Source organism: Isoptericola sp. NPDC019482, from assembly GCF_040632295.1.
Lineage (GTDB): Bacteria > Actinomycetota > Actinomycetes > Actinomycetales > Cellulomonadaceae > Isoptericola.
In genome coordinates this window covers 56,602-103,347 of record NZ_JBEYBQ010000014.1, presented here as the reverse complement: position 1 = coordinate 103,347, position 46,746 = coordinate 56,602, and the positions used below count along the sequence as shown (strand labels likewise).

Genomic DNA, 46,746 nt, shown 5'->3' with positions numbered 1-46,746 from the left:
GCCATAGGTAGCAGGAGTCACGACCAACGCAGGACGACCGACGTCATCCTCACCAGCCAGTCCCGGACCAGCCAACCGAAGACTCACAGAGGTAGTACCGACCCGGAGGGCCGGGCGCTCCCGTTCTTCCCCGGTTCTCACGGTCGTCATGCCGCTGTCGCACGACCCCGCTACGGTGACGCCCACCACAGTCCTTGTCACCGGGAGCACCCCATGTCCTCTGCTCGGCCCAACCCCCGCCGGCGGACCGCCGGCGTCGCGTGCGTGACCCTCGCGCTCACGGGGATCACGACCGCCGGCGCCGTGTCCGCCAGCGCCGACCCGATCGTCGACGTCCAGATCCTCGCCACCAACGACTTCCACGGCCGCATCCAGGCGAACGGCAGCGAGGCCGGCGCCGCGGTGCTGGCCGGCGCCGTGCAGCAGCTGCGCGCCGAGAACCCGAACACCGTCTTCGCGGCGGCGGGCGACCTCATCGGCGCCTCGACGTTCGAGTCGTTCATCCAGCACGACAAGCCCACGATCGACGCCCTCAACGCCGCGGGCCTCGATGTGTCGGCGGTCGGCAACCACGAGCTCGACCAGGGCTACGACGACCTGATGAACCGCGTGCTGGCGCCCTACGACGCCGGGACGAACCCGTACGGCGGCGCGCAGTGGCAGTACGTGGCCGCGAACCTCAAGATGAAGGCGACCGGCGACGACGCCGTCCCCGCCACGTGGATCAAGGACTTCGGCGACGTGCAGGTCGGCTTCGTCGGCGCCGTCACGGAGGAGCTGCCCGCCCTCGTCAGCCCGGCGGGCATCGCGGACCTCGAGGTGCGCGACATCGTCGACTCGGTGAACGAGGAGACCGACGCGCTCAAGGCCGAGGGCGCCGACCTCGTCGTCATGCTGGTGCACGAGGGCGCGGAGTCCACGGACTGCGCGTCGATGCCGACCGCGGACAACGCGTTCGCCGAGATCGTCAACGACGTCAGCCCCGACGTGGACGCCATCGTCTCCGGGCACACGCACCTCGCGTACGACTGCGCGTTCCCGGTGGACGCGTGGGCCGGCGAGGCCGTGACGGAGCGCCCGGTCGTCTCCGCGGGCCAGTACGGCTACAACCTCAACCGGCTCACCTACTCGGTGGACGCCGCGACCGGCGAGCCGGTCGGCGTCGAGACCGGGATCCTGCCGCTCGCCGGGGCCTACCCGGCCGACCCGGATGTCACGACGATCGTCGCGGACGCCGTCAAGCAGGCCGACGTGCTCGGCGCGGAGCCGCTGGGCGAGATCGGCGGCGCGTTCAACCGCGCCAAGCTGTCGTCCGGCGCGGAGAACCGCGGCGGCGAGTCCACGCTCGGCAACCTCGTCGCCGAGGTGCAGCGCTGGGCCACCGAGGCCCCCGAGTCCGGCGAGGCGCAGATCGCGTTCATGAACCCGGGCGGCCTGCGCGCCGACATGGTGGGCTCCGGCACGGACGCGTTCCCCCGCACGCTCACCTACAAGCAGGCGGCCGCGGTGCAGCCGTTCGCCAACACGCTCGTCAACATGGACCTCACGGGCGAGCAGCTCAAGACGGTCCTCGAGCAGCAGTGGCAGCGCGACAAGGACGGCAACGTGCCGTCGCGGCCGTTCCTGCGGCTCGGCGTCTCCGAGGGCTTCACCTCCACCTTCGACGCGAACCGCCCCGAGGGCGACCGCATCACCGGCATGTGGCTGGACGGCGAGCCGATCGACCCGGCCGCGTCGTACTCCGTCACGGTGAACTCGTTCCTCGCCTCGGGCGGAGACAACTTCCGCGCCTTCGCGGACGGCGCGAACGCCCGCGACACGGGCAAGGCCGACCTCGCGGCGATGGTCGACTACATGGCGACCTTCGCCGCCGACGAGCCGCTCGCCGTCGACCCGGCCCAGCGCGCCGTCGGGGTCTCGTTCCCGGCCGACGCCCCCGAGGCGTACGAGCCCGGTGCGACCGTCGCGTTCGACGTCTCCTCCTGGTCGATGTCGGCGCCCGGCGACGTCACCGACCCGGAGGTCACGGTGTCCCTCGGCGACCAGGTGCTGGGCACCGCCGCCGTGGACAGCACCGCGGGCACCGAGCCGTACGACACGATCGGCACCGCGTCGGTCGCCGTCGACCTCCCCGCCGACGCCCCGGCCGGGGCCGCCGCACTCACCCTCACCGGCGCGGCGACCGGCACCGAGGTGACCGTGCCGATCGAGGTGACCGAGCCCGCCAAGGCCACGCCGACCCTCACGGTCGACGCCCCGAGGACCGCCGTGGCCTGGTTCCAGCCGGTGCGCCTCGCGGTGTCGGTCGAGACGCCGGACGGCACACCCACCGGGAAGGTCACCGCGACGGTCGACGGCAAGAAGGTCGACGCCGCCACGCTGAACAAGAAGGGCGACGCCCGCCTGTGGGCGGGACCGTTCAAGCCCGGCACCGTCGAGGTGGAGGTCCGCTACTCCGGCGACGACACCACCGAGGCCGCCACGACCACGACCACCATCCGCGTGAAGAGCCTGTGGGAGGTCATCTTCGGCAGCCTCTGACCGCGGCCGATGGAGTGACGCGGGGCCGGCTCAGCGGGCGTCGAAGGTCTCGCGGTTCGCCTCGATCGCGGGGTTGTTCGCGATGGCCCAGTCGGCGAGCGCGAGGGCGGGGCCGATGAGCGTCGCCCCGACCTCGGTGAGCTCGTACTCGACGCGCGGCGGCACCTCGGCGTAGGCGGTCCGCGTGACGAGGCCGTCCCGCTCGAGGTGTCGGAGGGTCAGCGTGAGCATGCGCTGGGAGATGCCGGGGATGCGCCGCTGGAGGTCGGTGAAGCGCAGGCGCTCGTCGTCGAGCGTCGTCACGACCAGGAGCGTCCACTTGTCGGCCACCCGGTCGAGGATCCCGCGGATCGCCTGGCCCTGGTCGCCGCGGATCCTGCACGTGTCCTCGTAGTGCGACATGACCGTCTCCTGTGCGTCACGAACAGCGGTGTGCCTTTTGTACCGACTCCGATGGTCACGGATGATGCAGCTACGCACAAGTCGTGACTATTGCGCCGCACCGTGGTCCGGCGCCCGTGAGCCGGAGGACACCATGACCGTCGCCTACTGGATCGTCGCCGCGCTGCTCGCCGTCTTCTACGGGTACGCGGGCGGCAAGAAGGTGCTGCAGGGCAAGGAGCAGCTGCGCCCGATGATGGGCTGGGTCGACACGATCCCGATGCCCGCCGTCCGGGCGATCGGGACGCTCGAGATCCTCGGGGCGATCGGCCTCGTGCTGCCCCCGCTCACCGGGGTCGCCCCGTGGCTCGCGCTCGTCGCGGCGGCGGGGTTCGGCGTGCTGCAGGTCGGGGCCACGGCGCTGCATCTCTCCCGTGGGGAGAAGAACGTCATCGGGCTCAACCTCGTCCTGGTGGTGCTGGCCGCGGCCGCGGCCTGGCTCGCCACGGTCTGGGTCGGCTGACGCCTACCAGCCGCAGGCGTCGTGCACGAGGTCGTAGACGGCGGCGCGCTGCTGGTCGGTCATCGGCACGTAGATCACGGGCTGCGGCGCGCCGTCCACCTCGGCGTGCACGGGCAGGAAGGTGCCGCGCTTGTCCTCGGCGACGACGTGCGGGTCGCACCGCGCGGGCACGACGTCGAGCACCACGCGGCCGTCGCCGGCCAGGTCGTCGCCCGCCCAGGCGGTCCCGGCGGCGGGGGAGAGCAGCGTGGTGCCGGAGACCTCCGCGAGCCGCACGTCGGGGCCGCCGGGCACGGGCTCGACGGCGAGGGTGATGCGGCCGCCGGGGGCCTCGCCGTCGGGCGTGGGCACGTCGCCGCCGCGGACCTCGGTGACGCGCAACGTGACGCCGGAGGCGACGAGGCGCTCGGCGCACGCCTCGTGATGGACGGCGGCGAGCCGGGCCAGCGGGTCGACCACCTCGACCTCGACGGCGGTCCCCGCCGCGGTGGTGTCGCCGGTCGGCCATCCCGCTGCCACGACCACGGTCGCCGTCGCGACCGGCGTCCGCTGGGCCTCCGCGCCCGTCAGGGCCGCGGGGGGCTCGGCGTCGCAGTCGATCTCCCCGAGCCGCAGCCGCACGTCGCGCCCCACGCCGGGAGGGACCTCGCGGGCGCGGGCGGTGCCGTCGGGGCTGCTGGGCCCGTAGCCCGGGGCGTCGAGGGTGCCACCGAGCAGCGTCACCGCGTGGTCGGAGCCGTTGACGACGTGCAGCTTCGCCCGGCGGTCGGCGTACTGCGTGCGGTCCTGCCGCAGCTCGGCCGTCAGGTGCTGCGCGACGCCGCTCGGCAGCGGGGCGGCGTCGTCGCCCGCGGGGGTGCAGGCGGCGAGAGCGGCGGATGCCGCGACGACGGAGACCGCAGCGAGCCCCACGACGCTGCGGGTGCGCACGTCACAGCCCTTCCGCCGAGGACGAGCGGGCGGGGCGGTCGATGACGCGGGTCATGACCAGCGACGTGCGCGTCTTGTCCACGCGGGCGCTGGCGCGGATGGCCTCGACGGTGCGCTCCACGTCGGCCATGTTCCCGGCCATGATCTGCACCATCGCGTCGGCCTCGCCGGTCACGGTGTCGACCCGCACGATCTCGGGGATGGTCGCCAGGTCGCGGCGCAGCGTGGCGGGGGAGACGTTGCCGCGGCAGAACAGCTCCACGTACGCCTCGACGCCCCACCCCAGCTCCTCCGGTGCGACCCGCACCGTGAACCCGGTGATCTCGCCGCGGGCCAGCATGACGTCCACCCGCCGCTTCACCGCCGGCGCGGACAGCCCGACGTCGGCGCCGATGTCGGCGTAGGTCGCGCGCCCGTCGCGCAGCAGGTGGCCGACGATCCTCCGGTTCAGCGCGTCCATGACATCACCATGCCGCCACCATGCCCGATCTCTTCAGCTCTCGCGCACGATCCATCCGGTCAGGCCCCGGAACGCGCAACGGATCGCGCGTGGGGCGCAACGACCGCGGCCCTAGCGTCCCGGTCATGACGGCCCTCACCACGCCGACGACGACGTCGGCCACGGTTCCCCAGCCCGCGGGCGCGGAGCGCACGGCGACCCCGCGCCGCTTCCTCATGTGCCCGCCCACCTACTTCGACGTGGTCTACGAGATCAACCCGTGGATGGACCTCGGCGTGCCGGTCGACGCCGGCCGCGCCCTCGCGCAGTGGGAGCGCCTGCGTGCCACGTACGAGGCCCACGGCCACCGTGTCGACGTGATCGACCCCGTGCCCGGCCTGCCCGACATGGTGTATGCCGCGAACGGCGGCGTCATGCTCGACGGCCGCGCCCTGGCGGCCCGGTTCACCTACCCGGAGCGGCGCCCCGAGGGGATCGCCTATGAAAAGTGGTTCGCCAGCGCCGGCGACGGCGTCGTCAGCCTCGGCCAGGCGTCCGAGCAGAACGAGGGCGAGGGTGACCTGCTGCTCGCCGGCGACGTCATGCTGGCCGGCACCGGCTTCCGCACCTCCCGCGCCGCGCACGCCGAGGTCGCCGCGCTGCTCGGTGCCGAGGTCGTGACCCTCGAGCTCGTGGACGCCCGCTACTACCACCTCGACACGGCGCTCGCGGTGCTCGACGGCGGCCCGTCGCCGCTGGTCGCGTACCTGCCGGAGGCGTTCACCCCCGCCTCGCAGGCCGTGCTCGCCGAGCGCTACCCGGACGCGATCCTCGCCACCCCGGAGGACGCCGCGGTGCTCGGCCTCAACGCCGTCTCCGACGGGCGGCACGTGTTCCTCACCGACCGCGCCACCGGCATGCACGCCCGGCTGCGCGAGCGGGGCTTCGAACCCGTCGGGGTCGACCTGTCCGAGCTGCTCAAGGGCGGCGGCTCGGTGAAGTGCTGCACCCTCGAGCTGCGCCCCGCCGTCGCCGCTCCCGAGAGCCAGGAGGCCCGCGCATGACTGCATCCACGAGCAGGCCGACGAGCAGGCCCACGAGCAGGCCCACGAGCAGCGTCCCGTTCCTCGACGTCGCGTCCATGGCGCGCTGGGTGGCGCACCGCGGCCCGGAGGCCGTCATCTCGCGCCTCGTGGACGCGCTGGAGGTCGACTTCGCCCGCTGGCCCGACCTCGACAAGCGGCCGCGGATCGCGTCGCACTCGCGCGACGGCGTCATCGAGCTCATGCCGACGTCCGACGACGTCACCTACGGCTTCAAGTTCGTCAACGGCCACCCCCGGAACCCGGTGCGCGGCCACCAGACCGTCACGGCGTTCGGCGTCCTCGCCGACGTGCGCACCGGCTACCCCACGTTCCTCGCCGAGATGACGCTGCTCACCGCGCTGCGGACGGCGGCGACGTCGGCGCTCGCCGCGCGCTATCTGGCGCGCGCCGGCTCGCGCACCCTCGCGCTGATCGGCGCGGGCTCGCAGTCGGAGTTCCAGGCCCTGGGGATGCGCGCGGCGCTCGGCATCACGCACCTGCGCGTCTGGGACACCGACCCTGGCGCGCAGGCCAAGCTCGCCCGGCACGCGCGCGCCCTCGGCTTCGAGGTGCACGAGGCGACCAGCGGGGAGGACGCCGTCACGGGCGCCGACGTGATCACCACCTGCACGGCGGACAAGGCGAACGCGACCGTGCTCACCCACGACATGGTGTTCCGCCTCGCCCACCCGGGCGTGCACGTCAACGCCATCGGCGGCGACTGCCCCGGCAAGACCGAGCTCGACCCGGCGATCCTGCGCGACGCCGAGGTGTTCGTCGAGTTCGAGCCGCAGACCCGGGTCGAGGGCGAGATCCAGCAGACGCCGGACCTCGTCGTCACCGAGCTGTGGGAGGTCGTGGCCGGACGCCGCGACGGGCGGCGCGGCGCACCCGCCGCCGGAGGGCCCGGCGAGGCGTTCGCGCGGCACGCGGGCGACCGGCACACCCCGGACGACACCACCGTGACGGTCTTCGACTCCGTCGGCTTCGCCGTCGAGGACTGGGCGGCGCTGCGGTTCGTGCGCGACGACGTCCCCGCCGGCCTGCTGCAGCAGCTGGACCTCGTCGCCGAGCCGGAGGACCCGAAGGACCTCTACTCGCTGGTGCTCGCCGCCCAGGAGGACGACCGTGCGGACGCCCGCCGCGCCCTGGACCGGCTCATGGGCCTGGCCGGGCGCGGGCACGTCGAGGCGTTCGCGGCCGCCCCGTCCTGACCGGCGCCGGTCACGCGACGTCGCGCACGAGGGCCGGGAGCTCCGCGAGGGTGCGGATCCGGTGGGTGGCCGTCGAGAAGTCCTGCGAGGCCGTGAAGTCATGGTGGACGACGGCGCAGTCGACGCCCGCCGCGACCGCCGCGGCGAGGCCGCGAGACGAGTCCTCGACGACCAGCGCCTCCTCCGGCGCCGCCCCGAGGGCCCGCAGGGCAGTGAGGTACGGCTCCGGATGGGGCTTGGCATGCACGTAGTCCTCGCGGACGAGGACGACGTCCATGAACGGCAGGATGCCCCGGCGCTCGTGGATGAGGTCGAAGTCCACGCGACGCGACGTCGTCACGATCGCCATGCGGACGTGCGGAGACAGCGCCGCGAGGACGTCGAGGACGCCGTCGATCTCGATGGCCTCCGTGCGCAGGTACTCCTGGTAGTAGCGGTCGCGGGCCTCCCGCTGCCGGTCGATCGTCGCCTCGTCGACGCCGGCGCGGCGGGCCTGCGCCCAGGTGGCCTGGCCGTGGTGCATGTCCCGCAGGTACTGGTCCCGGTCCTGCGTGAAGCCGACGTCCGCGAGGGCCCGCTCCCCGGCCCGGTAGTACCAGGGTTCGGTGTCCACCAGGACGCCGTCGTGGTCGAAGAGGACGGTCGTCTTCACGTCCCCGAGCCTGCTCCACCTCCGCGCGGGGCGACCCCGCCGTCCCGTCCCCTGAGACCCGGCTGGGTGGTGACTTGCCGCCACCCTGGGGTGCGCTGCCATCATGTGGCCCGCGAGCACGCCGTCGGCGCGCCGCTCGAACCCAGGGACGGGGGCACCGTGGCCGAGACCGGCGGTGACGACGCGCCGGCGCGCGCGGGGTATGTCGACGACGCGATCCGCCGGATACGGGTCGCCGCCGCCGCCGCGGGGCGCGGGGGAGCGCCCGGCGCGGCCGGCACCGCGGACCCCGAGGTGCTGCGCACCGCCGTCGCGAGCCTCTCGCCCGACGACCAGCGCCTGCTGTGGGCCACGTACGTGCAGCGGCAGGAGCCGGCCGCCGTCGCGGCCGCGCTCGGCACGCACCCCCGCACGGCGGCGCGGCTCATGCCGCAGGCCGAGCAGGCCCTCGCGACGGCGCTCGCGGACGCGCACGCGCGCGGCTGCCCGCCGGGCTGCACCGACACGAGGGCTGCCCTGTTCGACCTCGTCCACCGCCGCCTCCCCGCCGGCCAGGAGGCGGAGCTCGAGGACCATCTGCTCGACTGCGCCGGGTGCCTGCGCGCGTTCGTCGACGTGCGCGAGCCCGGCTGGGCGCTGCGGGACGCCGGGCCGCGCCTGCTCGCCGGTGGATGGTCCCCGGCCGCGGTCGCGGCCACCACGATGAACGGCGCGACCGACGCGACGGGCGGGGCGAAGGCCGAGTCCCGGCCCGTGCGCCGGCAGAGCTGGCTGATCGTCGCGGGCACGGTCGCGTGCGTCGCGGTGGCGGCCGTCGCGATCGCGCTCGGCACCGGTGACGCCGCTCCCGCGGCCCCGGACCCCGGGTCCTCGCCGGAGACGACCACCGTGGGAACGGCGCCCGGCGACGCGACGTCGCCCCTGGCGACGCTGTCGTCGGCGCCGCGCGGGGACGGCGCCCCGAGCGCCGGTCCGACGCCGTCGGACGAGGCCTCCGCGACGCCGTCGGGCGAGCCCACGCCCACCCCCTCGACGGGCGACGACGAGGGGGCGGCCGACCCGTCGACCTCGCCGACGTCGTCGCCCGGCCGCGACGACGAGCCGACCACCTCGCCGACGTCGTCCGGCTCGACGTCGTCGAAGCCGACGTCGCGTCCGTCGTCGACACCCACGACCACGCCGACGGACGAGGGTTCGCCGACGGGTACCGCCACGCCGACCGAGGAACCGACGGACGGGCCGACGACCGAGACGCCCACGGAGCCGACCGACCCGGAACCGACCGACCCCGCACCGACCGACCCGGAACCGACGGACCCCGACCCGGTCGAGCCGGACCCGGGCGAGCCCACGGAGTAGCTCGCGGAGACCGCCGCGAGCGGCCCCGCCAGCCCCAACCGCGGCCGGGTGTGAAGCCGCCCGGGGCCCCGGGCGACCGCCGTCGCGGCACGTCCTCCCGGGCCTGGGGATTTGCCTTGGCCCTGCACGCCGCTGCGATCATGGGCCCCGGCGCGCCCGTGCCGGGCGCCCTGGACGGCCCGCGACGACGGGTCTCGACGAGCATCGGCAGGACGGGGGACGTCGCGTGACCGCGATCCACGACGGCGACGCGCCCGCGCGCCGCGGTGCCGTCGACGACGCCATCCGCAAGATGCGCGCCGCGGCCGCGGCGGAGGGACGCGACGACGCCCCCGGGGCTGCCGGCACGGTCGATCCCGCGGTGCTGCGCACGGTGCTCGCGACGCTGCCGCACGACGACCAGCGCCTGCTGTGGGACCGGCACGTCGTGGGCCGCGAGCTCGCCGCGATCGCCGCGGACCTGGGCATGCACGCCCGCGCGGTGCTGCGCCGTCTGCGCCACGCGGAGGAGCGGCTCGGTGCCGCGTTCGCCGCCGCCCACGCCCGTGCGTGCCCGCCCGGGTGCCTCGACACGCGGCAGTCGCTGCACTCGTACGTGGGGCACCGCCTGTCGCCGCCGCGCCGCACCGTGCTCGAGGCGCACCTCTTCGCCTGCCAGGGCTGCATGCGTGCGTTCATCGACGTGCGCGAGGCCGGCTGGGCGGTGCGGGACGCCGGCCCCCTCCTGCTCGCGGGCACGGCCGCCGGCGCCGCCGCGGGCGCACCCGTGGTGGTCGGCGCGCTCGGCGCCGGCACGACGGCCGCCGGGGCGGTCGCGTGGTCCGGGCCGGTCGGGGCTGCGCTGCTCGCTGCCTGGGAGTGGGTGCGGGGGATCGCGCTGCAGCTCGGCCAGCTCGGCAAGCAGCTGGGCACTGCCGGGCTGATCGGCGCGGGCACCGTGGCCGGGGTCGCGGTCGCGGCCGTCGCGGTGGCGCTGAGCGGCGGCGCCGGCGGGCCGGCCGCGGCACCGCCCCCGCCCGGACCGACGTCGTCGGTGGTGGCACCTGCCCCCGCGCCCGGCGACGCCGCGTCCCCCGACGCCCCGCCCGAGCCCGAGCCGAGCGCGACCACCTCGGCCGAGCCGACCCCGTCCGAGGACCCCTCGGCGCCGCCGGTGACCGACGACCCGACGAGGGCCCCTACGACGGATCCGACGACGCCCGGCACCACGCCGGCCGACCCGCCGGCCACGAAGCCCGGCACGACACCGTCGTCGCCGAAGCCCAGCGACCAGGCGACCGAACCGACCCCGACCCCGACGCCGACCGGCGCCTCCAGCCCGACGCCGTCCGTTTCACAAAGCCCGTCGCCGCCCGCACCGACGCCCTCCACCACGCCCACACCGACTCCCACGCCGGACCCGTCGCCCGTGCGGACGACGATCACCATCCCGCTGGCAGGGGACAAGGTGGTGTACCGGATCGACGTCGCCGACACGCGCACCGAGATCGTCGAGGCCACCGGTCGTCACGCCTGGGTGAAGGTGCGCCAGTGCAGCGACGGCGAGTGGTACGCGCAGTCGCGCACGTACGGGGACACCTCGGTCCGCGTGACCCTCGACGCGCCGTCCGACGTCGAGCCCGAGGCGAGCCTGACGTCGTACTCGAACTGGCGGGGCTACCTGAACGACTGCTGACCGGTCACAGGTCGAGCCTGCCGGGACCGGAGTCCCGACAGGCTCGACCGCCGTTCAGCGCAGGTCAGCGCGTGGCGAAGCCGTGCGCTCCGCGGTGGTGGCCGCCGCCACCGTGACCGCCACCGTGGCCGTGCCCGCCGCCGTGACCGGGCCGGCCGGGCTCGACGCCGTTGACGGCCTCGGTGCTCCACGCCAGCTGCTGCGCGGCGTGCCCGATCGCGCGGGACATGATGTCGAGCGCCTCGAGGCTGACGTTCGACAGGTCGTCGCCCGCGGAGTGGTAGTTCTGGTCGAGGGCCTCGCCCGCGACGCCGCCGAAGATCGCGGCCTCCTCCTCCGTCTTGATCGCGTCCGCCCCGGTGAACAGGCCGGAGGCCGGGATCCCGTTGCTGATGAACGCGTCGTAGTCGGAGCGGCCGGAGAACTCGGAGTCCACCCACGCCTGGTCGATGCCGTCGAAGTAGTCGGTGAAGACGGCCTCGGTGGCGACGGAGCCGTCCGGCACCTCCACGGGGGCGGGGAACGTCGACTCGTTCGCGTCGTACACGCCGATCGTGTAGTTCGGCGAACCCACCATGTCGAAGTTGAGGTAGGTCGCGATGTCGTCGAGCGCCTCCGGGTCGTTCGTCACGAGGTCGTCGACGTAGTGCGCCGACCCGACCAGCCCGAGCTCCTCGGCGCCCCACCACGCGAACCGCACGGCGTTGTTGAGCTTGGCGCTCTTCTTGTTGAGCTGGACGGCGGTCTCGAGGATCGCCGCGGAGCCGGTGCCGTTGTCGTTGATGCCCGCGCCCTCCGGCACGCCGTCGAGGTGGGCGCCCAGCATGACGACGTTGTCGTGCCGCCCGCGCTTCGTCTCGGCGATGACGTTGAACGTCTCCTCGGTGCCGCTCACGGCCTGCAGGTCGAACGAGATCTGCAGCGCCGGGTCGGCCGCCAGCGCCGCGAGGATGGCCGCGCCCTCCGCCTGCGTGACCCCGACCGTGGGCGCGTACCCGTCGTTCGTCTCGCCCAGCGTCCCGTTGAGGGCGCCGTCGGTGTTGTTGTAGATGATGAGCCCGGCGGCGCCGGCCTCGCCCGCGGCGAGCGCCTTGGCGCCGAACGCGCACGACCCGCGCTGCACGACGGCGATCTTGCCGGTGGCGTCGACGCCCGCCCACGAGTCGTCGTGCGGGGCCGCGGGGTCGTCGCTGGCAGGGCAGCCGTCCGCGATCGCGGGCTGCACCGCTGTCGCGGTGACGCCGTCGTCCGGTGTGGACGTGGAGTACGTCATCGGCACGGGCTCGAAGTCGACGCCGGGCACGGTGACCGACAGGTCGAGCACGTCGAAGGTGTCGAACTCGAAGTACTGCCGCTCGGGGGAGTACCCGGCCTGGCGGAGCACCTTCTCCACGTAGGCGGCGGACGCCTCGTAGCCGGGGCTGCCGGCGGCACGGTTGCCGCCGTTGTCGTCGGCGATCTCCTGGAACTCCTCCAGGTGGCGGAACACGCGCTCGCCGGTGACCTTCTTCGACAGGTCCGGGCCGGGCACGTGGGTGCCGTGCCGGCCGGTGGCGACGGCGGGTGCCGCCGTCGCCGTGGGGGTGAGGGACGCCGCGACGACGAGCCCGGCGAGGGCTGTGGTCGCGACGGCCGCGGGGAACTTGCGAACTCTCACGGTCGACCTCCAGATGGGTGACTCGGCGGGGCCCGGGTAGGGCCCACGACGCACCACGCGACGCTGCGGGGTGCGGTTGGCGCGAGCGTAGGCCTCAGCAGGTGTTCAGGAAACCCCTGGGGTCAACCGGCGGGGTGTGTCCGCTCGAGCAGGACGAGGACTTCGTAGTGGCTGGTCTGCGGGAACATGTCGAGCAGGCGCGCGCGGACCGGTCGCAGCGAAGGCATGCGCGCGAGGTCCTCGGCGAGCGTCACGGCGTTGCAGCTGGAGTAGAGCACGTGCCCGACGGCGGACTCCTCGAGCCGGCGGGACAGGTCGGCGCCGATGCCGCGCCGCGGCGGGTTGACGATGACCAGCTCGGGGTGGGCGTCGTCGTGCGCGGACCCCAGCACGGACCCCGGTACGGACTCCGTGGCGTCGCCGGCCGCGAAGCGGACGTCGGCGACGGCGTCGGCCCACCACGCGGCGTCGTGCCCTGCGACGACGGCGCCCGCGGGCAGCGCGGCGAGCCCGTCCCGCGTCGCGGTGGCGCTCGCGACGGCCTCTGCGGAGATCTCGATGCCGGTGACGGCGCGGCCCGGCGCGGCGCAGTGCAGGGCGAAGCCGCCGACGCCGCAGTACAGGTCCCACAGCGAGGCGGGCGCCACCTCGTCGACCCAGGCCCGGGCCTGCGCGTACAGGGCGGTGGCGACGGCGGTGTTGGTCTGGAAGAAGCTCTGCGGGCGCAGGTGCAGGGTGACGCCGTCGGCGCCGACCCGCATCGGCAGCGCCTGCCGGTCGGTGAGCACGATCTCCTGCTCGCCCTCCAGGACGGCGGCGTGCGACGGCTGCACGTTGACGCTCACCACGGCGACCTGCGGCAGCTCCTCGAGCAGCCACGGCAGGTGCTTGCGCAGGCGGGCCACGGGCTCCTGGCTGCGCAGCACGAACCGCACCATGAGCTCGCCGTCCGCGGACAGGGTCACGAGCACGTGCTTGAGCTCGCCCCGCCACGCGGACTCGCGCGGCGTCTCGCGGCGGCGCGCCCCGCGCGACGGCGACGTCGCGTCGTAGGGCTGCAGCCGCGCCCGGGTGATCAGCGCGGCCAGCACGGGGAACGAGTCCTGCAGCGCGGGCGGGTACAGGCCGCAGTCGGTGAGATCGATCCCCTGACCGGCGAACGGGCTTGCCGCCGACCCGAGGATGCCGAGCACCGGCTCCTCGGTCGTGCCGCTGACGACCATCTTCGCCTTGTTGCGGAACCCGGACTCCGGGCCGGTGACGGCGGGCAGCCAGTCGATGCGGGCCTCAGGGACGGCGGAGCCGAGCAGCGCCCGCACGTGCGCCACCTTCTCCTCCACCTGGGTGGGGTACGGCGTCGCGAGAAGGGTGCACGAGTGGCAGCGGCCGGCGTCGAAGTGGGGGCACTGCACGGAACCATTCTCCCGCACCCTCCCCGCGACGCCGAGATCGAGGTATCCGTCGCGAAATCGACCTACTGTGGGTCGATCTCGCGACGGGTACCTCGATCTCGGTGGGCGTCAGTGCTTCTTCGGCGGCGTCACCCTCACCGGCGTCTCGACGACGGTCACGCCCGGCACCTCGTCGGCCACGAGCTCGGTGTGCACGACGCCCTTGCCCGGCTTCTTGCCGCGCAGCGTGACGTCGTAGGTGAGCGTGCCGCCCGGCGTCGGGTCGGTCGACGTGACGACCTTGTCGGTCCCGTCGGGCAGCTCGGCCACCATGTCGCCCGCGCCGGCGGCGTTCTCCGCCCCGACGAGGAACGCCTGGCCCGCGGGGTCCGCCATCGCCCCCGGGTAGGTGAACGACACGTCCTGGGTGCCGTTGGTGCCGACCCACACCTGGAAGGTGCGGGCGTCCTGCGTGCCCCAGACGTACATGTCCCACTGGAAGACGAGCCAGTCGTTCACCCCGTCGGTGAGCGACCCCACGCGGACGCCGTCCGCGGCGGTGCCGTCGCCCGCGGCGCTGTCGAGGTCCGTCCAGAACGGCGCGAGCACGTCGTTCGGGCGTTCCGGCGACGGGCCGCCAGGGAGGTTGCAGCAGTTGTTGTCCGTCGACGTGCCGCCTCCGGCGACGAGATAGCCGTTGGAGTCCACCGCGACGGTCGTGTACGTGCGCCCGTTGTAGACGAACGCCGGCACGGTGAAGTTGACGATGGACTCGTCGCCCACGGACGTCGGCGCGATCCCGAAGGCCTCCAGGTCGAGGTAGCCGGCGGGAGCCCCGTCGGGTACGTCGGCCACGCTCGGCACGCCGAGCTCGGCGCCGGCGAGCGTCGAGGTCACGGTGCGCAAGCCCTTGAGGGCCCCCTCGCCGGTCGTCGTGGACGTCACGGACTGGTCGTTGAACGACAGGTTCGTGGCCGTCACGGTGCACGTGACGTCCTGCTTCGCCCGGATCGACGCCTCGTCGCACGACTGGTCCACCGCGACGTTCCCCTGGGTGGGGACGAACGCCACGGGGATCCGTGCGTCGCCCCGCGGGGTGCGGAACGTGACCGACCCGAACTTCTGCTCGCCGCTCGCGGAGGTGTCCGTGACGGTGATGTCGAACGACACGCTCCCGCCGGCGCGCACCGTCGCCACGCCCGGCTTCACCGTGATCGTCGAGCCGTCCGGCGCCTCGGCCTTCGGGCGGACGACGATCGTGCGGCCCGACGTGTTCTGCAGGGTGCGGGTCGTCGTGACCCGGCCCGGCAGGGTCGGCGCGTTGATCGACGGGATGTTGAGGTCCACCGCGTGCACGGGGTCCGCGGCCAGCGCGGTGAAGCTCGCCGTGGTGTCCGAGATCGTCACGGGCGGGGTGAGCGACGCGGCGACGTCGACGCGCCCGGCGCCCATGTCGAACGGGTCGGCGGGCGTGGTCAGGTCCTCCTTGACGACGTCGGTCGTCGCCTGGGTCATGATCGCGGACTTGATCTGCCCCGGCGTCCAGTCGGGGTGCACGGCCTTGAGCAGCAGGCCGACGCCGGCGATGTGCGGCGACGACATCGACGTGCCCGCGATGGCCTGGTAGTACTCCCCGGCCGGTCCGCCCTCGGGGGACAGGGGCGTGGGGGTCATGGCCGCGAGGATCTGCACGCCGGGTGCGGTGACGTCGGGCTTGATCACGGGCCCGGCGGGGCCGCGGGAGCTGAACGCGGCCATCACGTCGCCCTGGCCCTCGGCGGGCGCGCCGTCGGTGAACGACCCGGTGACGTCGGCGTGCGCGTCGAGGAACCCCAGCAGGTCCGTGCCGTCCGCGACGTGCACGGCGGGCAGGAAGTGGTTGTCGGTCGCGACGTCGGCGAGGGTCGGGTTGACGAGGATCATGCCGGCCGCGCCGCCCTGCTGGACGTTGTACCCCTTGAGCACGCGGGCGTTCTCGCCGCGCACGCACACGACGATCTTCCCGTCGAAGGTGCCGGCGGGCGCCGGCTCCCGGCACAGCGCGTCGCCGTACGGGGCGGCGCTCGCCTGCACGACGGGCAGCGGGTCGTGGACACCGGGCACGATCGACGCGCCGTCGGTCGTGAAGACGTCGCCGCCGGCTGCGGTGAGGGTGATCGTGGAGGAGAACTCGCGGGTCTGGGTCGATGCCGCGACCGTCGTCAGCCACGGGCTGACGTGGTTCGCGGTCGCGGCCCCGGGGCCGTCGTTCCCGGCCGACGCGGCGACGAAGATGCCCGCGTCGTAAGCGCCGAGGAACGCGAGCTCCACCGGGTCGCCCACGGTGGTGCCGCCCGAGATGGAGTAGTTGATGGCGTCCACCTGGTCCACGACGGCCTGCTCGACGGCCCCGACCAGGTCGGAGGTGTAGCCGCCGCCCGGGCCGAGCGCCTTGTACTCGACGATCTTCGCGCCGGGCGCGACGCCCTGGATCTTCGCGATCTCCGGGCCGATCGTCTGCACCCCCTCGACGACGCCGCCGGCGCTCGTGCCCGACGTGTGCGAGCCGTGGCCCTCCGCGTCGCGGGCCGTGCCGCGGTACAGGTAGTCGCCCGGGTTGAGCAGGTCGTACATGTCGGTGAACGCGTAGCCGCCGACGAGCTTGTCGTTGCAGACGAACGGGTCGTCCACGTCGGTGGTCGGGTCCTCGCCGAACTCGCACGGCAGGTCCGGGCCGTCGTACGGGCTGAGGTCGCCGCCGTCCGCGAACGACGGGTGCTCGGGCCAGATGCCGGTGTCGATGTTGCCGAGCACCAGGCCGTCCCCGGCCGTGGAGTCGGAGCCGAGCTCCTCGTACGCGGCGGGCGCCCCGATGAAGTCGATGCTCGAGTCGGTGAGCGGCTTCTCCAGCTTGTTCTCCTGCACGGCGACGACGCCCGGCACCGCGAGCAGGTCGGGGATCGCGTCGCCGGGCACCAGCGCGGCGACGCCGCCGTAGACCGTGTCGTACGTCGCGACGACGTCCGTGCCGGGGACGGCGGCCTCGACGTCGGCGGTGATCGCCCGCGACTCGCGCTGCACGAACCCGCGGTACCGCTGCGTGTCGGCGTCCTTGCCGCGCAGTGCCTTCCCGGTGATGGACGGGCTGGTCGCGTCGTAGCCCGGCACGGTGCCGGCGTACGACGCCACGGGCTCGACGTCGTACTTCACCATGACCGGGACCTTCTTCGCGGACTCCAGGGAGAGCAGCCGCTTCGAGGTGGTCGCCAGGGCGCTCGACGGCGCCTTGGTGCCCTCCTCGGTGGAGGTCACGGTGGGCTGCGCGTCGCCGAGGCGCAGGTCGTCGGGGTCGGGCGTGGCCGCGGACGACGCGGTCGCGGTGAGCGAGGTGACGGCCAGCGCGGCGCCTGAGGCGGCGGCGACGAGCCGGAATCTGGAACGGTGGTCTCGCAAGCGCATGGGGGCGCACCCTTCGTCTCGGTCCGGACGTGCGGTACCTCCGGGGCCGGGCCGCCACGACGGTGTGGGGGACGCCCGGCGTCGGGCGGTGATCCGGAAACTACGCCCGTTCCGGGAGGCGCACCCGTCGAACGACCGGTCAGGGCGCCGTCCGGCCGACGAAAGGTCAGCCGACGAACAGGCAGAAGGGGTGGCCGGCCGGGTCGGCGTACACCCGCAGCGGCTCCTCCGGGTCGCCGGCCCGGTAGGTGATCCCGAACAGCTCCCGCTAGAACGCGGCGAGTCCGCGCGCGTCGGTCGTGTCGAGCACGACCTGACGGATCGTGGGGACGTCGGCCCGGTTCTCGGTCATCGGCCCTCCTGGGGGAACTGCTCGGCGATGCCGCGCAGGGTGGCGGTGTACGCGGCGTAGTCGAAACCCTGGGCCAGGTTGTCGTTGCCCGCCACGAGGCCGACGGCGCCGTCGGCCTCCTCGCGCAGGATGTCGGCGTGCCCGGCGTGCCGGTTCAGCTCCGTGGTCACGTGCACGAGGATCTGGTGCAGCGTGACGTCCTGGCGTCCCTCGCGCCACCACCAGACGTGTCCGGGTGCGTCCAGCGGCAGGGTGTCGACGGTGGCGTCGGCGAACTCCCACACCTGCCGGTACAGGCCGACGATCTGCTCGAGCGACTCGTCAACCGTGGCGAAGAACTCCGCCTGCAGGGCGTCGGCGTCGGCGTCCGGGGAGTCCGCCGCCGCGAGCCAGGGCGTGGCCTCGGGGTGGGGCCACGGGCGCCCGAAGACGCCGCCGAAGTAGTCGATCTCCACCGTCGCGGCGTGCTTGACCAGCCCGAGCAGGTTGGTGCCGGTCGGCGTGCGGGGCAGCCGCGCCTCCCGCTCCGACAGCCCCTCGACCTTCCACAGCAGCGCCTCGCGCGCGGTGCGCAGGTAGCGGCGCAGCACGGCCTTGGCGTCCGGGGGCAGCTTGCTCGTCGTCATCGCCCCAGCGTGCCGGTCGGCACCGACAGGCACATGCCCTCGCCGCCGACCGCTCCTCGAGCACAGGGTAGGCAACCCTAACTTTGGCTGTTATGGTGACGCCACGTCGTGACGACCTGTCGCGACATCGACGTTGGAGGTCTCATGACGGTGCTCGCGGACATCGCCCCGCTCTCGACCCGGCTGCGTGAGGGTACGCGTGCCGAGCACTCGCAGGCGGAGTCCGAGGGGTTCGTCGAGCGGCTCCTGTCCGGCGGGCTCGACGTCGCCGCGTACGCGGACCTCGCCGCGCAGCAGCTCGCGGTCTACACGGCCCTCGAGCAGGCGAGTGCGCGGATGCGCGCGGACGAGCGCGGGCAGGACCTGGTCTTCGACGAGCTCACGCGCGTCCCCGCCATCGAGCGCGACCTCGCACACCTGTACGGCGCCGGCTGGCGCGACGTCGTGCGCGTGCTGCCCGCGACGGAGCGCTACGTCGCGCGGCTGCACGCCGTCGGCGGCGACGTCGCGTGCTACGCGGCGCACGCCTACACGCGCTACCTCGGCGACCTCTCCGGCGGCCAGGTCATCCAGCGGATGATGCAGCGGCACTACGGCATGGGTGCCCAGGGGCTGGAGTTCTACGACTTCCCCGAGATCCCCAAGGCGAAGCCGTTCAAGGACGTGTACCGCGATCGCCTCGACGGGCTCGAGCTCGACGACACCGAGGTCGACCTCGCGGTGTCCGAGGCGCAGGAGGCGTTCCGCCTCAACCGCGCGATGTTCGTCGAGCTGGGCGTCGCGCACCCCTGACCCGGCGGCGGGCGCCGGCCCGGGTGACGTGGATCACCCGGGCCGACCCCTGCCTCGGTCGTGACAAGTAAGGCCAGCCTGGCCTAAGTTAGGTTCACCTCAGCAGGACTTCGGCGCGAGGTCGCGTCCGGCCCGGCCCCGTCTCGGCGGCCGCCCCATCAAGGAGAGAACCCGCATGCCCTCCCGCCCGGTCCGGCGCGCCCGCCGCGCCCTCGCCCCGCTCGCGCTGCTGGTCGCGCCGCTGGTCGCGCTGGTCCTCACCGGCTGCACCGCGCTCGCGCCGGGCGGCGTCGTCGAGCAGGGGGCGGCCGCCGTGGACACCACGCCGCTGGCCGAGCTGGACCCGCTCGACGACCCGCGCGCGTGGACCGGGGAGACGGTCGCCCGCACCCCGGAGACCCCCGTCGCCCCCGTCGCGGACGACCCGCAGCCCCAGCTCCCGGTCACGGTCACCGACGCCCAGGGCACCGACGTCACCGTCACGGACACGAGCCGGATCCTGGCGCTCGACCTGTACGGCACGCTGTCGCGCACCGTCTTCGAGCTGGGCCTGGGCGACCGGGTGGTGGGCCGCGACACCTCCTCGACCTTCCCCGAGATCGCCGACCTGCCGCTGGTGACGGCCAACGGCCACGAGCTCACGGGAGAGGCGGTCCTGGAGCTCGCGCCCACGGTGATCCTCACCGACACGACGCTCGGGCCGTGGGACGTGCTCATGCAGATGCGCGACGCCGGCATCCCCGTCGTCGTGCTGGACCCGCACCGCAGCGTGGAGACGTCGGGCGACCTCGTGCGGTCGGTCGCGGAGGCGCTCGGGGTCCCCGAGGAGGGCGCGGAGCTCGCGGAGCGCACGCAGGCCGAGGTCGACGACGTCGTCGCGCAGATCGCAAAGCTCGCACCGCGGGAGAAGGGCGACCGGCTGCGCGTCGCATTCCTGTACGTGCGCGGCCAGGCAGGCGTCTACTACCTGTTCGGCGAGGGCTCCGGTGCGGACTCGCTCGTCGAGTCCGTGGGCGCGGTCGACGTCGCCTCCGAGATCGGGTGGAAGGGCATGCGGCCCGTCAACGACGAGGGCATCGTCGCCGCACAGCCCGACGTGCTCCTCATGATGTCGAAGGGACTCGAGTCCGCGGGCGGGGTCGACGGGCTCCTGGAACGACTGCCCGCCCTCGCGCAGACGCCCGCGGGGGAGAACCGGCGGATCGTCGCGATGGACGACTCCCAGATCCTCGCGTTCGGGCCGGAGACGGCGCAGGTCCTCGACGCGCTCGCCCGCGCGCTGTACGCCCCCGAGACCCTGGCCTCCGGGGCCGAGCGGTGACCGCGACCGCGCCGCGCACCACGCGCGCGGCCCTGCCCGACGAGGACCCGTCGCCGCTGCCCCCGGCGGTCCCGGCCCGCGTGGCCTGGCTCTTCGGCGGCCTGACGGCGGCGCTGCTGGCGCTCGCCGTGGTCGCGGCGGGCTCGGGGCACCTGCACATCCCGCCCGCGGAGGTGCTCGGCGGCCTCGCCCGGGGCCTCGGCCTCGAGCTGGGGCCCGAGCCCACCCACCCGAACGGGTACGCCGCCCTGTGGACGATCCGCTTCCCTCGGGTGGTCATGGCGATGCTCGTGGGGGCGGCCCTCACCGCCGCGGGCGCGCTCATGCAGGGCGTGTTCGGCAACCCGCTCGCCGAGCCGGGCGTCGTCGGGGTCTCGTCCGGCGCGGCCGTCGCGGCGTCGGCGACCATCGTGCTCGGCGTGAGCGTCGCGGGTCCCTGGACGACGGCGGGCGCCGCCTTCCTCGGCGGGCTCGTCGCGACCTTCGCGGTCTACGCGCTCGCCCGGTCCGGCGGGCGCACGGAGGTCGTGACGCTGGTGCTCACGGGCGTCGCGATCAACGCCGTGTGCGGGGCGGTGCTGGCCCTGTTCACCTTCCTGGGCGACACGCAGGAGCGCGAGCAGATCATCTTCTGGCAGCTCGGGTCCCTCAACGGCACCCGGTGGGCGTACGTCGCGATCGTCGCGCCGCTGGTCGTCGTCGGCCTCCTCGCCGCGGGCGCGATGGCGCGCCGGCTCGACCTGCTCGCCCTCGGGGAGCGCTCCGCCCGGCACCTGGGCGTGGACGTCGAGCGGCTACGGATCGTGGCGGTCGTCGTGGTCGCGCTGCTCACCGCCGCGGCCGTCGCGTTCTGCGGGATCATCTCGTTCGTCGGGCTGGTCGTGCCGCACCTCGTCCGCATGGCCGTCGGCCCCGGGCACCGCGTGCTCGTGCCCGCCAGCGCGCTGGGCGGCGCCGTCCTGCTTCTCGCCGCCGACCTCGTCGCGCGCACCGCCGTGCCCTACGCGGACCTGCCGATCGGCATGCTCACCGCGCTCGTCGGCGGGCCGTTCTTCCTCTGGCTCGTCCGGCGCACCCGCCGGCAGGCGGGGGGCTGGGCATGAGCGCGCTGCTCCAGGTGCGGGGCGCCACCGTCCGGGTCGACGGCCGCGCCGACGGCGCCACCCTGCTCGACGCCGTCGACGTCGACGTGCACGTTGGCGAGGTGCTCGTCGTCGTCGGCCCCAACGGCGCGGGCAAGTCCACGCTCCTGTCCGTGCTCGCGGGCGACCGTGCGCCGGACGCGGGCACCGTGACCCTCGACGGCGCGCCGGTCGCGGCCGTGCGCCCGGCGGAGCTCGCCCGCCACCGCGGCGTGCTGCTGCAGGAGAACCAGGTCAGCTTCCCGTTCCGCGTCGTCGACGTCGTCCGCATGGGCCGGGCGCCCTGGCGCGGCACCGACGCGGAGGACCGCGACGACCTCGTCGTGGCCGACGCGCTCGACGACGCCGACGTCACCCACCTCGCCGCGCGCCGCTACCCGACGCTGTCCGGCGGCGAGAAGTCGCGGGCGTCGTACGCCCGCGTGCTCGCCCAGGAGCCGCGGCTGCTGCTGCTCGACGAACCCACCGCCGCCCTCGACGTCCGGCACCAGGAGCGCGTGCTCGCCCGGGCCCGCGATCACGCGCGGGCCGGCGGCGCGGTCGTCGTCGTCCTGCACGACCTGGCGCTCGCCGCGGCGTGGGCCGACCGCGTCCTCGTGCTCGCGGGCGGCCGCGTCGCCGCGCACGGCGCGCCCGGCGACGTGCTCACCACCGCCCTGCTCACCGACGTCTACGACCACCCCGTCGACGTGCTGCCCCACCCCGTGACCGGCGCCCTGCTCGTGCTGCCCCGGCACGGCGGCGGTGGCGCACCCGATCCCGACCAGGCGCTCCCGCCGCTCGCCGAGGACCTCGCATGAACCCCACCCGCTTCCCGTCGGCCACCGTCCGTCCGGCTCGACCGGCGGCGTCGGCCCTGCTCGCGCTGCTGCTGACCCTGGCGCTCGGCACCGGCGCGCTGGTCGCGACCGCACCAGCAGCCAGCGGCGCGGCGCGCGTGTCCGTCTCCGGCCTGGACGGCGCCGCGCGCGCCGCCGCGGACGGGCCCACCACGCTCACGCTGCGCGGCAGCGGGTTCCAGTCCGTGGCGAACGCCTTCGGCGGCGTCTACGTGCTGTTCGGCTGGGTGTCCGACCCGTCCGGCGGGTCGTGGCGGCCCAGCGCCGGCGGCGCGACCGGCGAGACCCTGCGGTACGTGCCCGACTCGGAGGCCGCGGACAACGCCGGCTACCAGCGGTTCGTCGCCTTCCCCGGGTCGAGCACCGCCGCCGAGGCGAACGGCGGCACCATCGCGTCCGACGGCTCGTGGTCCGCGAAGCTGGTCGTGCCCGGCGCGCGCTTCCGGACGGTCGACCGCTCCGGCAGCGCCGTGGACGTGGACTGCACGCAGGTGCGGTGCGGCATCATCACCATCGGGGCGCACGGCGTCGCGAACGCCGCCAACGAGACGTTCACGCCCGTGTCGTTCGACGGCGCCGACGCGCCCGCCGAGACCGGGGGGGACGGCACCGACGGCGGCGACGGCACCGACGGCGGCGCGGCCGCCGGCTCCGCCGGGCAGGACGCCGCGGGCGACGCCGCCCCCACGGACGCCGGCACGACCGGCTCCGCGGGCGGCGGGGCAAAGGCCGAGCTGCCCGGCAAGGCCACCGTGGGCGTGGACCAGGCGACGGCTGTCGCGGGCCGGGTGCTGAGTTTCGCCGGGCAGGGCTTCGAGCCGGGGGAGCAGGTGGTCGCGACTCTCGACGACGGCGTGCTCGCCGTCGGGCCGCTCGGCGCGGGCACGCACGGCGAGGTGGCGGGGCTGCTCGAGCTGCCCTCCGACCTGCGGCTCGGCGCCCACGCCCTCAAGCTCACGGGCGCGTCGTCGGGGCGCGAGCCCGAGGTCGAGGTGATCGTCACGCGCGACCCCGCCGACGCGGAGGCCGCCGACGCCCTGGTCGCGTCCGCGAGCGCCGCCGGCGGTGCCGGTGGCGTCGGTCCGCTCGGCCTCGCGTACAGCCCGGCGGAGCTCGCCGTGGGCGCCGCGGGCCTGCTGCTCCTGATCCTCGTCGTGACCTCGGCGGTCACCGCCGCGCGGCGTCGTCGCGCGGCCCGCGCCGCGACGTCGTCGGGCACGGCGCACGACGACGCGGCGCAGGACGCCGCAGAGGTGCACCCGTGAGCGCGCGCTGCGCTCGCGCGGTCCTCGCCGCCGCCGGCGTGCTCGCGCTCCTCGCCCTGCCCGCGGCGCCGGCGCTCGCGACGGCGGGCGGGGACGACATCGACGTCACCGTCACCGTGCCCGAACGCCGCACGAACGACGACGGCGGGGGCCCCGCCACGCTCACGGACGCCGAGCTGCGCTGGGCCGTGAACACCGAGGCGGGCTCGGGCAACTACGTGGGGTGCAACTTCCTCATGGCCGGCAGGCCCGGCACCGACGGTGACACGGGCGGCAGCCGGATCTGGGACGACGGCGACGCCGGGCTGTACCACGGTCGCGCCGGGAACGTGCGGGTGCTGCGCACCGTCGGCACGGGCACCGACGCGACGCAGGAGCAGGCGACGTTCGGCACCCGGTGCACCGCGCCCACCGGCGAGCAGGTCACGCTCTCCACCACCACGGGCGCCGAGGTCGTGATGTCCGGCGGGACCGGGACCCGCAAGGCGGACGGCTCGGTCGAGATCGCGTGGACCGGCTCGTTCACCGTCGTGTTCTACGGCGGCATGACGTACTGGTGGGCCAGCGACCTCGAGCTGGACCTCGACGCCGACGGCGACGGCACCCTCACCGCGACGGCCGGCGGGTACGCCGCCGACCGCGAGGACGTCACGAGGTGGGGCAAGCTGCCCGCGACGCCGGTCACGCTCGCCACGTTCTCCGGGTGGAGGACCCGGAGCGCCGACGGCGGGTTCCTGCGTCCCGGGTACTGCGGCGTGCGGGTCGACGTCGGCGACAGCTCCCCGCAGGTGCGTGACTCTCCGGCCGGATCGTGCTGGGGCTCCTTCCCGCAGAGCTTCGTCGACTTCCAGCAGCGCACCGGCCAGGCGTCGTACTGGTACTCCTCCGGCCACCGCGACGCCGCCAAGCCGCCCGCCGAGGTCGGCGTCAGCTTCGACGCCGACCGGAGCGTCGGCAGCCCGCCGCCGGGCGACCTCGGGGACGGCGTCGTCACGCCGACCCCCGGCGGCACCGGGCAGCCCGCAGGGACCGCGCCCGGTGCGGCGGGAGCCCCTGGGGCCGCCGCCTACCCCGGCGGTGGTCTCGCGGCGGGCGGACTCGGGAGCCCCGCCGCGACGGCCACGGCCACGCCCGCCGCCGCCTCGCTCACCGCGTTCCCCGCCGTGCAGGCCGCGACGCTCGGCGGCGGCGCGACCCCGCTCGTGCCCGATCTCCTGCGCACAGGCGACGGCGCCGGTACCGACCGCCTCGCCGTCGCCACCACCGGGCTGCTGCTCGCCGCCTCGGGAGCCGTCGTCGGCTTCCGACGCCGCTGGCTCGTGCTGCCCTTCCGGCCCTAGCTGGCAGTACGCCCAGCGGCCGCCCAGACCCCCGCCCCACCCCACCTCCCTCTCCCTTCACGAACGAACGGACAACAGACATGTCGAAGACCTTCGGTCCGGCCCGGTACGGCCGGCTGGTCGCGGGCGCCGGGGCGCTCGCGGTCGGGCTCGGGGCCGCGCTCGTCGCGGCGCCCGCCGCCCAGGCCGCCGACCCGCGGGACGTCGTCGCGGACAGCGGCAGCGCCTCGTGGGGCTTCCGCGAGAGCTTCCGCCGCTACGTCGGGCTCCAGACCGCGGCCCTGCCGCCCGTCGGCGCGGTGCCGGTGGGCGAGCGCATCACCCTCGTCGATCCGGCGACGTTCGACACCGACGGCACGCCCGCCGCCACCGCCGACACGGCACCCCCGAACGAGACGCTGCCCTACCTGCTGCCCGTCACCGGCGGCAGCGTCACCGACGCCGACGACCTCGAGGTCAGCACCTCCGGCGGCGCGGTGTTCCACTTCCCGTCGCACGCGTTCACGGTCACGGTCGAGAACGTGGGCATCGAGGTCACGGACGGCGTCGGGAAGGTCGTGGGCGACCTGACCGTCGTCATCCCGGAGAACAACCTGGGGTACGAGCACGGCACCTACGGCGGCGACGGCGTCGTCCTCGGCGACGTCGCCACCACGACCGTCGACGTATCGGGCGACCAGGTCTCGGTCACCGCCGACGGTGTCACGCTCACGGCGGCCGGCGCGTCCGCGCTGCAGAACTTCCTCCAGGAGGGCGCCGACCTCGACGACCTCACCCTGACCGCCGACCTCGAGGCCCCCGCCCAGGTGTGGAACCCCGCGGTGACGCTGTCGAAGAGCGCCGGGTTCGACCCGTCCGCCACGGGCCGCCTCACCGCGACCGGCTCGGGCTTCGACCCGGCGGCCAACACGGCGACCCGCCCGCCGATCACCACCGGCCAGCCGACCGGCGTGTACGTCGTCTTCGGGAAGTTCGCCGAGGACTGGCGGCCGTCGGACGGCGTCGCGTCGTCGGCCCGCAAGGTCGTCAGCCAGAAGTGGGCGCTGCCGGAGCCGTCGTACTCGCAGCTCAAGGCCTCCAACCCGAGCGTCGCGGACCAGCTCGTGCTGCTGAACGAGGACGGCACGTTCACCGCCGAGCTCGACGTGAAGACCGACGACACGGCGGAGGGCGTCTACGGCGTGTACACCTACGCCGCCGGCGGCGCGGCCGCCAACGCCGCGCAGGAGCTCGCCCTGCCTGTGACGTTCGCGCAGCCGGGTGCGGAAGGCGACGACATCGAGCTCGGCGTGACCGTTCCCGAGGGCACCGAGCCCGAGCCGGAGCCGGGCGAGTACAGCTGGACCATCGCGAGCACCGAGGCCATCGACCTCGGCACCGCGACCCAGGGCGCGGACGCCTTCACCGCCGGTGGCGCCCTGCACCAGATCACCGTGAAGGACACCCGCCCGCAGGGCACGTGGAGCATCAACGGCAGCGTCGGCGACTTCGTCGGCGGGTCCGCGTCCTTCTCGGGCAGCGCGCTCGGGTGGACGCCGTCGGCCTCCGGGGACACGGGCGGGCTGCAGCTCGGCCCCGTCGTGCAGCCGGGCGTCGGGACGGGGCTCGCGGCGCGCTCGACGCTCGCGTCCGCCCCGGCAGGGCACCAGGCCGGTTCCGTCACGGTCGACGCGGCCCTGAAGCTGAGCATCCCGCTCGACACCCCCGCGGGGGACTACCAGGGCGTGCTCACCCTCACCGCGGTGGGCTGATCGTCCCGTGAGCACGCACCACCGTCCGTCGTCGCGGCGCGCCCCCTCCCGGGTGCGCGCCGCGGCGGCGGCCGCCCTCGCCCTCGCCGCGACCCTCGCCGCCTCGCTGGTCGCCGTCGTCGCCCCGACGACGGCGCACGCCGTCACCTCCGACGACCTCACCTGGTCCCTCTCCCCGAAGGACGGGGAGCAGGGCGACGGGCGCGCCAACTTCGCGTACGCCGTCGAGCCGGGCGATCGGCTGCGCGACGTCCTCGTCGTCACCAACCGCTCGGCCACGCCCCTGGACCTCGCCGTGTACGGCACCGATGCGCTCACGACGCCCAGCGGGCACCTCGACCTGCTGCCCGCCGACCAGGAGCCCACCGACGTGGGCACCTGGCTCACGCTCGAGACCGACGGGGGCGTCGCGATCGACCCGGGCGAGACGGTCGAGGTGCCTTTCACCCTCGAGGTCCCCCAGGACGCGACGCCCGGTGACCACGCCGGCGGCGTCGTCACGTCGCTGCGCCAGCAGGTCGGCGACGGCGCGCTCAGCGTGGACCGGCGGCTCGCGCTGCGCGTGCACGCCCGGGTCGGCGGGGCGCTCGCGCCGGGGCTCGCCGTGTCCGACGTCGGCGTCGTCGTACACCCCACCGCCAACCCGGTGGGCGCGGCGCGCGCCACCGTGACCTACACGCTCACCAACACCGGCAACGCGCGACTGGTGCCCACCGAGTCCGTGCGCCTCACCGGGCCGGGCGCGAGCGCGAGCGCGGGCGGGGAGCCGGCCGACGAGCTGCTGCCCGGCGCCGTCGTGCGCCGCACCGTGCAGGTCGACGGCGTGCGCCCGACGTTCCGCGTCACGGCCGACGTGCGCGCGGACGGGCTCGTCGTCGGCGTCGGCGGCGGGGGAGCGACCACCGCGACGGGAACCGCCGCGGGCTGGGCCGTGCCCTGGGCGCTGGTCGGCGTCGTCGTGCTCGTCGTGGCGGCGGCCGTCGCGTGGCCGCTGTGGCGCTCCCGTCGCGCCCGCCGAGGTAGCAGCGAACCCCGTGAGGTAGTAGCGAACCCCGTGAGGTAGTACGCATCTCGAGCCTCTTTGCGGTCTATGCGTGATATGTCCGTACTACCTCGCGGGGTTCGGTACTACCTCGGCAGGTCTGGGACTACCTCGGCGGTCAGCGGACCCGGGCGGCGAGCACGGCCACGTCGTCGCGCTGCTGGCCGTGCACCATCCGGTCGACGAGCCGCTGCGGCAGCCCCGCCGTCGGGGTGCCGTGCAGGTCCGCCAGTGCGCGGCGCAGGTCCGCGGAACGGGCGGCGAACGACACGGTGCGGGACTCCACCAGCCCGTCCGTGTACAGCAGCAGCGTGTCGCCGGGGCCCAGCTCGGCGGTGTGGTCCCGGCGCGGGACCGACGGGTCGACGCCGAGCATGAGGTCCGGGCGTCCGTCGAGCTCGTGCACCGCGCCGTCGGCGCGCAGCACCACCGGCCGGGGGTGGCCGGCGCTGGCCCACCACAGCCGGCACCGGTCGTCGCCGCTGCCCGGCTCGCCGCGGCCCGTGCGGTCCAGGCGGGCGACGACGGCGGTGCCGCTCGCCGTCAGCCCGAGGCCGCGGTTGGCGCGGTCCAGCTCGCGCAGCAGGCGTGCCGGCGGGGCGTCCTGGCACCAGGCGAGGGTGCGCAGCATCGCGCGCAGCTGACCCATGCGGGCGGCGGCCTGCATGTCGTGCCCGGTGACGTCGCCGATCATCAGCACCGTGGAGCGCGCGTCGAGCTCGACCGCGTCGTACCAGTCGCCGCCGACCTTGTCCGTGCGGGTCGCCGACGCGTAGGTCGACGCCAGCTCCAGGTACGGCACGCGGGGCAGGTCGGTGAGCATCGCGGCCTGCAGGGTGGTGGCCACCCGGTGCCGGTCCTCCAGCACCCGGATCCGCACCAGGGCCTGCGCCACGCACGACGCGAGGGTGGTGGCCGTGCGGCGGCTCTCGTCGTCGTGCTCGTGCGGCCCGCGCCACAGCAGCACGACGACGCCGAGCAGCCGGTCGTCCACGACCATCGGCATGAGGGCGAGGCCGCCGAGGGACGGGTCGATCCACGGCGCCCAGGTGGGCTGGGCGCGCAGGGCGGCCGCGCCGTCCCGGTAGAACGCGGCCCGCCGGGCGCGCGCGACGGACGCCACCGCCGGGTCGTCGAGGCGCCAGTGCCGCGGCAGGTACGGGTAGGCGCCGTCACGCTCCACGAGGGTGAGGCCGGACCCGCCGGGCTCCGCGAGCGCGAGCGCCGCCCACACGGTGCCCAGCCCGGGGCCCGACGTGCGCAGCGCGTCCACGATCTCGTCGAGGGTGGTCGCGGCGGCGAACCGCTCGGTGAGGTCGAGCAGCATGCGGGTGCGGCGCGTGGCGTGCACCGCGACCTGCTGGATGCGGTGCGCGCGCTGCCGCTCGAGGCGCAGGCGCAGCTCGGCGGTGCAGGCGGCGGCCAGGTCGGCCAGCGTGGCGAGGTCGGTGGCGCTCCACGCGTGCGCCTCGGTGTCCAGCGCGCACACCGTGCCGACGGCGGTGCCGTGCCGGTCGAAGATCGGGAAGCCCGCGTACGACCCCATGCCCAGCGCGGTGACCGTCTCCCGGCTCGCGAAGCGCGGGTCGGCGCGCAGGTCCTCGACGACGAGGGGCTGGCCGGAGCGGATCGTCTCGCCGCACAGCGGCTCGGTGAGGGTGGTGCGCCGAGTGGTCTGGAAGGGGGCGGGCAGCCCCAGCGCCCCGGGGTACACCTGGGCGTCCGGCAGCACGAGCGTCACGAGTGCGGTGGGGACGCCGAGCTGGCGTTGCACCAGCCGTGCGAAGCGGTCGAACGACACGTCCGCGATGGGCCGGGCGAGGCCGGCCGCGACGAGCGCCTGCACCGCCCCGGCCGCCGGTGCATCCTGGGCCGCGACCATGCCCCGGATTCTCCCACGAGGCCGCCCGGATATCCTCGCCGGACGATGGACGTCACCCGCCGAGCCCCCGCCGCGCCGCCGCGGATCCTGGCCGCCGCCCTCGTGTCCGCGTCGGCCGTGCTGCTGTTCGCGGTGCACGTGCGCCCGCTCGCCTACGTGCCGCTCGTGGCCGGCGTCGCGCTCGGCCTGCTCGTCGACCGGCGGCTCGGCCGCGACCTCGCCCTGATCGCCGTCGCGCTCGGCATCATCTCGACGATCTCCCTCGAGGCGGACCTGTCGGACGCCGGGATGGCGCGGTTCGCCGTCGTGCTGTCGCTCGCCGTGCTGGTGCCGTGGGCGGCGTCGCGCTTCCTGTTCCGGGACGACGACGGCGCGGGCGCGGTGCGCTTCCCCGTGGCCACGGGGAAGCGATGGTCGCGCGGGCAGTACGGGTACCTGGTCGTCGTGGTGGCGGTGGGCTACCTCGTGCTGCCCTGGTACTTCCTCGGCTCCGGCGCGTACCTCAACTGGCCGGAGCTCGAGGGCGGGCAGGACGTCGCCCGGCTGTTCGTCGGCGTCAACGCCGTCGGCATCTGGGACGAGCTGTTCTTCGTGTGCACGGTGTTCGCGCTGCTGCGCCGGCACTTCGGGCTGTGGACGGCGAACGTGCTGCAGGCCGTGATCTTCGTGTCCTTCCTGTGGGAGCTCGGCTACCGCGAGTGGGGCCCGCTGCTCACCGTGCCGTTCGCCCTGGTGCAGGGGTGGATCTTCGCCCGCTACAAGAGCCTGCCGTACGTCGTGACCGTGCACCTGCTGTTCGACGCCGTCGTCTTCGCCGTGCTGGTGCACGGGCACCACCCCGAGCTCTTCGACGTCTTCGTGACCGCGCCCTGAGGCAGGGCGTCGTTTGGCGCGTGCGGCCCGCCGTGGGAGGGTGCGCCCATGCCAAGACGCGGCAGCTGAGCACGAACGAGCCCGGACGGGTGGACGACATGCAGGAATACGAGCAGGGCTCGGTCGACGACGTCGACCTGGACGCCTGCGCCGCCGAACCGATCCACGTGCCGGGTTCGGTCCAGCCCCGCGGCGTGCTGCTGGTGCTGGACGACGGCGTCGTCGTCCAGGTGTCCGGCAACCTGCCCGACCTGCTGGGCCCCCGCACCGAGGACGTGCTGGGCCGCGCGCTCGCCGACGTGCTCGGCGAGGAGACGACGGCCGCCCTCCGGCTGGACGACGTCACCGACGTCGGCCCGCTCGCGGACAGCCTGCGGCGCGTGACCGCCGCGGGCCGCACGTGGGTGGCTGCCGCCCACCGGAACCCGCAGGGCAGCGTCGTCCTCGAGCTCGAGCCCCTGGCGGACGGGGACACCGATCCGTTCGAGCCCTATCGCGTCGCCTACGCCGTGCTGGGCCAGGCGGCGAGCGCGGGATCGCTCCAGGCGCTCTACGACCTCGCGGCGCAGGGGGTGCGCGAGGTGACGGGTTTCGACCGGGTGATGGTCTACCGGTTCGACGAGGACCACCACGGCGAGGTGGTCGCCGAGGCGCGCCGCCCCGACATCGAGTCGTTCCTCGGGCACCGCTACCCGGCGTCCGACATCCCCTCCCAGGCCCGGGCCCTGTACGAGAAGAGCTGGCTGCGCCTCATCTCCGACGTCGCGTCGGTGCCCGCGCCGCTCGTGCCGGCCCAGCACCCGCGCACCGGCGGGCCGACCGACCTGTCGTTCGCGAGCCTGCGCGCCGTGTCGCCCGTGCACGTCCAGTACCTGCGCAACATGGGCGTGGGTGCCTCGATGTCGATCTCGCTGCTCCAGGGCGGCCGCCTGTGGGGGATGGTCGCCTGCCACCACGTCGCGGGCCCGCACACGCCCTCCCTGGAGGTGCGCGCGGCCGCGGAGGCCCTGGCCTCCGGGCTCTCGGTGCAGATGGTGGTGCGTGCCGCCGCGGACGAGGCGCAGGACGCGCGACGTGTCGCCCGCACGCTCGAGACGCTGGTCGAGGAGGGGGACGACCCGGTCGCGGAGGCCGTCGCCCGACCGGGTCTGTTGCGGCTGCTCGGTGTGGACGGTGCCGTCGTGCGCGCGGGCGGGGTGACCGCGACGGTCGGGACGGTGCCGGCCGACCCGGCGGCCGTGGTCGACGCGGTGCTGGAGTCAGGGCGTCCGATGTCGGGCACGGGCACGGTGCCCGTCCGCGCCGCCGTCGACCTGCGGGAGGTGCACCCGGACCTCTCTGACGCGGCGGGTGCGGTCGCCGGGGCGCTCGTCGTGCGGCTGCCCGACGACGACCTGCTGGCGCTGTTCCGCCGGGAGGTGGCGCGCGAGGTGACCTGGGCAGGCGACCCGCGGGCCAAGACGGTCCGGCGCGACGACGACGGGACGATCTGGATCGGCCCCCGGGAGTCGTTCGACGCCTGGCGGGAGGTGGTGCACGGCACCTGCGAGCCCTGGACGGACCGGGACGTGCGCGCCGCGCTCGTGGCGCGTCGCACCGTCGTCGAGCACCTCTACCGCCGCACGCGTCCCGACCTGGGGGCGGCGCTCGTGCTGCAGCACTCCTCGCTGCCGGCGGAGCTGCCCGTCCTGCCCGGGTGGCGGCTCGAGGCCCGGTACCGGCCGGCGGACGGCGGCCGGGTCGGGGGCGACTGGTACGACGCGTTCGAGCTGCCCGACGGCCGCACCGCCCTCGTCATCGGGGACGTCGCCGGGCACGGGCTGCCCGCCGCGTCGGCGATGAACCAGCTGCGCAACGGCCTGCGCTCGCTGCTGCTCGAGCACCGCGACGTCGCGACGGCCGCGGCCGGGCTGGACCGGCTCGCCCGCACGCTCCTCACAGACGACATGGCCACGCTGCTGGTCGGCATCCTCGAGGTCGACCCCGGCACCGGAGCGGGCGCCGTCGACTACGTGTGCGCCGGCCACCTGCCGCCCGTGGTCGCGGACGCCCACGGCGCGCGGTTGGTCGACGTGGTCCGTAACCCGCCGGTCGGGGCGATGCGCCAGATGGTGCGCGCCGGGCGGGTCGAGCTGGCGCCCGGTACGTCGCTCCTGCTCTACACCGACGGCCTCGTCGAGCGGCGCGGCACCCGGATCCTCGACCGGCTGGAGGACCTGCGCTCCACGGTCGGGCTCACCCGCGACCTCGAGGTGATCGAGCACAAGCTCGCCGGCCTGGAGTCCGACGACGACTCCACGATGCTCATGGTCACGGCGCTGGGCCGCTGAGCCCGGTCAGCCGGGCAGCTCGTCGAGCAGGCGGGACATCCGGTCGATCTCCGCGATCTGGTCCGCCGCCACGTTGCCGGAGAACTCCTGGACCGTCTCGTCCCGGCCGGCGGACGCGACGTCGTCGACCATCTCCAGTGCGCCCGCGTGGTGCTTGATCATGCCCTCGAGGAACAGCCGGTCGAACGCCGTGCCGTCGGCGTCGGCCAGGGCCGTCATCTCGGCGTCGGTCAGCATGCCGGGCATGGAGCCGTGGTCGTGGGCCTCCGGAGCGCGGGGGCCGCTCCCGTCCGACGGCGCGGCCGACGACGTCGCCACCGCGGGCACCGGGAGGCCCTGGCCCTCGAGCCAGCGGCTCATGTAGTCGATCTCGCCGTCCTGCGTCAGGCGGATGCGCTCGGCGAACCTGGCGATCTGCTCCGACGTCGACCGCTCGGGGACCAGCTGCGCCATCTCCACGGCCTGCGCGTGGTGGCCGATCATCATCGTCATGAACTCGGCGTCGGCGTCGGTGACCACGTCGGCGTCGCCCATGCCCTCGTAGTCCTCGGGGGCGATCGTCTGGGCGGGTTCGCCGGGCTTCCCCGGCGCCAGCACGGCCGACGACGGCGTCGGGGCCGGCTCGGGTTCCTCGGCGGTGCACCCCGCGAGCGTGAGGCCCGCGCCGAGCACGGCGGCACAGGCCAGGGCGGCGCGTCGGCGGCTCGTGCGGTGGGGCCGGAGGTCTGTGATCACCGGAAGATCCTCTCCTGAGGGTGTTGCCACCGCGTAAAAAGATGCCCGGAAGGCTGGTGGGGAGGATGCTTCCAGACAACACTCAGGGTGACCAACACAACGAGGTGTGGCGCTCGCGCGTCGTCCAACCCTGAGCCACTGATGAGGAGTTCACGGATGAGGAGTCCACGGACGAGAAGTTCACGGATGAGGGGCGTCGCCGGCGTCGCCCTCTCACTGACCCTGACGGCGGGAGCACTGGGGCTCGCCGCCCCGGCGTCCGCGTCCGACGCGGCGGAGCCGGACGTCCCGCCCGGCGAGGTGGCGTCGTCGAACATCGAGCACCTCAGCAACAACCCGAAGAACGGCGCCCTGCAGGGCACCGGCTCGGACATCGCCTTCCAGGGCAAGTACGCCTACGCGGGCAACTACGACGGCTTCACCGTCTACGACCTGTCCGACCCGGAGGCGCCCGTCCAGGCTCTCCAGGTGTACTGCCCCGGCTCGCAGAACGACATCTCCGTCTACGGCGACATCCTGGTGCTCTCCACCGACTCGTCGCGCAGCGACGACTCGTGCGCCTCGACCACCCGCCCCGCCACGCAGAAGGACGCCTGGGAGGGCATCAAGGTCTGGGACATCTCCGACCCGCTCGCACCGGAGTACGTGAAGTCGGTCGAGACGGCGTGCGGCTCCCACACCCACTCGCTGGCACCGACCAAGAACGGCAAGGACCTGTACGTCTACGTCTCGTCGTACAGCCCGAGCTCGTCCTACCCGGACTGCCAGCCGCCGCACGACATCATCTCGGTCGTGAAGATCCCCGTGAAGAACCCGGCGGCCGCCACGCTCGTGGGCACGCCGAACCTCTTCCCGGAGGGCGGCTACGCGGGTGACCCGGACCGGCGCGCCTCGGCGACGTCCGGCTGCCACGACATCACCACCTACGCGCAGAAGGACCTCGCGGCGGGTGCGTGCATGGGCGATGGCATCCTCATGGACATCAAGGACCGCGCCCACCCGAAGGTGATCAGCACGGTCCGTGACACCGAGAACTTCGCGTTCTGGCACTCGGCCACCTTCAACAACGACGCGACCAAGGTCGTGTTCACGGACGAGCTCGGCGGCGGCGGGCTGGCGACCTGCACCGGCGAGTACGCCCCGGAGCTCGGTGCCAACGGCATCTACGACATCGAGAAGGTCGTGCAGAAGGGCGGGAAGAACGGCAAGGAGCTCGTGTTCCAGAGCTACTACAAGATCCCGCGCATCAACGACGCCAGCGAGAACTGCGTGGCGCACAACGGTTCGCTGATCCCCGTCGAGGGCAAGGACCTCATGGTCCAGTCCTGGTACCAGGGCGGCGTCTCGGTGTTCGACTTCACCGACTCGGCGAACCCGACCGAGCTGGCGTGGTTCGACCGCGGCGCGGGCATCTCCAGCGGTGGCACGTGGTCCACCTACTGGTACAACGGCTACGCCTACTCCAACGACCTCGGGATCGGTTTCGACACGTTCGACATCGACGACGCGATCGACGGGACGGCGAAGACCAACCTGAAGTCGCTGAACCCGCAGATGCAGCAGAAGTTCTGACCTGCTGAACCCGGCAGCACGCCGGGAGCGACGACGGCGGCCGGTCCACCTCCGCGGTGGGCCGGCCGCCGTCGTGCCGGCGGGGTCAGCGCCGGCGCAGCGCGCCCTCGAGGAGCGGCACGGCGACGGCGACGAGGGTGAGCGCGGCGCCCACGTAGGTCGCGGCGCCGGGCGGCGCGACGGCGGGGGAGACGACGTCGAGCACGAGCGCGCCGACCACCTGTCCGGCGATCATGCCGAGGCCGAGCAGCAGCACGCCGATCCGCTGCACCACCGCCGCCTGCAGGGCGATGAACACGATGCCGAGCAGGCCGCCGGAGTAGAGCAGCAGGTCGGCGGGCATCCGGGTGGGCAGGGCGCCGGTGGGGGCGCCGTCCACGGCGAGCGACACCCCGAAAACCACGAGCAGCGCCGCCGTGCCGACGAGGAAGCTGACGTACGTCGCGGCCAGCACGCCGCCGTCGCCCCCGCCGCCGTCGGCGGGGCGCACCGCCGCACGCACGCGCCCGTTGAGCGCCTGCTGGAACGACTGCAGCACGCCCGCCACCAGCGGGAACAGCGCGAGCCCGAGGGCCGCGGTTGCCGCGGCCGCGCCGGAGACCACGACGACGGCGAGCACGGTGAGCACGGGGCCGAGCGCGCGCCCCACCGTCACCAGGCGGACCCCGCCGGGCGCCAGCCCGAGCCGGTCGATGACGAGGGAGCTCACCGACTGCCCGGCCACGAGCGCGATGGTGAACACCGCGACGCCGAGCGCGTCGACCGTCAGGCCCTGCGACATCACGTAGAACGCGCCGCCGAGGCCGCCCAGGCACTCCCACCAGCGCAGGCCGCCCGGGTCGCCGCCCCGTCGCAGCCCGGCCGCGACCCGGCCGAGCGCCGCGCGCCCGGCGCGCGAGAACGGGAGCGCGACGGTGAGGAGCACCAGGCCCGAGCCGAACGACAGGGCGGCCGTGCCGAACGCCGTGCCCGTCTCGGTGGCGAGGGTGCCGTTCACGCGGCTCTGCAGCGCGGCGGCGAACCCCGCGACGATCGCGAGCGCCACGCCCGTGGCGCGCTGCCGCCCGGTCACGATGGTTGCCACGATCACCGGAGCCTAGTCGTGGGACACCACCGCGACCGCACGCGGGTCACGTGAGGTGGTCGAAGTCACCGCGCACCCACGCGGCGTGCCGCTCGGCCGAGCGCAGCACGACCTCACGCGCGTCGGCCGGGATGACGCCGTCGAAGTTGTTGTAGAGCCGGTCGAACGGTCGGCGGGCCACGTGCTCGGCGACGCGCGTCACGACCGCCCCGGACAGCGGGATGCGGTTGGGGTAGCTGCGCATGAAGCTCGCCGTACGGTCCGGGTTGGCGAAGATCGTGTCTCCGGACAGGAGGACGCCGCGACCGTCGGCACCCGTCCAGTGCACCACCGCCGAGCCGGGGAAGTGCCCGCCGGGCTGGCTCAGCACGACGCCGGGCAGCACCTCGCGCTCGCCGTCCGCGCCGGGGGACCACGTCTCGATCACGGCGTCGGGGCGCGCGACCCAGCCGGCATCGGCCTCGCTGACCAGCACGGGGACGGCGCGCCCCGTGGCCTCCGTGAGGCGACGGCTCCACTCCACCTGCACGCCGAACATGTGCGGGTGGCTGGCCGCGATCACGATGTCGCCGCCGCCCGCGGCCTCCGCGACCGCCGCCACCCCGGCGTCGTCGACGAAGCCGAGCGGGTCCCACAGCAGCGCGCCCACCGGGGTGCGCACCACCTTCGCCTGCTGCCCGATGCCGACGTGCGGCGTCGCGTGCAGGGCGAGCAGGTCGGGCTCGAGCTCGGCGACCTCGACGGCGAGGCCCTCCGCCGTCAGCTCGTCCAGGGTGGTCCACGCCTGGCCCGTCGCCGGCACCCACTGCCGCTCGTCCGCGCAGATCGCGCAGACCTCGGGTCGGGTGGCGTGCTCGACGGCGCAGGTGCGGCAGACCCAGAAGTCCGCAGATGTGGGGAGGCCCATGGGCCCACACTTCCACCTCGCGGCGGAGGCGCCCACCGCATTCCCCTCCCTAGGCTGGTCGGATGCCGCAGCAACCCGCCGGGTGGACCGCCCGCCTCTCGGACTGGTGGGGGATCGACTCCGGGTGGGAGCGCCTGCCCGCCGACCCGGCCCGCGCCTACCGCAACGACCTCTGGCTCGGGGCCGCGTTCGTCGTCGTCTCGCTGGTCGGCGCCGAGCTCGCCCGCAGCATCGGGTACTTCGAGGACGACCCCGCCCCGACCTGGCTGATCTACCTGCTCGCGGCGGTGGGCGCCGCGCCCCTCATGTGGCGGCGACGGTTCCCGCTGGTCGTGCTCTCGGCGGTGTACCTGCACTTCCTCGTCGTGGGGCTGACCGTCCCGCTCGTGACGATCCTCGTGCCGTTGCAGGTCGTCTACTTCGTCGCCCTGTTCAGCGCGGTCGCGTGGGCGCGCGACCGGCAGGCGATGACCCTCGTCGTGGGCGCCGCGCTGCTGGCGATGTTCGGGTGGCTGGCCTGGCAGTTCGCCGTCGGGGCGGGCATCGACGGCATCGTCGAGCAGATGGGGCTGGCCGACGAGCAGCCCGGCCTCGTCGATCCCGGCGTCGCGTTCACGGCGTACAACCTGCTCATCAACGTCGCCTACTTCTACGGGGCGGTCGTGGCCGGCCAGCTCATGTGGCACGGCGCCCGCCGCCGCGAGCAGCTCGAGGAGCAGGCCGCGACCATCGAGCGCCAGACGGCGGAGCTCCAGCGGCAGGCCGTCGTCACCGAGCGGCTGCGCATCGCCCGCGAGCTGCACGACGTCGTCGCGCACCACGTGTCCGTCATCGGCATCCAGGCCGCCGCCGCCCGGCGGATGCTCGCCGGCGACCCGGACGCGGCCGCCGCGCCGCTGGCCACCATCGAGGGCGAGTCGCGCGAGGCCGTGGCGCAGATGCGGGGGCTGCTCGGCACGCTGCGCGGGGTGGAGGACGGCGCGGACCCGGGCGACGGCGGCTCGGGCGGGCGTGCGCCGGAGCCGGGGCTCGCCGACGTCTCCGCGCTCGCGGACGACGCGGGCCTCGACGTCGAGGTGCGCGTCGTCGCCGAGCCGGGTGCCGTCGAGGCCGTGCCCGCGCCGCTCGGCCTCAGCCTGTACCGCACCGCCCAGGAGGCGCTGAGCAACGTGCGCAAGCACTCGACGGCCCGGTCCGCGCGCGTCGTCGTGCGCGTGGACCGCCGCCCGGCGCGCCGCGACGAGCCCGCGGCCGACCGCTTCCCGCACGGCTTCGCGGAGGTCGAGGTGCTCGACGACGGGCGCCCGCGGTCGGGTTCCTCGGGCACCGGCCTCGGCCTGGTCGGCGTGCGCGAGCGCGTCGCGACGCACGGCGGCGTCGCCGAGGTCGGACCCCGCGCCACCGGCGGCTACCGTGTGCGGGTGCGCCTGCCCCTGCCCCGCTCGACGTCGTCCGGCCGCCCGTGACCGGCCCCGACGCACCCGTGCGGGTGCTCCTGGTCGACGACCAGAAGCTGGTGCGTTCCGGGTTCGCGATGATCCTGTCCGTCGAGCCCGACGTCGAGGTGGTGGGCGAGGCCGCCGACGGCGCCCAGGCGCTGGAGCAGGTGCGGGCGCTGCGCCCCGACGTCGTGCTCATGGACGTGCAGATGCCGGTGATGGACGGCATCGAGGCCACCCGGCGCATCGTCGCCGACGACCTCGCCAAGGTGCTCGTGCTGACCACCTTCGACGACGACGCCTACGTCGACGACGCCCTGCGCGCCGGCGCCTCCGGCTTCCTGCTGAAGAACTCCGACGCCGACCGGCTGGTCGACGCGGTCCGCACCGTCGCCGCCGGGCACGCGCTGCTGGCGCCGGAGGTCACGCGCCGCGTCATCGAGCGCATGGTGACCGGGGAGGGCGGGCCACCCGCGGGCCCGCCGGTCGGCGCGCCGTCCGACCCGTGGCTGGACCAGCTCACGCCGCGGGAGCGGGAGGTGCTGGTGCTCGTCGGCAAGGGGATGTCGAACGCGGAGATCGCCCAGGAGCTCTTCCTCGGCGAGGCCACCGTCAAGACGCACGTCTCCAACGTGCTGGCCAAGCTGCACCTGCGCGACCGCGTCCAGGCGGTCGTGTTCTACCACCGGTCCGTCCGCCCCTCGACGTAGCGATCGGCCACGGTTCCCGGACGGGAATCATGGCCGATCGCTACGTCGACGTCGGCGGGCTGTGGATGACGGACGCGCGACGGCGTGCGCATCGGGTCTGCTGGGCGGATGCCCCGAAGGATCGTGGTCCCGCCGGCGCTGCTCGGCGTCGCCGCCCGCCAGCAGAGCCTGGTCTCCCGCCGCCAGTGCCGCGAGCACGGGATGACCGACCAGCAGGTCGACGCGCTCGTGAGCGCCGGGCGCTGGCGGCGTGTCCTGCCCGCCGTGCTCGACCCGCGTGTCCCCGCCGACGGACGCTTCGACGCCCTCGACCGCTCGCGGCGGCGCGGCGCGATCGTCGGTGCGCTCGCCCTCCCGGGTTCCGTCGTCACCGGTGTCCCCGCACTCGTGCTGCACGGCGCTCAGGGGGCACCGCGGCGGGTGCTGCCGGAGGTGACGTTCCCGAACGGTGCACCCCGCAGGAACGGCAAACCCGTGCGGGTGCGGCGGGAACGCCTGCAGCGATGGACGTTCGTCGACGGCGTCCCGTGCGTGACGGCGGAGCTGGCGCTCGCCCAGGCCGTCCCCGGCCTCGACCGCAGCCATGCCATCGCCCTCATGGACTCCGCCCGCCGGCGGCGACTCGTCACCGAGGACGGCTTCCGCCGGGCGCGCGAGCTGGCACGTGGCCGGCGCGGCGCCGCCCGCACGGCGGCGTGGTGGGGCCTCTCCGACCCTCGGGCGGACTCGCCTGTCGAGTCGCAGGCGCGGGTCGACCTCGTGGACGCGGGCTACCCGCCGGACGCCGTACAGCTCGAGATCTTCGACGAGCAGGGCCGGTTCCTCGCGCGCCCCGACCTGGTCTGGTTCCTGCCGGGCGGCCGGGTCGTGCCGGTCGAGCTGGACGGGCACGAGGCTCATTCGACGCCGGAGGCCCTCTTCCACGACCGTCGCCGTCAGAACGCGTTGGTCGCCCGCGGCGCCCGGATGCTGCGGTACACCGGCCGCGACGTGACGCGGGGCGTCGTCGTCCCCGACGTCCGCCGGCTCCTCGATGCCGAGGGGTGGGCGCCGCGACCGTGGACCGGAGACGGCCCGCTGATCCTGCCTCGTCGGGCGCCGACGTAGCGATCAGCCATGCTTCCCGCCCGGGAACCTTGGCGGATCGCTACGTCGAGCCCCGGTCAGCTGCGGGGGGTCAGCCGGATGACGGGCAGCTCGCGGTCCGTCCTGGCCTGGTAGCGGGCGAACCCGGGCGAGGCAGTCGTGACCCTCTGCCAGGCGACGGCGCTGGCCGGCGCGGCGGTCGGGACCCGGCGGTTCCGGCCGGCGAGGAGGCGGCCGCGGGGCTGGAGTGCGCCGCGGGTGCCCTGCGGGTGCGTGAACGTCATCGTGCTCTCCTTCGTCGCGGTGGCGGGTGCCCGCCGGTGGATCGTGCGTCCCGCTGCACGTTGCCAGGGGCGGACGGCCGCCGGTACCGACCGGCGGCCATCGTGCCGCGACGAAAGTCGGGGGTGGCGCGGCTCCGCCGGCAGGCGGAGCTCCCGATCTCCACCGCCGGGCGGATCACACGAGGCCGCCCGGTCCGTAGCGTCGTCGTCATGGACAACGACTCCCTCGAGGTCCGGGGACTGACCCGGACGTTCGGCGACCTCACGGCCGTCGACGACGTCTCGTTCGCGGCCCCCGCCGGGCTGCTCACCGGGTTCGTCGGCGGCAACGGCGCCGGCAAGACGACGACGATGCGCATGATCATGGGCGTCCTGGCGCCCACGGCCGGCGAGGTCCGCTTCGGCGGGGACCCGGTGACGCGCGCGGACCGCCGCGCGTTCGGGTACATGCCGGAGGAGCGCGGCCTCTACCCGAAGCAGCCGGTGCTCGACCAGCTCGTCTACCTGGCCCGGCTGCGCGGCATCGCGGCACCCCGGGCGCGCGCCGAGGTGCTGGACATGCTCGACCGGCTCGGCCTGGCGGGGCGGTCCAAGGAGCACGTGGAGAAGCTGTCGCTGGGCAACCAGCAGCGGGTGCAGATCGTCGCCGCGCTGATGGGCACGCCGCGGCTGCTGGTGCTCGACGAGCCGTTCAGCGGCCTCGACCCGGCCGCCGTCGACGGCATGGTCGACCTGCTCGCCGAGCACACCGCCCGCGGCGTGCCGGTGATGTTCAGCTCGCACCAGCTCGACCTGGTGGAGCGGCTGTGCGAGCGCCTCGTCATCCTCAAGTCCGGCCGCGTCATGGCGGACGGCGCGCCCTCCGACCTGCAGCGGACCGGCGCCCTGCGGCACCGGCTCGTCACCACCGGCGACGCCGGCTGGGTGCGGGGCGTGCCGGGCGTGCACGCGGTCGACGTCGACGGGCCCGTCGCCCTCCTCGAGGTGGCCGACGACGCCGCCCTGCAGCGGCTGCTCGCCACCGGCCTCGAGCGCGGCGGCGTCCGCGAGCTCACCCCCCTGAAGCCCACGCTGGCCCAGATCTACCGCGAGGTGACGGCATGACCACCACGACCCCGACCCGCCCGGACACGCCGGCCGCCCTCGACCGCACCGGCGAGGAGAGCACCCGCGGTGCGTGGCTCGTCGTGATGAAGCGCGAGATCGTGGTCCGCGCCCTCAACAAGACGTTCCTCGTGGGGCTGCTCGTCTCGGTCGCGATCATCGCCGCGCTGGCCGGGTTCATGGCCTGGCAGGGCAGCAAGACCGAGAGCTTCACCGTCGCCGTGCCCGCCGGCGACGCCGCCGCGACGGCGGCGGTCGGGTCCGCCGCCGGGATCCCGGAGGAGCAGGGCGGCGGCGCGGAGCTCACGACCCTCGACGTGCCCGACGACGCGGCCGCCCGTGCGGCGCTCGCCGACGGCGACGCGGACGCCTGGCTGCACCCTGCTGACGGGGGAGGGGGCGACGCCGGCTGGGTGCTCACCGGTCAGGCGGACCCCGACAGCACGCTGACGCGCCTGCTCACGGCGGGGGTCGCGGCCGAGACGCTCGCGTCGAACGCGGAGGCTGCGGGCACCACGACCGCCGAGCTCACCGCGGGCGGCACCCTGACCACCGACCGGGTCGACGGCGACGCCGTGGACTCGCAGACGCTGTTCTTCGCGTCGTTCGCCCTCGCCCTGCTGTTCTTCATCGGGGCGCTCGGCTCCGGGCAGATGATCGCGGGCAGCGTGGTCGAGGAGAAGCAGTCGCGGCTGGTGGAGATCATGGCCACCGCCGTGCCCCTGCGGCACCTGCTGGCGGGCAAGGTGCTGGGCAGCTCGGTCGTGGCGCTGGCGCAGAACGTCGTGTTCGCCGCGGTCGGCCTCGCCGCCCTGTCGTTCACGCCGACGGCGTCGATCCTGCCGTCCCTGTCGACGTCGCTCGTCTGGTTCGTGCTGTTCTTCGCGGTCGGCTTCCTCGGCCTCGCCGCGCTGTACGCCGTGGCGGGCGCGCTCGCGTCGCGCACCGAGGACCTGCAGCACACCACCACCCCGATGACGATGGCCATCATGGGCGTCTACTTCCTGACGTTCTCCGCCAGCGGCACGTTCGAGACGGTCCTGTCGTACGTCCCCGTGGCGAACGTCGTCTCGATGCCGGTGCGGGTGCTGTCCGGCGACGCCGCCTGGTGGGAGCCGATCGTCTCGCTGCTGATCCTCGCCGCGTTCGCCGTCGTCGCCCTGCTCGTGAGCGAGCGGGCCTACCGCGGGGCCCTGCTGCAGACCGGCGGCCGCGTCGGGTGGAGGACCGCCCTCCGGCCGCAGTCCTGAGCGGGGTAGGGGAGTCCCCCGAATTCCGTCAGGGTTGCCCCCCGAACCTCCCGAAAACCCTGGGATCGCAGGGTTGGCGCACCCTAGCGTCGGCCCCATGACCGCCGTCGACGCCGCCCGCCTGCAGTTCGCGCTGCTCGCCGGGACCCACTTCCTCTTCGTCCTGGTGACGCTGGGGCTCGGGCCCGTCGTGGCGATCCTGCAGACCCGCTGGGCCCTCGCCCGGGACGGGGTGAGGGCGGCGACGCTCGAGACCGCCACCCGCTTCTGGGGGCAGCTCTACCTCGTCAACTACGCGCTGGGCATCGCCGCCGGCATCGTCATGGAGCTCCAGCTCGGGCTGCACTTCCCGGGCCTGCTCGACGTTGCCGGCGGCGTGTTCGGCGCTCCGCTGGTGATCGAGACGATGGCGGCGTTCTTCCTGGAGTCCACGTTCCTCGGGCTGTGGGTGTTCGGCTGGCACGTGCTGCCGCGCTGGGCGCACACCGCGGTGTTCTGGGCGGTGGTGGTCACCGGCTACCTGTCGGCGTTCACCGTGATGGTGGCGAACGGCTTCCTGCGCAACCCGGTCGGCTTCGAGATGGTCGACGGCGTCGCCCGCGTCACCGACGCGGCCGCGCTCATCACGAACCCCGCGGCGCTGCTGTCGGCGCTGCACGTGGTGGGGGCGTGCCTCATGGCCGGCGCGTTCCTGCTGGTGGGCGTCAGCGCGTGGCACCTGCGGCGGGCGCCGTCGCGGCTGCCGGGGGTGATCGCCGCGGGCCTGCCGGGCGCCGTCATGTCGCCGGAGAACGACGTGTGGCGGCGCTCGATGCGGATCGGGCTGGTCGCGGGCACTGTCGGCGCGTTCGTCGCCACGGGCTTCGGGTACGCGCAGTTCGGGTACCTGCAGGACGTGCCCGGCGGCGACCCGCCGGTCGTGGGCATCGCGTACGCGGTGATGCAGGGCGTGGGCGGGCTGGCGTTCGTCGTCGGGTGCGTGCTGCTGCTCCTGCTGCCCGGCAACGTGCTGTTCCGCCTGTGGCGGCCGCTGCGCACCGGCCTCTACGCCACGCTCACCGTGCTGCTGCCGGTGCCGTTCCTCACCGCGCTGCTCGGCTGGGCGGCCCGCGAGATCGGCCGCCAGCCCTGGGCGATCGCGGGCGTGCTGCGCACCGAGGACGCCGTGTCCGACGCGTCGGCGGCCGCGGTGATCACGTCCCTCGTCGTCCTCGTCGGCGTGATGGTCACCCTCGCCGTCGTCGACTGGTCGGTGATGGCGCGCCTCGCCCGCCGCGGCACGACGCGACTCGCTCTCGGCGCCCCGCCCGTGGACGTCCTGCACGACGCCGACACCGACGCCGACACCGACACCGACACCGAGGCGCGCGACGACGAGCACTCGACCGGCTCGACCGCCAGGGACGGGCTCCTCACCTTCGGAGGCACGCGATGAACGCGCTCGGCTGGGGCCTGCTGCTCGCCGTCCTGCTCGCCGGCTGGGCGGTGCTCGACGGCGCCGTCCACGGCGGCGTGCCGCTCGTGCGCGCGCTCGGTGGCCGCGACGACGCCCGCCGCCGCACGGTGCTCGCCACGGTCGCGCCGTTCCTCCTGCTGGGGGAGGTGTGGCTGGTCGCGGCGACGGGGGTGCTGCTCGCCGCGTTCGGGCACGTCGAGGCCACGCTCTGGTCGGCCGGGTACCCGGTCGTCGTGGCGCTGCTCGTGGCGTGGGTGCTGCGCGACGCCGCGCTCTGGCTGCGCAGCCGCCTGCCGTCGCCGCGCTGGCGCCGGGGGTGGGATGTCGTCGGCCAGGCCGCGAGCCTCGCGCTCCCGGCGGCGTTCGGCGCCGTGGCCGGCGTGGCATGGGTGCGGTTCTCCGTGGTCGGGGCGCAGGCCGACGGCGGCTCCGGCGCGGCCCAGGCGCTCGCGCTGGGTCTGCCGGTGCTCATGGCCGGGCTCGCGGTCGCGGCCGCGCGGGTGCACGGCGGGCTCGTGGTCGCGGCCCGGGCGCCCGAGGCCGTGTCGCGGGAGGCACGCCGCCGTGTGCGCCGCGCCCTCGTCCCGGCGGCCGCGCTCGCCGGCCTGGCGGCCCTCGGCGCGCTCGCCGTCGCGGCCCTGGGCACGGCGTCGGCCCTGGTCGCGGCCGTGCTGCTCGTCGCGGTGGCGGGGGTGGCGCTCGCGGCCCGGTTCGACCTGGACCGTGGCGCGCACCGCACCGGCGTCGTGCGCGCGGCGGGCCCGCTGCTCGCCGTGGCCCCCGTGGTCGCGACCGCCTCCGTCGCCGGGCCGGCGGTGCTCGCGCTCGCCGCGCCCACGGCGGTGCTGCACGGCCTGACGTGGCCGGTGCTGGGCGCGTTCGTCGCCGTCCTCGCGGCGCAGGCGGTGAGCTGGCGGGTCCTGGTGCGACCGCTCGGGCCACGCACCGCCGTCTTCCTCTGACAGAGTCGTGACGCTCGGGCAACACCGCGGAAACGGGCGACACGCACCATGGGCAGGGAGCGGCCGCCGGGCCGCGCGAAGGAGGCCCACCCATGGCTGCCACGATGCCCGTCCCGACCCCTGTCGCCCCGCGGGCGATCCTGCCCTCGCCGCACCCCGGCACCGGGACCGTGCGCCGCGCCAACCCCGGCGACCGGCTCACGGTCGACCCCGAGGACCGTCGTCGGCGCGCCCGCACCGCGCTGCTGGAGCTCGCCGTGGCGCGCTCCGTGGAGCGCCGCCGCACCGTCTGACAGGGGTCCGCGCGACGGCCTGAGCAGCCGGGTCGCGCACGGGTCGCCGGGCACGGGGGCCAGGCTTAGGTTCGAGAGGTGGCCCGACGACGCGGCGCCCGCCCGGACGCCTACACGTTCGACCTCGACCCGGACGGTGCGGAGCCGGACGACGCCGAGGACCGCGCGGACGCGCCGGTCGTCCCGTCCGTCGACTCGTCGATCGACTCGCCGGACCTCTCGCCGGTCGTGGAAGCCATCCCGGGTGCGGGGCGGCGCGCCCCGCTCCTCATCGACCTCGACCCGGACGACGCCGACGACGGGTTCGACGATCCTCCGCCGTCGGGCCCGGGCCCGGAGCCGCTCACCTGGCGCCGCGCCGTCGACCGCGCACGCGACGTGCTGCGCGGCCGTCGGCTGGTGGCCGCGGTCGTGGTCGTCGCGGCGGCGCTCACGGCGGTGGTCGTGGACACGGTGGGCGACCGGGGCCGGCTCGCCGCCCTGCGCGCGGCGCCCGGCGGGGTGCTGGACCTGAGCGCCGAGCCGCGAGAGGTGTGGCGAGTCGAGGCCGAGGGCAGCGTGCCCGGCGGGCTCATGGCGATGGCCGACGGGCTCGTGGTGGCGCAGCAGCAGGGCGCGATCCTCGGGCTGGACGTGGAGACGGGCGAGCGCCGCTGGCAGGTGGCGCTCCCGGGCGGCACGACCTCGTGCGGCCCGGGGATGCAGGTGTGGTCGGGCGGGGTCCAGGCGGACACGGCGGACCGGATCGTGTGCGTGACGTCGTCGCGCGACGACGGCACCACGGTGACGGTGGTCGACGCCGACGGCACGGTCGAGGGCACGCGGGAGCTGGAGGGCTCCGCGGCCGAGCGCTACCCGGGCGGCGACGGCGCGCTGGTCACCGTCGAGTGGGTGGGTGAGGCGTCGCCCGTGGCCCCGCGGGTCGCGGACGAGGTCGTCGCCGGCGTCGCCGACGCGGGGGCCATCGCGGACGGCTACGACCTGCGGGTCCGCGTCGAGGACGCGGTCACGGGGGAGCGCCGGT

At 74.8% G+C, this 46,746-nt stretch carries 39 protein-coding genes (1 of these 39 only partly in view); 26 read left to right on the top strand and 13 right to left on the bottom strand.

Annotation, left to right across the window (positions count from 1 at the left end):
* Window positions 1-213 precede the first annotated feature (213 nt).
* Window positions 214-2,541, top strand: a complete 2,328-nt coding sequence (locus ABZ493_RS11665) for a bifunctional UDP-sugar hydrolase/5'-nucleotidase (protein WP_430582330.1) — start codon at window positions 214-216, stop codon at window positions 2,539-2,541.
* A gap of 30 nt (window positions 2,542-2,571) precedes the next feature.
* Here ABZ493_RS11665 and ABZ493_RS11660 read toward each other — a convergent pair whose 3' ends face one another.
* Window positions 2,572-2,943 (bottom strand): helix-turn-helix domain-containing protein, encoded by a 372-nt coding sequence (locus ABZ493_RS11660; protein ID WP_430582329.1) that lies wholly within the window; start codon window positions 2,941-2,943, stop codon window positions 2,572-2,574.
* Between the two features lie 133 nt (window positions 2,944-3,076).
* On the opposite strand from ABZ493_RS11660, the gene ABZ493_RS11655 reads away from it, so the two are divergent.
* Window positions 3,077-3,445 carry a DoxX family protein gene (locus ABZ493_RS11655; RefSeq protein ID WP_430582328.1) on the top strand — a complete coding sequence of 123 codons (369 nt, stop codon included), beginning with the start codon at window positions 3,077-3,079 and terminating at the stop codon, window positions 3,443-3,445.
* A gap of 3 nt (window positions 3,446-3,448) precedes the next feature.
* On the opposite strand, the gene ABZ493_RS11650 is transcribed toward ABZ493_RS11655, so the two are convergent.
* Window positions 3,449-4,375, bottom strand: a complete 927-nt coding sequence (locus ABZ493_RS11650) for a hypothetical protein (protein WP_430582327.1) — start codon at window positions 4,373-4,375, stop codon at window positions 3,449-3,451.
* A gap of 1 nt (window position 4,376) precedes the next feature.
* Window positions 4,377-4,835 (bottom strand): Lrp/AsnC family transcriptional regulator, encoded by a 459-nt coding sequence (locus ABZ493_RS11645; RefSeq protein WP_430582326.1) that lies wholly within the window; start codon window positions 4,833-4,835, stop codon window positions 4,377-4,379.
* A 125-nt stretch (window positions 4,836-4,960) separates the two neighbouring features.
* On the opposite strand from ABZ493_RS11645, the gene ddaH reads away from it, so the two are divergent.
* The gene (gene ddaH / locus ABZ493_RS11640; RefSeq protein WP_430582325.1) at window positions 4,961-5,878 is read left to right on the top strand and encodes a dimethylargininase; all 918 of its coding nucleotides are present in this window, start codon (window positions 4,961-4,963) and stop codon (window positions 5,876-5,878) included.
* Window positions 5,875-7,113 (top strand): ornithine cyclodeaminase, encoded by a 1,239-nt coding sequence (locus tag ABZ493_RS11635; protein WP_430582324.1) that lies wholly within the window; start codon window positions 5,875-5,877, stop codon window positions 7,111-7,113. The genes ddaH and ABZ493_RS11635 overlap by 4 nt, the downstream gene beginning before the upstream one ends.
* A gap of 10 nt (window positions 7,114-7,123) precedes the next feature.
* On the opposite strand, the gene ABZ493_RS11630 is transcribed toward ABZ493_RS11635, so the two are convergent.
* Window positions 7,124-7,765 carry an HAD family phosphatase gene (locus ABZ493_RS11630; RefSeq protein ID WP_430582323.1) on the bottom strand — a complete coding sequence of 214 codons (642 nt, stop codon included), beginning with the start codon at window positions 7,763-7,765 and terminating at the stop codon, window positions 7,124-7,126.
* A 159-nt stretch (window positions 7,766-7,924) separates the two neighbouring features.
* Here ABZ493_RS11630 and ABZ493_RS11625 point away from each other — a divergent pair, with 159 nt between their 5' ends.
* Together ABZ493_RS11625 and ABZ493_RS11620 are read left to right on the top strand one after the other, a co-directional pair.
* Window positions 7,925-9,124, top strand: a complete 1,200-nt coding sequence (locus ABZ493_RS11625; protein ID WP_430582322.1) for a hypothetical protein — start codon at window positions 7,925-7,927, stop codon at window positions 9,122-9,124.
* Window positions 9,125-9,350: 226 nt separating this feature from the next.
* The gene (locus tag ABZ493_RS11620) at window positions 9,351-10,799 is read left to right on the top strand and encodes a zf-HC2 domain-containing protein (RefSeq protein ID WP_430582321.1); all 1,449 of its coding nucleotides are present in this window, start codon (window positions 9,351-9,353) and stop codon (window positions 10,797-10,799) included.
* 64 nt (window positions 10,800-10,863) lie between these two features.
* Here ABZ493_RS11620 and ABZ493_RS11615 read toward each other — a convergent pair whose 3' ends face one another.
* From ABZ493_RS11615 to ABZ493_RS11600, 4 genes are all read right to left on the bottom strand, one after another.
* Window positions 10,864-12,456, bottom strand: coding sequence for a M20/M25/M40 family metallo-hydrolase (locus tag ABZ493_RS11615; RefSeq protein ID WP_430582320.1), 1,593 nt, complete (start codon window positions 12,454-12,456; stop codon window positions 10,864-10,866).
* Window positions 12,457-12,578: 122 nt separating this feature from the next.
* A complete protein-coding gene (gene rlmC / locus ABZ493_RS11610) occupies window positions 12,579-13,868 on the bottom strand; it encodes a 23S rRNA (uracil(747)-C(5))-methyltransferase RlmC (RefSeq protein ID WP_430582319.1) in 1,290 nt (429 codons plus the stop codon).
* Window positions 13,869-13,976: 108 nt separating this feature from the next.
* Entirely contained in the window at window positions 13,977-17,285 is a 3,309-nt protein-coding gene (locus ABZ493_RS11605; RefSeq protein ID WP_430582318.1) for a S8 family serine peptidase, read from the bottom strand.
* A gap of 348 nt (window positions 17,286-17,633) precedes the next feature.
* A complete protein-coding gene (locus ABZ493_RS11600; protein ID WP_430582317.1) occupies window positions 17,634-18,263 on the bottom strand; it encodes a DinB family protein in 630 nt (209 codons plus the stop codon).
* A gap of 144 nt (window positions 18,264-18,407) precedes the next feature.
* On the opposite strand from ABZ493_RS11600, the gene ABZ493_RS11595 reads away from it, so the two are divergent.
* From ABZ493_RS11595 to ABZ493_RS11560, 8 genes are all read left to right on the top strand, one after another.
* Complete coding sequence (locus tag ABZ493_RS11595) at window positions 18,408-19,055, top strand: biliverdin-producing heme oxygenase (RefSeq protein WP_430582316.1); 648 nt, start codon at window positions 18,408-18,410, stop codon at window positions 19,053-19,055.
* Window positions 19,056-19,230: 175 nt separating this feature from the next.
* Entirely contained in the window at window positions 19,231-20,376 is a 1,146-nt protein-coding gene (locus tag ABZ493_RS11590; protein WP_430582315.1) for an ABC transporter substrate-binding protein, read from the top strand.
* A 56-nt stretch (window positions 20,377-20,432) separates the two neighbouring features.
* Window positions 20,433-21,479 (top strand): iron ABC transporter permease, encoded by a 1,047-nt coding sequence (locus ABZ493_RS11585; RefSeq protein WP_430582333.1) that lies wholly within the window; start codon window positions 20,433-20,435, stop codon window positions 21,477-21,479.
* Window positions 21,476-22,318, top strand: a complete 843-nt coding sequence (locus tag ABZ493_RS11580; RefSeq protein WP_430582314.1) for a heme ABC transporter ATP-binding protein — start codon at window positions 21,476-21,478, stop codon at window positions 22,316-22,318. Before ABZ493_RS11585 ends, ABZ493_RS11580 begins: the two co-directional genes overlap by 4 nt.
* Entirely contained in the window at window positions 22,315-23,622 is a 1,308-nt protein-coding gene (locus tag ABZ493_RS11575; protein ID WP_430582313.1) for a hypothetical protein, read from the top strand. Before ABZ493_RS11580 ends, ABZ493_RS11575 begins: the two co-directional genes overlap by 4 nt.
* Window positions 23,619-24,962 carry a hypothetical protein gene (locus ABZ493_RS11570; protein WP_430582312.1) on the top strand — a complete coding sequence of 448 codons (1,344 nt, stop codon included), beginning with the start codon at window positions 23,619-23,621 and terminating at the stop codon, window positions 24,960-24,962. The genes ABZ493_RS11575 and ABZ493_RS11570 overlap by 4 nt, the downstream gene beginning before the upstream one ends.
* Before the next feature lie 80 nt (window positions 24,963-25,042).
* On the top strand, window positions 25,043-26,713 hold the full coding sequence (locus tag ABZ493_RS11565) for an HtaA domain-containing protein (protein ID WP_430582311.1): 1,671 nt from the start codon (window positions 25,043-25,045) through the stop codon (window positions 26,711-26,713).
* 7 nt (window positions 26,714-26,720) lie between these two features.
* Window positions 26,721-27,776, top strand: coding sequence for a DUF916 domain-containing protein (locus ABZ493_RS11560; RefSeq protein WP_430582310.1), 1,056 nt, complete (start codon window positions 26,721-26,723; stop codon window positions 27,774-27,776).
* A 97-nt stretch (window positions 27,777-27,873) separates the two neighbouring features.
* Here ABZ493_RS11560 and ABZ493_RS11555 read toward each other — a convergent pair whose 3' ends face one another.
* A complete protein-coding gene (locus ABZ493_RS11555) occupies window positions 27,874-29,637 on the bottom strand; it encodes a GAF domain-containing SpoIIE family protein phosphatase (RefSeq protein WP_430582309.1) in 1,764 nt (587 codons plus the stop codon).
* Window positions 29,638-29,682: 45 nt separating this feature from the next.
* On the opposite strand from ABZ493_RS11555, the gene ABZ493_RS11550 reads away from it, so the two are divergent.
* Together ABZ493_RS11550 and ABZ493_RS11545 are read left to right on the top strand one after the other, a co-directional pair.
* On the top strand, window positions 29,683-30,510 hold the full coding sequence (locus ABZ493_RS11550; RefSeq protein WP_430582308.1) for a CPBP family intramembrane glutamic endopeptidase: 828 nt from the start codon (window positions 29,683-29,685) through the stop codon (window positions 30,508-30,510).
* 98 nt (window positions 30,511-30,608) lie between these two features.
* On the top strand, window positions 30,609-32,840 hold the full coding sequence (locus ABZ493_RS11545) for a SpoIIE family protein phosphatase (RefSeq protein WP_430582307.1): 2,232 nt from the start codon (window positions 30,609-30,611) through the stop codon (window positions 32,838-32,840).
* Between the two features lie 6 nt (window positions 32,841-32,846).
* Here the strand turns inward: ABZ493_RS11545 and ABZ493_RS11540 are convergent, their stop codons facing one another.
* Window positions 32,847-33,575: a DUF305 domain-containing protein gene (locus ABZ493_RS11540; protein WP_430582306.1), complete on the bottom strand. Its 729-nt coding sequence runs from the start codon at window positions 33,573-33,575 to the stop codon at window positions 32,847-32,849.
* Between the two features lie 186 nt (window positions 33,576-33,761).
* Between ABZ493_RS11540 and ABZ493_RS11535 the strand changes: the two genes are divergently transcribed.
* The gene (locus ABZ493_RS11535; protein ID WP_430582305.1) at window positions 33,762-35,147 is read left to right on the top strand and encodes a hypothetical protein; all 1,386 of its coding nucleotides are present in this window, start codon (window positions 33,762-33,764) and stop codon (window positions 35,145-35,147) included.
* 85 nt (window positions 35,148-35,232) lie between these two features.
* Here the strand turns inward: ABZ493_RS11535 and ABZ493_RS11530 are convergent, their stop codons facing one another.
* Together ABZ493_RS11530 and ABZ493_RS11525 are read right to left on the bottom strand one after the other, a co-directional pair.
* Window positions 35,233-36,231, bottom strand: coding sequence for a DMT family transporter (locus ABZ493_RS11530; RefSeq protein ID WP_430582304.1), 999 nt, complete (start codon window positions 36,229-36,231; stop codon window positions 35,233-35,235).
* Window positions 36,232-36,277: 46 nt separating this feature from the next.
* Window positions 36,278-37,138 carry a hydrolase gene (locus ABZ493_RS11525; protein WP_430582303.1) on the bottom strand — a complete coding sequence of 287 codons (861 nt, stop codon included), beginning with the start codon at window positions 37,136-37,138 and terminating at the stop codon, window positions 36,278-36,280.
* Between the two features lie 62 nt (window positions 37,139-37,200).
* Here ABZ493_RS11525 and ABZ493_RS11520 point away from each other — a divergent pair, with 62 nt between their 5' ends.
* The 3 genes from ABZ493_RS11520 (at window position 37,201) to ABZ493_RS11510 (ending at window position 40,394) form a co-directional block, all read left to right on the top strand.
* On the top strand, window positions 37,201-38,604 hold the full coding sequence (locus tag ABZ493_RS11520; protein WP_430582302.1) for a histidine kinase: 1,404 nt from the start codon (window positions 37,201-37,203) through the stop codon (window positions 38,602-38,604).
* Window positions 38,601-39,287, top strand: coding sequence for a response regulator transcription factor (locus ABZ493_RS11515; protein WP_430582301.1), 687 nt, complete (start codon window positions 38,601-38,603; stop codon window positions 39,285-39,287). The genes ABZ493_RS11520 and ABZ493_RS11515 overlap by 4 nt, the downstream gene beginning before the upstream one ends.
* A 108-nt stretch (window positions 39,288-39,395) precedes the next feature.
* A complete protein-coding gene (locus ABZ493_RS11510) occupies window positions 39,396-40,394 on the top strand; it encodes a hypothetical protein (RefSeq protein ID WP_430582300.1) in 999 nt (332 codons plus the stop codon).
* A gap of 56 nt (window positions 40,395-40,450) precedes the next feature.
* Here ABZ493_RS11510 and ABZ493_RS11505 read toward each other — a convergent pair whose 3' ends face one another.
* Window positions 40,451-40,657, bottom strand: coding sequence for a nitroreductase/quinone reductase family protein (locus ABZ493_RS11505; protein ID WP_430582299.1), 207 nt, complete (start codon window positions 40,655-40,657; stop codon window positions 40,451-40,453).
* A 210-nt stretch (window positions 40,658-40,867) separates the two neighbouring features.
* Between ABZ493_RS11505 and ABZ493_RS11500 the strand changes: the two genes are divergently transcribed.
* From ABZ493_RS11500 to ABZ493_RS11475, 6 genes are all read left to right on the top strand, one after another.
* A complete protein-coding gene (locus ABZ493_RS11500; RefSeq protein WP_430582298.1) occupies window positions 40,868-41,761 on the top strand; it encodes an ATP-binding cassette domain-containing protein in 894 nt (297 codons plus the stop codon).
* The gene (locus tag ABZ493_RS11495; RefSeq protein ID WP_430582297.1) at window positions 41,758-43,011 is read left to right on the top strand and encodes an ABC transporter permease; all 1,254 of its coding nucleotides are present in this window, start codon (window positions 41,758-41,760) and stop codon (window positions 43,009-43,011) included. The genes ABZ493_RS11500 and ABZ493_RS11495 overlap by 4 nt, the downstream gene beginning before the upstream one ends.
* Window positions 43,012-43,108: 97 nt before the next feature.
* Window positions 43,109-44,446, top strand: a complete 1,338-nt coding sequence (locus tag ABZ493_RS11490) for a cytochrome ubiquinol oxidase subunit I (RefSeq protein ID WP_430582296.1) — start codon at window positions 43,109-43,111, stop codon at window positions 44,444-44,446.
* Entirely contained in the window at window positions 44,443-45,429 is a 987-nt protein-coding gene (locus ABZ493_RS11485; RefSeq protein WP_430582295.1) for a cytochrome d ubiquinol oxidase subunit II, read from the top strand. The genes ABZ493_RS11490 and ABZ493_RS11485 overlap by 4 nt, the downstream gene beginning before the upstream one ends.
* Window positions 45,430-45,521: 92 nt before the next feature.
* A complete protein-coding gene (locus ABZ493_RS11480; protein ID WP_430582294.1) occupies window positions 45,522-45,722 on the top strand; it encodes a hypothetical protein in 201 nt (66 codons plus the stop codon).
* A gap of 78 nt (window positions 45,723-45,800) precedes the next feature.
* Window positions 45,801-46,746, top strand: partial view of a PQQ-binding-like beta-propeller repeat protein gene (locus ABZ493_RS11475; RefSeq protein WP_430582293.1) — the 5' portion only. The gene runs 833 nt beyond the window's last position; only the first 946 of its 1,779 coding nucleotides appear in the window; it begins with the start codon at window positions 45,801-45,803; the stop codon falls past the right edge of the window.

What these genes read in the sequence shown, in the direction of transcription:
- ABZ493_RS11665 (WP_430582330.1), top strand. Translation starts at nt 214, where the DNA reads ATGTCCTCTGCTCGGCCCAACCCCCGCCGGCGGACCGCCGGCGTCGCG.
- ABZ493_RS11660 (WP_430582329.1), bottom strand. Translation starts at nt 2,943, where the DNA reads ATGTCGCACTACGAGGACACGTGCAGGATCCGCGGCGACCAGGGCCAG.
- ABZ493_RS11655 (WP_430582328.1), top strand. Translation starts at nt 3,077, where the DNA reads ATGACCGTCGCCTACTGGATCGTCGCCGCGCTGCTCGCCGTCTTCTAC.
- ABZ493_RS11645 (WP_430582326.1), bottom strand. Translation starts at nt 4,835, where the DNA reads ATGGACGCGCTGAACCGGAGGATCGTCGGCCACCTGCTGCGCGACGGG.
- ddaH (WP_430582325.1), top strand. Translation starts at nt 4,961, where the DNA reads ATGACGGCCCTCACCACGCCGACGACGACGTCGGCCACGGTTCCCCAG.
- ABZ493_RS11635 (WP_430582324.1), top strand. Translation starts at nt 5,875, where the DNA reads ATGACTGCATCCACGAGCAGGCCGACGAGCAGGCCCACGAGCAGGCCC.
- ABZ493_RS11605 (WP_430582318.1), bottom strand. Translation starts at nt 17,285, where the DNA reads ATGCGCTTGCGAGACCACCGTTCCAGATTCCGGCTCGTCGCCGCCGCC.
- ABZ493_RS11600 (WP_430582317.1), bottom strand. Translation starts at nt 18,263, where the DNA reads ATGACGACGAGCAAGCTGCCCCCGGACGCCAAGGCCGTGCTGCGCCGC.
- ABZ493_RS11595 (WP_430582316.1), top strand. Translation starts at nt 18,408, where the DNA reads ATGACGGTGCTCGCGGACATCGCCCCGCTCTCGACCCGGCTGCGTGAG.
- ABZ493_RS11590 (WP_430582315.1), top strand. Translation starts at nt 19,231, where the DNA reads ATGCCCTCCCGCCCGGTCCGGCGCGCCCGCCGCGCCCTCGCCCCGCTC.
- ABZ493_RS11580 (WP_430582314.1), top strand. Translation starts at nt 21,476, where the DNA reads ATGAGCGCGCTGCTCCAGGTGCGGGGCGCCACCGTCCGGGTCGACGGC.
- ABZ493_RS11575 (WP_430582313.1), top strand. Translation starts at nt 22,315, where the DNA reads ATGAACCCCACCCGCTTCCCGTCGGCCACCGTCCGTCCGGCTCGACCG.
- ABZ493_RS11565 (WP_430582311.1), top strand. Translation starts at nt 25,043, where the DNA reads ATGTCGAAGACCTTCGGTCCGGCCCGGTACGGCCGGCTGGTCGCGGGC.
- ABZ493_RS11555 (WP_430582309.1), bottom strand. Translation starts at nt 29,637, where the DNA reads ATGGTCGCGGCCCAGGATGCACCGGCGGCCGGGGCGGTGCAGGCGCTC.
- ABZ493_RS11550 (WP_430582308.1), top strand. Translation starts at nt 29,683, where the DNA reads ATGGACGTCACCCGCCGAGCCCCCGCCGCGCCGCCGCGGATCCTGGCC.
- ABZ493_RS11545 (WP_430582307.1), top strand. Translation starts at nt 30,609, where the DNA reads ATGCAGGAATACGAGCAGGGCTCGGTCGACGACGTCGACCTGGACGCC.
- ABZ493_RS11535 (WP_430582305.1), top strand. Translation starts at nt 33,762, where the DNA reads ATGAGGGGCGTCGCCGGCGTCGCCCTCTCACTGACCCTGACGGCGGGA.
- ABZ493_RS11525 (WP_430582303.1), bottom strand. Translation starts at nt 37,138, where the DNA reads ATGGGCCTCCCCACATCTGCGGACTTCTGGGTCTGCCGCACCTGCGCC.
- ABZ493_RS11520 (WP_430582302.1), top strand. Translation starts at nt 37,201, where the DNA reads ATGCCGCAGCAACCCGCCGGGTGGACCGCCCGCCTCTCGGACTGGTGG.
- ABZ493_RS11510 (WP_430582300.1), top strand. Translation starts at nt 39,396, where the DNA reads ATGCCCCGAAGGATCGTGGTCCCGCCGGCGCTGCTCGGCGTCGCCGCC.
- ABZ493_RS11505 (WP_430582299.1), bottom strand. Translation starts at nt 40,657, where the DNA reads ATGACGTTCACGCACCCGCAGGGCACCCGCGGCGCACTCCAGCCCCGC.
- ABZ493_RS11500 (WP_430582298.1), top strand. Translation starts at nt 40,868, where the DNA reads ATGGACAACGACTCCCTCGAGGTCCGGGGACTGACCCGGACGTTCGGC.
- ABZ493_RS11495 (WP_430582297.1), top strand. Translation starts at nt 41,758, where the DNA reads ATGACCACCACGACCCCGACCCGCCCGGACACGCCGGCCGCCCTCGAC.
- ABZ493_RS11490 (WP_430582296.1), top strand. Translation starts at nt 43,109, where the DNA reads ATGACCGCCGTCGACGCCGCCCGCCTGCAGTTCGCGCTGCTCGCCGGG.
- ABZ493_RS11485 (WP_430582295.1), top strand. Translation starts at nt 44,443, where the DNA reads ATGAACGCGCTCGGCTGGGGCCTGCTGCTCGCCGTCCTGCTCGCCGGC.
- ABZ493_RS11480 (WP_430582294.1), top strand. Translation starts at nt 45,522, where the DNA reads ATGGCTGCCACGATGCCCGTCCCGACCCCTGTCGCCCCGCGGGCGATC.